The following is a 56,948-nucleotide window of genomic DNA, read 5'->3' on the forward strand; positions in this document are numbered from 1 at the left end:
GAAGATACAGCTTCCCGCATACCGGGCATTTTTTCTGGCGCTGGGAAGTATCATTTCCCGTCAGAGCTGCTTCCAGAGCCGGTTCAACCGGCAGCACATTTCGCTCCGCTGTATGGGACAGCGAAACGAGGGCCGGAATCGCGCCGCCAATTCCGGCTGCCATCCCTGCCTGGACCATACCATCCGACGTCTTTGCGGGACGAATCAATTGGGGGGATGGCATTCCAAGCAACTCCTGCTCCCAGTTATGGAGCATCGTCTGTAGCTTGGCCTCAGGGGGCAGGTCAGAGCAAGAGCTCCACTTTTCCCACTCCGCTTTATCGTTTTCCCGATGTTTCTCCATGATTGCCTGCTTGCCTTCTTCAGTTTCACTCTGTGCATAGAACACATCTCGCAACATATGTAAGTTTTGCTCAGTGCGATCGCTATTTGCCGGAATCAATCTGCATTTTTTCGCGATTTCTATCGCGGTTTTTGCTGTATTGCTCAGCCAATCGTTCATTTGTCCAACTAAAAGAATATCTGCCTGCACACAACCATCAAAAAATGCCTTTTCACGAAATGGCCTTTCCGCAGCCTCCCTCGCTTTTTCTCTCTCTTCCTGTTCCTTCCTTTTCTCGGCTGTAGCTCTGGAGTAGATTATCATTCCAATGGCCCAACATATGTATGCTCCAAATAGCACAGCCATAAAGATGAATCCTTCTTTCAATTCCAAATCTCCTTTTCCTATGGGTATATTTTCTTTCCTCTTCCAGCCCTGTTCTCAGTTGTTTCGCTCGGTCTCCCGGTTTGCAGTGCCTCGTATTTTGGCTTTTGCCGGTCTAAGACCCGGCCCAAATGCTCTATGCTACAATGAGAGAACCGTTTATATCCCTGTACCACCTCCCGAACATGTCTTTGATTTTCCTCCAAGGTCAAATCCCTGCTACCCATGATTCCATACATCACACGGCAAACCCGGTAGAACAGGGAGTAGTCCACAGACCGCTCACACCATTTCCAGTCCAGCCACTTCCACAGCGCCCAGAGCAGGTTAGTCGCAAGGGCTAACAGATACAGCAGGAATAGTCCCAGCAGAATACAGAAAACAGTGCCCATGCTTTCCAGCACATACAAATATCTGCTTATCCCATTCATATTCCCGCAGTCACCCCACTAAGCCACAGCCCATATTGACCACATACTTTTCGTTCTGTTGTTGCAGGAAAAGAAAAGGCTACAACTTACTTTTCGTTCTGTTGTAAGGCAATGCCCCCACAACCCATATCCAAAGAAATCTAAGCCCTGTATTGGCACGACAAAACAGGCGGAGAACAAAATGCCGTTTCTCCGCCTGTTTGCCCTGCGCAGAATTTCCTCGAAAGTTCGTGAAACGCTTGATTTTATAGGGAGAAGTTGGTATAGTTGAGGTGTAAAATAGTTAGGTTACAACAGAACGAAAACTATGTAATCACCAGCCCCATACGACCGATCTGCCGGGCGTGGACGGTCCCGCTCTCCATGGTATAGATACGGGTAGTATTGATGCTGGAGTGGCCCAGAATGTCAGCCAGCCGGGCCAAATCCTTTTCCAGCGCGTAATAAGCCCGGGCGAAAAGGTGCCTCAGATTGTGGGGGAATACCTTGGACGGCTCCACCTCGGCGCTCTTACAGAGGGCCTTCATAGCCCGCCAGATATTCGAGCGATCCAGCGGTCTGCCCGTCCGGGTCACAAACACCGCTCCTGCGGTGATTTTTTGTTTTTTGAGGTAGGTTTTCAGCAAGCGGCGCAGCCGGTCCGGGAGAAAGACGGTGCGGCGCTTGCCCTTGTTGCAGACCTCCGCCCGGCCTGAGCGGACGGCCTCGGCGGAAATAAACCGCAGCTCAGATACCCGGATGCCGGTGGCACAGATGGTCTGCAAAATCAGGGCAAGGCGCTCGTCGCCCGCCCGCTGGGCGGCGTCCACCAGCCGGGCATATTCGTCCTTGGACAACTCCCGCTGTTCCTCCCGGAATAAAGGCCGCTGGATCTTCAGCAAGCGCACCGTCAGGGCGTGCCAGCCCATAAAGCGCAGAAAGCCATTGACGGCAACCAGCATGGAGTTGACGGTGGCCGGGGCATGGTCAGCGGATAGCGCCTCCTTCCAGCCAATCATCAGGGCCTTGGTCAGCGCCTCGCCTTGTAGGTATTCCAGCAGGGCCGTCAGGTCGTGGGCGTACTTCTGTATGGTGGCGGCGCTGCGCTCCTGTTCCCGCAGGTGGTCGGCATAGCGGCGGATCAGGGCGGCGGATCAGGGCGGCGGTCAGGGTGTGGTTTTTCGTTCGCAAAGCGGTATCCTCCTTGTTGAGCAGATACCGCTATTGTACCGGATAGGCCGGGCCAGCTCCCGGCAGATGTAATCTGTCCCAACTTGGGACGCATTGGCCTGCCAAAATGAAAAAGCCCCGTATCCGTGGCGCTCTGCGGATACGGGGCTGTCATTTGTCCCAACTCGGGACGCAATTCCTATTCGGTGAAGTAGACCGGCCTGCCAATAGAGGTAAAACCATCCACGCCGGTAATCACCACATTGTTGGCGCCGCTGGCACAGTGGATAATGAGCAGGTTTCCATTTTCGTCCCTGCCGCCCACAATGCCAACATGGGAGTCCTCGGGATAGAATACCAGGTCGCCGGGGATCGCCTCGTCCCATGCAATCGCGGTGCAGTAACTGTGCTGTGCGGAGGCCCCGCCCCCGTGGCCTATGATGTACTCGCCGCCTGTGGCGTTGTAGAATACCCAGTCCACAAAGCCGCTGCAATCCATCCCGTAAGGGCGATAGGTGCCGGTACTGCTGCTGCCTGCCGCCGTCACCTGCATGGTAGTCCCCCAGCGGGAATCCCAGCCCAGCACAAGGCTCTTGCCGCCCCAGAAGTAATTGACTTTGCCAACCAGCGTCAGGGCGTGCTGGATGACGGCTTTCCGCTCCGGGGACAGGTCATCGGGCAGGTTCTCCAGCAGGGCCACGGCGTCCGCCTGCGTAATGGACAAGTCCCCCAGCAGGCCGCCCAGCAGCTCCATTTCTTCCAGCAAGGCGTCCAACGCCTCGTTCTGGTAGTCGGTAAATTGGTAGACTGACCGCATATCATCGGCAGTTTTGGCCTCGATGGTGATATGGAGGATGGTTTCGTCGCCGTCCTCGCCCTCCACGGTTTCTTCCTCGGTGGTGATAGCGGTCATATCCCAAAACACTTGCCGCAGGCGCTCCACCCGGTCAGGGTCAAGGGTGGCAACGTCCACGCCATCCTCTGCGGAGGCCGTCTTGCAGGCGAAAACTGCAAGGACTTCCCGCCAGTCCGGGGGCTGGCCGTGGATCTGGATATTGTCATAGTTGCCCGCCTGCAAGTCCGCCAGTTTCTCCGTGTATTCCACGTTGATCTGCGCGATGGCCGCATTGGGGGAAACAGCATCCGGCTCCTTCTGTTGGTCGGCAAAGAAGATGCCAAAGGGGGACGACACCACAGCGGCCACCAGCACGATCACACAAAGGGCCAGCAGGAGGACAGCGCCGCCCACCAGCCCCACAAGGGCGCTGACAAGGGCAGCCGCTGCATGGACAACTGCCTGCGCCGCCTTCTTTCCCAGATTGGCCGTGGCCTGTGCTGCCTTTTTGGCCCGCTGGACAGCGAGTTGCCGCGCCCGCACCTGTGCCGTCTGGCCCACGGCCTTTTTTGCAGCCGTCTTTGCGGCGGCTTTTGTGGCCTTTGCAGCCTTGGGCGCTGTGCCGGAGGCGGTTTTTTCTGCTGCGGCCTTGACGGTATTCCCACGCCTGACCGCTACTGCCTGCCGGGTCTTGATGGCCGGGGCATTGCCGCGGGGCCGCTCCTTGATCGCTGTCTGCGGTTTACCCCGGACAGCGGGCAGATTGTCCGTATTACGGAGAACATCCGCACGGCTGGGACGGCCCGAATTAACAGGGGCAGAGGATTTCCGGGGCTGTCCGATCCTGTTGCCCGAAGATGCAAAGGGCGGCGTCCCCTCCGGGTCGCCGCCCCTGCCCCTGATAACCTCTGCTTTCTTCTCTTTGATGGCCTCCTGTTTCATCCGCTCGCCCGGCTGGGGCGGCGCAGGCTCCGTCCCGTCCTGGGCCGGTTCGGCCTGTCCCATATTGGCGCGGCTGGCCTTGGCCTCCTGCCGCTGGTGAATGGTTCGGCGGGCCTTGTCAAGTCCCCGGCCAGCAGCAGAGCGGACGGTGGAGATGGATTCCCCAGTGTACTGCTCCACCTGTTCTTCGGCGGACACAGCGGCGCTTGGCTCCTGTTCCTGCCGCCCCTTGGCCTGCTCCCTCTGATAGCGGTCCTTCATCAGTTTCCCCATGCGCCCGGTGACAGCGCGCCGGATGGATTTGACGCGCTCCTTGAATGGCTTATTCTTAGTATTAATAATGCTGTGCTGCCTTTCTTTTTCCTTTCCTATATTAGTGGCCTCCTATTGGTTGTCAAAATGTGTTTCGTATGATATAATAAATGAAAATTTTGGCGTTTGAAGGGGGTTTTATAATGTCTATTCTTCCACGTCATTACATGAATGCAGTTGTGTCCATCGGTACAAGAAATGGAGATCAAGTAAAATGGTTCGGAACAGGGTTCTTCATTCATAAAAGAGTTTCAGAAACACAAGTTGCTCCATTTCTTGTAACTAATCGTCATGTTTTTAAGAATAGGCAAAATGTCATAATCCGATTGATTGAACATAACTCCCATAATTTGAAAACTGTTGATGTTCCTCTAATGAAGGATGGAAAACCTTTATATGTTGTTAGCGAAGATGAAGAAATTGACATAGCGGTATTGAGATTAAATGGGAAATATTTTGAAGATAACGGATTTGATTTTCTCTCATTTGATATTGAAGGCAATGCGATGTCATCGCAAGAACTTTTAAGTAACGGGGTTGATGAAGGAAGTATAGTATATATGCTTGGATTTCCTATGGGCCTCGTTAATATCAATTCAAACACCCCGATTTGCAGAATGGGATGTATTGCAAGGATGAGTGAAAGTCAAATCTCTGAAACAAAAAATATATTAGTTGATATCCAAAATTTCCCTGGAAACTCTGGAAGTCCGATTGTGACACGTGCTGAAGTTTTATCTATAGAAGGATCGAAGTCACTAAATCGTAGTGTCTTGTTGGGTATAGTTCATTCATATATTCCTTACCAAGAAACCTTAATAAATAGTCAGACTCAGCAAGTCGTTGAAATTCGTAGCGAAAACAGCGGCATTGCAAAGGCTCATCCAGTAGAATTTATCCGCGATTTGGTTGATAAACTATGAAGAAAAATTTTACTCCGCGCCTGTATTTACAGGCGCGGAGTTCCCTTTTAATCTGTCCCAACTTGGGACGCAATTCAGCTGTTGGCCCCGTCGCCGGGTGTAGTGGACATGAGGCGGTAGAGGGCGGTGTCCTTGGGGATGGTGTTGGTGAAGGGCACGATGGAACCGCCCATGCGGATGAGGCCACAGCCGGGGGCAGAGTTGGTGATATAGCCCATCTGCGTGTCGGAGATGTGCAGCAGCTTGGCAAGCTCCGCCCGGTCGGTGGCCGCTTGATTATAAAGCACCAAAAACTCGCTGTTGGCGAACATCAGGCGGGCGGTTTCAGACCGCAGACATTCCTCTACATTCTGTGTCGCGGCGGTCATGGGGGCAGCATACTTGCGAAAGCGTTTCCACGCCTTGTAGAGAAATTGGGCGGAGTAGAAGTATTTGAAGAACAGGTACACCTCGTCGATAAAGACCCATGTGTACTTGCCTTTCTTCCGGTTGGAGGCGACACGGTTCTGTATGGCCTCCAGCGTCACCACAAGCCCAGTGGGCCGCAGCTGCTCGCCCATCTCATACAGGTCAATGACGATGATCCGGTTATCCATATTGACATTCGTGGGGTGGGCGAACACGTTGAGAGTGCCTTCTACGATGATTTCTGAGGCCAGCGCGATCTCCTGCGCCGCCTCCTCCGGCTGGTTCAGTACGTCCTGCCGCCAGTCAGTCAGGAGGGGCGCGGGGCCATTGCCCCCGTTCTTCAGATAGGGCCGCAGGATGTTGGAGGTGCAGCGGTCAATGATGGACTTCTGCGCGCCGCCCAGCGTCCCGGCCCCCATCTGCTGCTCGATGATGCTCATAAGCACCTCGGACTTCATGGCGATGGGGTTCTCGCCGTCGCCGTAGCCGTCCCCCATATCCAGCGGGTTGATGTGGTGGCGGCTATTGGGGGAAATCTCGATCACCTCGCCGCCCAGCGCCTCGGCAATGGGGCCATACTCACGCTCGGCGTCGATGATGATAATATCGTCGTCTGTCCCCATGGCGATGTTGGCAATGGTGCCTTTCATCCCCATGGATTTTCCGGAGCCGGATACCCCCAGCATAAAGGCGTGGGGTGAAATGAGCCGCTTGCGGTCACAGATCAGGGGGTTCTTAGACACGGCGTTGATGCCGTAATACAGCCCGCCGGGGTCCTGAATCTCCTGCGCCCGGAAGGGCATGAAAACAGCGGTGCTCTCGGTGGTAAGGGTGCGCAGGGCCTTGATGCGCCGCAGGCCGTAGGGCAGCACCGTGTTCAAACCGTCCTCCTGCTGGTAGCGGAGGATGGAAAACTGGCACAGGTGGTTGCGGCCAATGGCCATGAGGGTTTCCGTGTCGGCGTCCAGCTGCTCCAGCGTGTCCGCGATATGGACGATGGTAACGACGGCGAACATCATGCGCTGGTCCCGGGTGGTGAGGTCGTCTAAAAATTCCTTGGATTCATTCCGCATTTGCTCCAGCTCATAGGGAACCACGGCGGAGAAGTTGTTGTTGGAGTTCTGCTTTTGCTGCCACCGGGTCACGTCGGTTTCCACGGCCAGAATACGGCTCTGGATCTCCTTCACCGCCTCGTCCGTGGGGATGGGGAGAATGTCGATGGAGAGCATGAGGCTGCGGGAGAAGTCAGACAGCTCGGCAATCATATCGTCCTTGAGGAACGATGCCAGGTCTTTGAGGAACAGCACCCGGCCAACCTTGCCGCCCATCTCAAAGTATCCGGCCTTAAAGGAAAAGCTGTCCGGGCAGATGAGGTCGCGGAAGTCCAGCCCACGGCGGATAGTTTCGCTCTTGTCAAAGGTGAAATACTGTTCCTCGCCGGGGCGGAAAAAGTCGTGGAGGATACGCAGACGGTCATAATTGGAGATAGCCCGCGCGCCGGAGTCCAGCCGTCCAAAGCTCTTGGCAAGGTCGCCCTCCACCCGGCGGAAGTAGGCGCGGGAGTCCTCAATTTTCCGCTGGGGGATGGACAGGGTGATAAACTTGTCCTGCACCAGATTGTTGCTCTGGGCCATCTTGTCCAGCAGGATTTGGTTGGACTCCCGGCGGTACTCGTCCAGCCTGTCGCCCTTTTCTTTCATCAGGACGGTGCGCTGGAAGTCCTCAAAATTCAGCCTGCGGTTGCAGATGGTGATTTTGGCGGCAGCATCCGTAGGCAGGGAGTTCAGCACGCCGCAGTAGGAGAGGAAGATGGCGCGGCGGTCATCGTCTGAGGCGGCCTCGTAGTTGATGTCCGCAAAGCGCCATGTCTTGCTGTGCTTGCGCCCCACCAGCCAGATCCCGTCCTTGTAGATGCGCTTGATGGGGATGGACTGCTGGACGCTGCGGGGGATAAAAAAGGCGTCCCGCTCCGCCTTGTTTGCCAGCAGGAGGGTCTTAATCAAAGTCCGCGCCCTCCTTTCTGCCGAGGGCCTTGTAGTAGATGTTTTCCGCCTTGAATACCCGGTCCCCGGCACAGAGCACCTCGGATTTGAGGAAGGCCCACGCGAATTGCTCCAGCGTCAGGCCTTTGTAGTTGAAAAAGCCCGCCACAGCCACCGGCGCGGCGGACAGGATGCAGGCCCAGCTGGCGGTTTCCTTGCCAATGGTTTCGCTCAGGCTCAGATAGACGGCCACAGCGATCCCCACGGCGAACAGGGCGCAGAGGAATTGCCGGGCGGAGAGGCCAAAGAAAATCGTTTCCTTGTGCTGGCGTACTTCCTTGGGGATTTTAATTTCCAATCGCATCTTCCTTTCAGGTTTGGATTTTGGGAAATTTGACAGTGTTTTCCTACTATGAGATAATATAAGTGTAAGAAAACACTGTAAGTTCCAATGATTTCTGAACATTTTAAGGAGGTTAATTGTATGCGTGACGCGCAAGTGATTTTGTGGTGCCTGTCCCAACTGTTCCTGTTTCTTGTGCTGGTAAAGCTGCTGGCAATGGCAAAGCTGCTCCCCCTGATGGTCTACCTGTGCGGGGCCGCTACACTTTTCCCGGCATGGAGAGCGGAACAGCCGTTTGCCTACTACGGCATCGCGGCCCTGCTCCTGCTGTATCCCATCGCCTACTGGGGCCTGCGGCTCCACCGGCACAGGCAGGAGGAGCGGGCGATGCTGGGGGACCTGCTGGCAAGGGCAAAGCCCCTGTACGGCCCCGGCGGGTATTACAGCCAGACGCCCGCGCCCCAGTGGGAGGCGGAGCTGGAACCGGGAACAGAGGAATATGAGGATTACTGGTATGACAGATAAAGGGAAACGGCGGGCCCAAAGCCCGCCGTCCTCTTTTTGCGTCCCAACTTGGGACAGATTACAGGCCAAACATCTCCCTTACAATTCGTTCCGCGCCTTTCACAAGGGCGGTGAGCACCAGCATATTGAATACCAGCTGCCCGATGTACTGCCACGCCATTGTCACCGCGGGTAAGGTCGCATCCACCGCCGGGGCGCTGGTGGAGAGGAAGGCCGAGTAAATGAGGCAGGCAAGGATAATGACCGCCCCCTCCATACACACGCCCACATAGGACTTGATAAATGCCTTACCCATACTGGAAGTCCCCTCCCCGGCAAAGGAGGCCATAGGCAGCGGGGACAGGGCGGTGTAGATATACAGACGAAAAAAGCGGCCATATACCGTCAGGATCAGCACAAAGGACAAAATGGTGACGAGGATGGAGCCGAGGAAGGACACCAGCCAGAGGGGGATAGACTGCAAAAAACCCACGCTCTCGATAGCGTCCACAATCTCGCTTGGCAGGGTCGCAGCCTGCGTCACCGCCCCGCCCATACCGCCCATGACGGTCTGCACGATGCCGCCGCAGATGGAGAAGATAGCGGTCATGATCTCCATGCCGTAGCCCACCGCCACCTTGGCGGCGGCAAAGCGGATAAAGTGCCGCAGGGCGTATTCGGGCCGCTGGATCTCCCGAAAAGAGGCGGCGGATTGGAACACGCCCATTGCGAAAAACAGCACCAGCAAGCCATACCCAATGCCCTGCACGGCGCTGTTAATGTCTACGATCACATCCCAAATGTCGCCGCCCTTGAAGTTCTGCGGGGTCTGCGTCAGTAGCGTCCACAGTTCCCCTAACTTTTCATTCCATGTGCTGAGGGCGTTTTCCAGATTGCCAACTACCCAGTTGTCACTGATCGCTCACACCTCCCGGTTTTGCGTCCCAACTTGGGACGCATTATTTTTACTCCCATGCGTTCACACCACGCCGATGGCGGTCAAAATTTCTTTCGCAAAGGCGATGAGCAGGCCGCCGAACAGGCAAAGAAAGCCCTGGCTGCGCTGGGATGCGTCATGGCTCTGGACGCTCATGCCAACCTGCACCACGCCCCAGCCGAGAATGATAATGCCAATGGCCTTGATGCAGGAGAAGATAAAGTCAGACAGGTTGTTGACGATCTGCAACGGGTCGTCCGCGGCCAGCGCCGGGATCGTAAAGACGCAGACGGCCAGCACCAGAGTCGCCCATGCCGCCATGAGGCGGCGGGCCTTGGCGCGATGATGGATCTTGTCAGGATGTTTGTTCATGTGATTCCTCCATTTCGTCAGATTCAGATGCGCCGATGATCTCCACATCGGCAAGAGAGGTAAAGGAAAAACTGAGGTCCTCCACCGCATACAGGCAGGTGGCGCTGTGGACATAGGGCGCAGCCCCGCCGTCCTCGGTTTCCTTGATGTTGGGGTGCTTTAGAATGTCGTACTTGTCGTCAATGATAGGGCGCTCGCCCCGGATCAGGACAATGGCTTTGTTATTATCCAGCATCCGCACCTCATCGGGGGTCAAGAGTTCCCGGCCCGTCTGCTGGAAGTTTTGGGAGTAGGAGCCGTTGCGTCCCCGGCTGCGGCTGGAGGTCGTGGTATCAATGGTTTCTTTCCCCAGCAGCTCGGAGATGTACTTGTGGGACTCCTTTTCATTGCCGCCCAGATACACAAGGCTGTCCGCATTGCCGATGATGCCCTCCCAGTCGTCCTTGAACAGCGCCTTCAACTGCGAGATGTTTTGCAGGATGATGGTTGCCATGAGGTTTCTCGACCTCATGGTTGCCTGTAAGCGGGCGTAGCCGTCCGGCAAAGAAACATTGGCAAATTCATCAAACATGAGCCGCACCGGGATGGGCAGGCTGCCCCCATGCACCTTGTCCGCCTGATAATAAAGTTCTTGAAACGCCTGTGTGTAGAGCATCCCCACAAGGAAGTTGAGGGAGTTGTCGTTGCTGTCCGGGATGACGCAGAAGATGGCCTGCTTGCGCTCTCCTAGCTTTTCCAGCTCCAGTGTGTCCCGCGCGGTGATGCTCTGGATTTCATGGAGGGTGAATACGGACAGCCGCACAGCAGCGCTCACCAAGATAGAGCGGGCAGTTTTGCCCGCGGCTTGCTTGAAGATGTGGTACTCCCGCACCGCGATGTGGTCCGGCTGTTCTTCCTCCAGCGCCTCAAACAGCAGGTCTAAGGCGGATTTGTAATCATCATCGTCCTCTTTGGCCCCGCCATACTCAATCATGGTTAAAATCATCTCCATAGTCTGTTCCTCCGGCGGGGCCTCATGGAGCAGATAGAGCATGAGGGCGCTGTCCAGGGCGGTTTCGGATTTCTCCCAAAACGGGTCAGAGTTGGCGGCGTTCTTGGGGGTAGTGTTCTTAATGAGGTTGTCAATAAGGCGGAACACGTCGGCGTCCTTGCGGATATAGCGGAACGGGTTGTAGCAGTCGGAATGGCTGGGGTCTACCAGATCGAACACCCGCAGGACGTAGCCCCGTTTCAGCAGCAGCGGCCCCACCGCCCGGACGATTTCGCCCTTGGGGTCGGTCACGATGTAGGAGGCGTTGGCCAGCATGACGTTGGGCTTGACCAGAAAGCGGGTCTTGCCCGCGCCGCTGCCGCCGATAATGATTTGCAGCAGGTTCCGTCGATGCTGTTTCCCGTTCAGGCCCATTTGCAGGTGTTGGGTCAAGATCACGTTCCGGTCCGGGTGCTTGCGGTCCCGGTATTTCCGGTCAATCGCCCGCACATCGCCCCATGCGGCGGAGCCGTGTTCCTCACCGGGACGGCGGTTCTGCTGGGTGGAGTAGTACAAAGTGATTGCAAAAACATACAGCACCAGCCCGCCCAGCAGAAATTTGGGGGTGTGGGGCATCCAGTGGATGGCAAAGGGGCGCTGGACTACTGCGGAAAAGCGGCTCATCCAGTCAAAGACGGTCATGCCGTCCTCATAGGCATAAGCCGCCACAGCGGCCAGCCACAGGACGGGGATAGTCAGCAGCGCCCACATAGGCAGGGCGCTCTTGAAGTCTTTCTTCTGGTGCAACCATCCGCCCCCTCACCGCTCCGGCGCAGGCGGCCGCCGGTCTGGCCCTTGGGGGTAGTCCTCCGGCCGCAGGGCCTTGTAGATGGCCTCCCGGTTGTGGCGGCACTCCTCCTCGGTGGCCCCGCCCTGGGTAATGGTGGCGGTATGCAGGCCCCGTATCCGGTTGGCCCGCACGCGGTCAAAGGAACAGCCGTCCAGCGTGGATTCTGCAAATGTTACCCCAGTCATCAAAGCGTCTAAGGTGTTGCAGCGCCTCAACCGTGACCGGATAAAGCCTCCCCGGTGCTGCACACAGTCATAGAAATGGGTATCTGACAACGTACTGTCGCTGAAAATCGCCCCAGACAGGCAGCAGGAATGAAATTCGCTGCTGTACAGGCTGGCCTCCTGAAAGTGCGTGCCTACCATCCGGCACACGGCAAAGGTGCAGTTCTGAAAGATGGAGTGGGTGCAGCCCGTGTAGTCCGGCATACAGTAGATGGTCACATGGTCAAAATAGGCGCTTTCAAAAAATCCGGGCGGAAAACCGCCCTTTGCGGCCCAGTCAAAGAGCCGCTGGTTGACGACCTTCAGCGGCGGATGGCCGTCCCGCTCAAACAGTTTGTAGGGATACTGCCTGCCGCTGGTCTTGGTATAGGGCTTGCCAATCAAATGTTTCTGCGCCTGAAAGTCCAGAATATCCTTCTTCACGCCCTCGATCTCTCCGGCGTAGTAATCGCCGCCCTTTTCCGCCAGCTCTGCCAGCAAATCATCTGTGGTGCGGGTGGAGGCTCCCTGCAAAATATCGTTGACTGCCCGGACTGTTCTCGCCCGGTCACTGGGCGGGTAGTTTTCCGGGTCGGACATTTCCAAATAGTAGGCGATGCTTTTGGCGATCTCCCGGGTGCTGCGTACTGCCTGATACTTGATATACGTCCCTCCTTACGGTTGAGAATGGAAGTGCGGCAATGCGTCCCAACTTGGGACACATTGCCGCACAGGGATTCAGATACTTATTTCTCCCAGGTTTCCGGGTCAGTGAGAACTGCGGTGTGGGCGTTGGCGGCCTCCAGCACATTGTAGTAGGCCCAGTGGCGGGAGGACACATCAGGGAATGTCACCAACTTGCGGCGGTTGTCCGCAATGTAGTCCTCGTCGGCCTCGCGGCCCAGCAGGCGGTTGACGATGGTGACGACTTCCGCCCGGTCAATGGGGTCGTCGGCCCGGAAGGTGCCGTCGCCGTAGCCCTCCACCCAGCCGTGGATGGCGGCATCCTTGATATACTCCGCAGCCCAGTAGCCGTCGCTCACATCATCAAAGCCCTCGTACTGCTCCATGATTTCCTCGGCTCCATCGCCGTACACATCAAAAAACCGTGCGGCCATAGTGGTGAACTCGGCGCGGGTGATGGCCTTATCGCCCCGGTAGGTGCGGTCATTGTAGCCCACGACCACGCCGTAGCCGGTCAGGTACTCCACATAGCCCGCATACCACGCCTCCGGGTCAATATCCTTGAACTTCACATTATTTCCGCTGGGGATGCGCTCATCCAACTTGTCAGAGAGCAGGCGGGCAAAGATGGCCGCGGCCTCGCTCCGGCTCATGCTGCGCTCCGGGCCAAAGGTGCCGTCTGTGTAGCCGTAGATATGGGCTCCGTGGTACTCGGTTTCCGTGACAGCGGGAACGGTCAGTTTGCCGTCCTCGTCGGTTTCACCGCGCTCGCTCTGGCCCAGGTCGCCCTTGACGATCACCGTCACGCCCTCTTGGGGCTTGCGCTCGTTGTCCGTCACCGTGACAGTGATGCGGTTGTCCTCGTCCATATCGGTGCCATCCGGCAGGGTGACGGTAATATTGCCGCCCTTGCCGATGGATACCTCTGCATCCTCGATGGGGCGTCCGGTTTCGTAGTCCTCCACGGTGACAGTCAGGGTCCAGCGGTCGCCGTCCTCGTCCTCCCAGCCCACGGTTGTATCGCCGTCCTCATTGGTCATGCCGGTGGTGCCGGGGACGGTGATCTGGCCGCTGGCATTGGTGGCGTCCTCGCAGTAGTTGTCATGCTTATCCGTTACCGCAATGAACATACCCTCCACGGTGCTCTTATCCTTGGTGAGCAGGACAGTCACGGTAGTCTGGTCAGCATAATCCAAAATCCGGCTGTTAGGCAGGCGGATGGACAGGGTATCGTCCGCATGGAGGGTCACGGTGGCATTGGCAACGGGGTCCTTGGTGTCGGTATCCGTGACGATTACCAGATAGCCGCCCACAACGGCCTCGCCCTTGCTGTCCGTGGTGGCCTGATGGTAGATCTTTTCGATTTCCTCGGTTTCCAGCGTTTCGCCGCAGACCTCGCACTCCTTATGCTTGCAGCCCTCGCTGTCGGTGGTAGGCTCCTTGTCGATGATCCAGTCGCCGGGCTTGTGCCCTGCCGCCTCGGTGTAGTCGCCCTTGTAGGTGTCGCCGCAGCGGGTGCAGGTGTAGGTGGTGTAGCCCATCTCCGTGCAGGTCGGCTCGGTCACAACGGTTTCATAGTCATGGCCCAAAGCGTTCTCAATGACAGCCCCGCAGCGGGTGCAGAGCTGGGGCTGGGTACAGGTGGCCGGGTCGCCTTGGATATGGCCCGCGGCCTCGTCGCCCTCCAGACGTGTGGCTCCACAGCGGATACAGGTATACTCGGTCATACCCTCGCCGGTGCAGGTGGCCCCGGTGATCTCCTTGCCTTCATCCCAACTGTGGCCCAGCGGGTCGGTGTAGTCGGTGATGAACGAACTGCCGCAGCCCTCGCAGATATGGAGGGTGCGTCCGCCGCCCTCACAGGTAGCAGGGGTAATCTTGCTCACATAATTGTGGGGCAGCGCGGCGGTGATGTCCTCGATGTGGCGCTCCCCGCAGACCGTACACTCCCGCAGGGTATAGCCAGGGCTGGTGCAGGTGGCCGGAATGACGGTAGTGGAAAATTCATGCTCGGTCTGAGGCAGGTCGGTTTCCTTGACGCTGCCGCACCGCTCACAAATATCAATGGTCTTGCCGGGGACTTTGCAGGTGGCGTCCCGGATGACCACGCTCTGATAGGCGTGGCCCAGCGCGGCCTCATAGTCCCGCTTTTCGATCATGCCGCAGTCCACGCACAGGTAACGGTCATAGCCCAGGGTCAGGCAGGTGGGGTCCACGCTGTCCAGCAGCGTCCAGTTGTGATTCTCGCCGCAGCCCGTGTCCTCACAGCAGCAGCCGTCACAGTCCGGGTCCTGGCAGCCGCAGTCTGGATTGCCGCAGCCGCAGGTGCAGTTGCCGCTCTCATCTGTGGTTTCGTCCCGCAGGTGGACATATGCCACGCCGTCCTCCACCATGTCGGTGTTCTTGAATGTGTAGGTGATCTCGTAGTATACGGGATAGTCCCCGGCCTCGGTGTAGTTGGGGGCGGAAGTCAAAGTGCAGGCGTCCGCGCTGTGGCCGTAGCGGATGGCGGTGGTCACACCGGCCTCGGACAAGTCCGACACGGTGACAGTGTGGGGCTGTCCGTCCACTACGCCGAAGTAATCCGCAATGACAGCCTTGGCAGCGGTATAGGCGGTTTCGGTATAGCCGCAATCGGCACAGGAGTCCATCTCCACAAAGCGGTCATGGGCCAACTCAGGCCGGATGCTGCTCTCCATTGTGTGATGCTCCAGTGTGGAGTTTTCCTCCTTGAAGGTGCCATAGCAGAATCCGCAATACTCGCCGCTGGTGGTGATGACGCGGTGATACTCGCTGTCTACTTGCTCAACGGTGACTTCCTCGGGCAGCTCCTCGAAGAAGTCTGCCGCACAGTCATAGAGCCAATACACATTTTTGCCGCAGGCATAGCTGGTGGCCCCCATGTTGGTATTGAACGTGCCGCAGGTCTGACACACCGCTTTCGCCCAGTGGTAGCCGGTGTAGTAGGCGTCCTGACCGGGTGTGCCGTCCAGCAGGTCGCCCTTGCTCTCCCCGTCCAGGCAGGTGCCGTCTGAATACTTGACGTTGCGGGTCAGGGCCGTTTCTCCATTGCGGGTGTACTCCGGTACACGGAATACCTCAAACGAGGTAGCCTGCCCGCACTCGCAGCAGTTAAATGTTTCGATAGTCACTACGGAGTTGGCATCCAATTCGTTGGTACGGTTGAGCGCCTCAATCCAGTGTTCCGCTGGGTCATGGTAGTTGTCCTCCTGGGCGGCAAAGGCGGTGGGCACCATGCCGACGCACAGCACCACGGCCAGCAGCAGGGCCAATGCGGAACGGGCGCGTTTTTTCATGGTCATATAAGCATTACCTCCATATTTGATAAGAATTGAATAAAAAGGGGCAAAAAAATACGTCCCGACTTGGGACACAAAAACCGGGCCGGGGCAAGCACCAGCTGACGGGCGGCGCACCCGCCCCCAGCATGGACACAGGGCGCGCAAAGCGCGCCCTGTGAGGGTGTTATTCCCTTGGTGTCCGCTATCCTGCCGGATGGCCGCAGTCAAGGCCCGCCCCCGCAAGGGGGGTGGCTCGCGGGCGATTGCGCCAGCAATCGTCCGGCCTTGACGGCGGGCAGGCGGCGGGATACTCTCCCCGCAGGGGAGATAACACCCTTACCGTTCCGGCCGCTTAACTGGATTTCCCCGTGTATGCTCAGGGGGCGCGATATTGCGCTCAATGGAGTTCACCATCTTCTTGCTCATATCCTGCACGCTGTCCAGCGCCTGCCGCACCTCCGGCGTCGCCCATCCGCTGTACAGTTCCCCCAGACGGGACAGGTCCGGCATACTGCGCTCCACGCCGAACCTCCGGCATAGGATGCAGGAAATGCTCTGGGCGTCCAAATCACACTCGGCGCGGGTGTAGTAGGCGTTTACGCCCTTGGCGTGCAGTCGGGAGTGGGCCACTTCGGCAGCAATGGCGGCAAACGCCTCGTTGTCCGGATAATCCGGGTTGACCGCCAGCTCCATTTTGTCCGCGTCATAGTAGGCCGGGCAGTCCAGACTTCCGTCGATGACCACGGGCACGACGGAGTAGTTGAGCACGGTGGTCAGAGCCTTTTCCATCTCCGGCGAGCCGTTTTCCAGCGTGACCTTTTTGACCTCCCGCCCATAGGTCTGGGAAATGTCATAGGCGGGGGCCAGCACATAGCCTTTGCCAAAGGAACCGCGGGAGAAGATCTGAAAGCTCTTTCCGGCCTCGCTGTCCTTGACGCTGCGGCCCATGGTTTTCCACTTCTCCCGGGTGCCGAACTGGGTCACTTCGGGATTTTGGAACATGGCGAGGGCGATGTTGCCGGGGCTGTAATGGGGATTGTCCCCCTGAAGTTCAAGATACCGGACATACGCCTCGGGATTGCTGGCGATCTCCATGATGCCGGCGTCCTGCATGGCCGTGGCGTTGTCGCGTTCGGCCTGCCGTTCAAACTTCCAGCGCTCATCACTGGCGTTTTTCTGAGAAATAATGTCTGCAAGATTAGCGATACCAATTCCTCCTTATAAAATAAAATAATATAGTGATTTTCAGCGTGTGTGCTCCTTCTGCCGCACGGGTGCGGATTTCTCCATGCCCTTGGAGGCCGCTTGCAGCGCAGCCAGGCGGCCCCGGACAGAGGGCTTGCCCTCCGGCTGGGGGGTGTCAGGTGTCCTCGTCTGCGCTTTCGAGCCATTCCCGCGCTCGGGCGAGAATCTCCCTTGTTGAGCGCGGGGGGCGGCTTTTTTTGCGTCGCCTTCCTTGGAGTCTGCCTCCTTATCCTGCTCCTTCTGCTGCTCGGGCAGCGGGTAGCCCATGGCCTGAAATAGGGCGTTGAGCTTGGCGGAGTACCGCTCATTGGAGATGATGTCCACATCTGCGCCCTCTTTTCCCTTGGGACGGGCGATAACGTACAGGACGCCGTACTCTTTCGCCAACTTAGAAAATTGCTCCACGTCCTTGGCCTTGAGGGGCAGGACCATGGCCGGGGATGGGTCTTTCGTCAGTTTCTTGATGCTGGTTTTTCCGATGATCTTGCGGTCTGACTGGGCTAAAGCGATCAGCAGGGCGGCGACATTCTTAATGCCGGATGCCGCCAGCTTGACCGCAGTTTCCCCGGCTTGCAGGCTCTCTTTTACCATCAGGTCCGCCACTTCGCCGCTCACATCCACTTTGGCTCACCTCCCATCGCTGCCACCATCTCCGCGATAGTGCAAAGTTTGGCGTGTTCCTGCCAGTGTTTCATCTGACGCAGGACATGGGCGGCGCGTTTTTCCAATGGATATTCCGCCGCCTGCACCACGTCTGCCGCGGACTGCCCATAGTCCAGCAGGACAATGGTGCCGCGCAGCCCAATTTCGGTATCCTCCACATGGAAGTAAAAGGCGTCCACCGGCATATCCGGGAACAGGGTGTAGGCCGTCCAGCAGAGGTAGGCGTACTGCTCCGGCACATAGACCTCCGCGATGGGGAACAGATAGGATTTCTCCCGGCGTACCAGAAATAGGTAGTCCGCAGCCTCGCAGCGTTCCAGTTTCTGAATATCCAGCCGCAGGCTGTCCGGGTCTAAGGTAGGACGGCAATCACCGATCAGGCGGAGAAAATTTTTGAGATCTTGCTTGACGAGTTTTAACAGTGGTTTTGTGATGTTCCTGCTCCTTTCTTCGGGCGTCCCGGCAAAGCCGCTCCTGCTCCTGGATGCGTGGAATGGCCTGTTCGATCTGGCCGCAGGTTCTCAACCTTTGACGTAAGGGACGCAATATTTCGTTGATGGATTGTATCTCGCCGCCCACGTCCTGCCCCTGCCGTTTGAGACGGTACAGGTCTTTCCGCTGGTCCGTCAGGGCGTCTATCTCCGCTTGCAGCGCATCTCCCAGCATGGTGAGTTGGGCGGCGGTGTCTATGCGGTTGGCCTGCAAAAAGCGGAATTGCGCTGCATAGCGGTTCAGCCGCGTGACCTCCTTGCGGACGCTGAAGGGCAGGGGCGGACGCTTGGGGGACGGCCTCCGGATGCCTAACAGATACAGGTAGTGGACGTACAGGGCGCGAAAGCCCTTTAACTTTTGGCGGGGGCGGCGTGCCAGAGTCCCACGCTTGACGGTGTAGCGTCTGGGCGGCTTTGGCGGAGGGAGATGCGCGGTGGAGATACCGCTCCGCACCCCGGCCAGCCGCTCCTTGATGGCGTCCTCGGTATAGCCATCCCCCAGACTGGCAAGGCGGATAAAGCGAGCGCCGCCCGGTGGCCGGACGGCGGTGTACTTGACATTCGGGCCGCGCTTGATGGTATAGCCCATCTTGGCAAGCTGCTCCCAAAAGGTCTGATAGGTAAAAGCGCTGTTGATTGCGGCGTCCATGTCCTGCCGGATCAGGCCCCGCACTGTGGCCTTGCCGCTCTGCCCGGCGCTCCATTCCGCATAGTGTTCTCCCTTGGCCTCCGGCTCAATGACGGAAACGCCGTGGGCGCGGCTCACCTCGTTGGAGATGCCGCGAATATCCCGGTAGTAGTCCTGAAAGGTGTTGCGAAATTTAGCGCCGTCCATAAAGCCTACGGAATTGAACAGGATATGACAGTGGAGATGGTCGTGGTCTAAATGGGTGGAAACAATGACCTCATATTTGTCGCCCAGCAGCCTTTGGGCCAGCTCCACTCCCATTTCGTGGGCCTCGATGGGCGTCACCTCGCCGGGGGTGTAGGAATGGATGATATGGTAGCCCTGCACGCCGCCGCTCTTGCCCCAGCGGCGTTTGGTATCCATCATGTCCTGATAGGCGGTATCCAACTGGCAGTTGATTGCGGTGGCAAGGCGGGGGCCTCCATCCGGCAGGCTGGTTTTCTCCGGGTTGAGTACATAGTCGGCACAGTGATCCAGCCTTGCTCTTACGGGAATGATTTTGTCATAGGCCACTACACCGCCTCCCGCACCAACTGCCACGCCTGCTGCACCAGCTCTGACGCCGCATGGATCTCAGCGCGGGTGGCCTCGCCCCGGGCGTTGGCCTGGTGGGCCAGTTGATTGATGTTGTTGCCGATGGCGGACAGCTCCCGCAGCAGGGCTGCATAGGCATCCGGCGGACGGGGGCGCAGGTTCTCGCCCATGATGAGTTTGCGGATATGTGCATTGGCGTTGAGGCCGGTAGCCGCACATTGGCGCATGAGGTGTTCATGCTCTGCGTCGTTCAGCCACAGGCCAATGCAGCGGGGTCTTGTTCTCATGGCATCCTCCTCTCTGATTTTTATTTGTCCCAACTTGGGACAGATTTCGCTGGCCGTTTTGCGTCCCAACTTGGGACGGATTACGGGTGGGGTTTCAGGGGGTATCCCCCTGACAAGTGGCGTTTGTGGCACAAATGCCGTACTTGCGCGGACAGCGACGCCGGAGGCGTCGCTGGGCGCTGGCGCCTCTCAACGGCTGGGGGTCTTTGGCGCTTGCGTGCGGTTTTTCCGTTTCCATCCTTTTTGAAAGCGATGCTCCAGCATGATCCGTTTGGTAAGCTCGGCCTCATTTTCCGGGGCATAGCGGATGCGCTCGGGCTTGCCATAGCGCTCATACAAGTGTCGCCTGCACTTCTCGAACTCCGCATAGGCCAGCTTGGAAGTATGGCCGTTGGGATAGGTGATTTCCACCGTGGCCACAGGCAGCGCCGCCTGCTGGATACGCTGTACCTGCTCCCTGTAATGCAGGGGGAACACATTCCCAATGGCGGTTCCGTCCCGGTGGCCGGTAATGACGATTCGGTAGGCGCGTATTCCGTCTGCCTCGGACGCAAAGTGCGTCCAGATGATGTGTTCATCGGTTTCCCGCAGAAACACATCCCGCTCTTTGACGCACCACGTCCCGCAGGGGCGGCTCATCCAGTAAAAGGTGCGGTCCTCCATATTGGATTCCTGCACGGCTCTGGTGATCTTCCGCACGTCATAGTCAAAGTCCTCCTGATAGGCGTGGGTGTTCTCCTGCACCACACGGGAAAGAAATGGGATAATCTCAATCTGCCTTTCCATAGATCTGTTCCAGCCGCAGGGGGTCATAGTGGGGGGACAGGTACTTGTCCTCAAACTCGGCGGGGGTGTAGCTGCCGATCCCCAGCTCGGCCTTGAAGTCCTCCGGCCCAATGACAAGCCCCGCGCCCTCTGCGCCCTCCACCGGGACAGGGGTGAGCACGGTGCCGTAAAAGCCCTCGTCCACCTCGTTCATCAGGCGGCGGGGCTGGCCCCAGTCCTCCGGGGCCGCCTGCAACTCGTAGCAGTACATCCCCAGATGGACGGTCTGACGGCTGACCTTGTGGGGTGTATAGAGGGCGGGGATGCCAAAAATCTCGATTTCTTCCATCTTGGTGATGCTGGCGTTGATGACGTTCATAGTCGGTTCCTCCTATCGTTCCGGTGTGTTCTTGCTCTTGGCCGTGGGTTGGAGTTTTCGGGGGTCTGTCCCGTCTGTGGGGCAGATGGCAGGTATCCGGCTGGCGGCATAGATGGCGTCGCGGGTGAGCTGGCGCTGCCATGCCCCCTCGCTCCGCGCCCAGTGAAAGCCCCGGCTTTTTAGCTCTTTGCGGATTTCCGCCGGGGGTATCTCGTCAAAAAAGATTTGCAGACGGTTCATCTCGGCATTGGCAACCACCTTGCCGCCCGCAAATTCCCAGCCCTGAAAACCAACGTCCCGGTTGCGCTCCAGCTGCTTGATGCGCTCCTGTACCCGGTGGATCTCCTGATTGTTGTTGGACAGGGCGTAGGAGGGATACGGGGCAGTCACCCATGAATAGGCATCCACCATGCTGTTATCCAGCTCTGCGGCCAGCTCGGGCGATACGCCCTCACATCCCCGGCAGGTCTGGTGCTTGCGGTAGTAGGCGTTGACGGTTTTCATAAATGTTTGCTTTTCCTGCAACCGTGCCAGCTTGGCCTGCAACTTTTCCAGTGCCGCCGGGTCATCTGAGGAAATAGCAGTATTGCTCTCAGCTGCCCTTGCCTTATGCTCGTAATAATCCGCCTTTTCCGATGCGGCGATGGACTGCTCCATTTTCCGGTCTGACCGCTCCAGCAACTTCCGGTGCCCCCGCTCTGAGTGATGGCCCACCAAAATGGGCTGGCCGGGTGGAATGTGCTCCAGCATGGAAACAGATTCATGGGAAAGCTGGCTGCTCTGCTGACGGGCCTTTTCCGCCTTCTCCCGGTAACGGTCTATTCGGGCCTGTTTCCGTTCCTCGTAATCGTTCATAGGCTCACCGCCTTACTCGCGTCCCGGCGGGGTGGGATGGCTAAGCCCCTTAGAGGGCTTATTTTTGGTGCGCGGCTCCACTTTCAGAGTAATAGGTTTATTTTCGGCTGCGCCCAACAGGATTTCCGCCTGATGGAATTTCTGCTTGTAGGTCTTGATCTGCTCCGGCGTCAGCGAACAGAACGATTCTTCACCCTGCCCGCAGACGAAAAACGTGCCGAACACACCGCCATAGCCGCCCTCGATGCTCCGGTTGAACGGCAGGCGTTTTAGGATGCCTTCATCATTGCAGACGATAGCGACGGGTTCCTGATAGGGATAAATGGCTTGGATGCCCCCGCCCACAACAGCCTGCATCTCACGCAGGCCATTGATTTCCTTTTCATAGGGGGCATAGCCCGGTTCCACTACTAAAACATTCAGATAAAAAGTCCTCCTTTTTTGATTTTGATACAAAAAAAGCGCCTTTCGGCGCTGCTGTCAAAACCGTTATCTGGCTGGGGTTTTCATGCTGTCCTTGAGGGCTTGCTTGGCCTGCTGGCGCTCCTGCACCTTTTTCTGCAAGTCCAGCGCGTCAAACACCTTGCGTTTGACCTCGCTGGTGGTAGGCAGGCGGACATTGGGAAAATACTCCTTTAGCTCCGTACTGGTGAAAATATACTTCTGTTCCGGTTCAGGCTTTTCCTTGACGATGGAGGCGATCTTCTTCGTGTCCAGCGGCGCGGGTGCCTTTTCCTCACCTTGGGCCGGTGCCTTTTGCGCTGGGGCCTGCGGGGTGGACGGCGCTTTCACTGGAGGGGCTTTGGCAGCTGCCTTTTCCGCCACCTGCGCCGCCCGGCTGGCCTCCTTCAGCTGGGTAGCCTGCTCCAATGTGGGGGAATGGCCGCTGTCCTCGATAAAGTCCGCTACCTTGCCCTGCTCCTCCGGTTTCAAGTAGGACAGCTCCACCGCCGTATTGAACGCCAGCTTTTTATCGTCCACACGCTTTTTCAGCTCCGGCACAAGTGAGTCGATGCGGACAAGGCGGTTGACCTGATTGCGGCTCATACCCATGTCCTCGGCCACGATCTGGTCGGTGCGCTTGCTGGGGCCGGTGAGCTGGTCCATCTTGGAACGACGGCCCGCCTTGCGGGCCAGCGCCTCCATCTTCATCTTGGCGGCGCGGGCCAGTTCTGAGGTGGGAATATCCTGACGGTGCAGATTGCCGTCCACGCACTCGATCTGGGCGTCGTTGGTGTCCACTTGCTCGATGATGACCGGGACAGGATAATTCAGCTGCTTGGCAATGTCATGGCGGCGGTGGCCGGAGATCAGCTCCAGACCGCCGCCCTCACGGGGACGAGCCTTGACTGGCTCATTGATGCCGTTGGCCTTGATGGAGTCGAACAGCTCCTTGTAGTCGTCCACCTCACGGTTGACGGTAAAGGGGTGGTCCAGAAAATCAAAGAAATAGTCGGGATGCAGGCGGATGGAAAAGCCCTCGCCCTCTTGGGGGATAGGCAGGTCTTTCAGCGCCTTATCATCTGGTTTGTCCAGACGGTCTGCAAAAATCTGCGTGATTTTTACGCCCTTGGCCGGGTCTTTCGCCGCCTCTGCGGTTTTCGGTGGGACAGCGGCGGCAGGTGCGGCCTTGGCACCTGGCCCCTTGGCTGGCTCGGCGGGTTTCTTAGCATCAGTAGCAGGTGTGGCCTTGGCATCCGGCCCCTTGGCTGGTTCAGCGGGTTTCTTACCGTCAGCGGCGGGCGTAGTCTTGGCATCTGGTGCCTTGAGTGGCTCAACAGGTTTCTTGCCGTCAGCGGCGGGCGGGGCCTTGGTGTCCGATGCCTTGGGTGGCTCGGTGGGTTTCTTGCCGTCAGCCGTAGGCGTAGCCTTGGTATCCGGTGCCTTGGATGGTTCAATGGGTTTCTTGGCGTCAGTCGCAAGCGGGGTCTTGGTATCCGGCCTCTTGGACGGCTCAGTAGGTTTCTTACCATCAGATGCAGGCGCAGCCTTGGCATCCGGTGCCTTGGGTGGTTCGGTGGGGTTCTTGGCATCAGCCGCAGGCGGGGCCTTGGTGTCCGCCCCCTTGGGTGGTTCAACAGGTTTCATAGCGTCAGCGGCGGGGGTGTTTTGGGCATCTGGTGCTTTAGACGGTTCGGCGTGTTTCTTGCCATCAGCGGCGGGCGGGGCCTTGGCGTCTGGCGCTTTGGCTGGCTCAGTGGGTTTCTTGGCGTCAGCCGCAGGCGGGGCCTTGGTGTCCAGCCCCTTGGGCGGCTCAGCGGGTTTAGGGGGAGAATGGGATTGACTGTTGGAAGAGAAAAGTGTGTTCTGATTGGGGATTTCTTTGTTCTCGGGCATTGAATACCTCCTTTTTGTTCCCGGATAGCAAAAATGCGTCCCAAGTTGGGACGCAAAACGAAAGGCAGTATGCAGTTTTGCTCACTTCACCTCCTACGCCTGCTGGATTTACTGCCCGTATAGGTCATGCTGTACCTCGGCCTGAAAGTAATGCCCAATGGTAACGGGGGCATTATACAGGGCGGTCAGCAGATACCCTCGGATGTTGCGGATCTTGGTGGTGTTCTCCCTCATGCGGTCAAAGACGTACTCGATATGGGACTGCTCCAGCCGCCAGAAACGGTCCTTTACCGCCTCAATGGGAATCTCGCCGCCTCCAATGCGGATGGTGGGGCTGGTGCTGCAAAGCGTGTCGGTGATAAGGTCGAGGATCTCATCTACTTCCTCATGCCCGTACTGCTCTGCAAGCCTCTGGTACTCGATATTCTCTTTCACTTCTTCTCTGATCTCGCATCTATCCATCTGTCGTACTGCGATGCTTTGAGATGGATAGATAGATGGATCAAGATAACTATTTTCAGGATAGATTATATTATTATAACTTCCGTCGGATTTTCCGAAGTCTGCACTTCCGTTTTTCAGAAGTCTTGAAGTCTGGTTTTCCGCAGTCAAGACTTCTGATATTCCGAAGTCTTGACTGCCGGTTTTCAGAAGTCTGGGGTTCGGCTCATCCGGCTCGGGGGACGGTGCTGGCGGCTGGGGGATCTCGGTGGTGGTAAACTGCTTGACGTAGATTTTGGCTGGACGGCCTTGGCCCTGCTTGACGCGCTCGATCAGGCCGATGCCCTTGCCAGTATCCAGCTCGGCCAGCAGCTTGACGGCTTTATCATGCCCGCAGTTCAGATCAGCTTGTATTTCGTCCAGAGGGTAGTAAATATAAACGCGGCCCAACTCGTCATACCAGCCGTTTCGGGAGGACAGGCCCATGCGGTCCAGCAGCAGGCCATAAAGCAGTTTGGCGTCCGTGGACAGCCCCTTGAATTGCTGGCCTGTTATCAGCAGCCGGGGGATGCGGTAATAGCTGAAAGCATCCGACTGTCCGCCGTAGAAATAATCAAATGAAATCGTTTGGCTCATGGTGTCACTTCCTTTGCGGCATGATAAATCTGTCTCAACTTGGGACACAAAAAAAGGGGGGCGTTCACACGGAACGCCCCCCTTTTGGGAGTGCTGAGATGGCACGGATATGCCGATTTCATCATAGAAAAGGGAAAAGGCTTGTTTTCTCACGAAAACAAGCCTTTTGCGTACCCTTTGGTGGAGATAAGCGGGATCGAACCGCTGACCTCTTGAATGCCATTCAAGCGCTCTCCCAGCTGAGCTATACCCCCATATGAAACTATCCATTGCCGAAAGCTCTGCTAACAGATTCTGACGACAAAATATATTATACTCAGGTTTTGTAAAGATGTCAAGCAGAAAATCCAATATCCTGCGATATTCTGTGGGAATTTTCGGAATAAACAGCAAAACACCCGTGCGTGGAGAGAAGCACGGGTGTTTTGCGTTTGTGGGAAAGGAGATTATCAAAATGATACGGCATTCCGGTAAAACCGGAACGGTTTGTGCAAAAATCAGCGCTGGATGCGGCCCGAGCCGTCGCCGCCGGCCAGCTTTTCAACCTCGGCAACCGTGACCATGTTGTAGTCACCCTCGATGGAGTGCTTGAGCGCGGAAGCCGCAACGGCAAACTCCACCGCTTCCTGCGTGCTCTTGCCGGTCAGCAGCGAGTAGATCAAGCCGCCGCCGAACGAGTCGCCGCCGCCGACGCGGTCGATGATGTGCAGCTCGTACTTCTTGGAGAAGCAGTATTCGTCGGAAGCAACATCATACAGCATGGCACTCCAGCCGTTGTCGAACGCGGAGTGGGACTCGCGCAGGGTGATAGCAACCTTCTCGAAGCCGAACTTGTCGGCCAGCTGCTTGGCAACCGACTTGTAGCCCTCGCGGTTGATTTCGCCCGCGTAGATATCGGTTGCTTCGGCCTCGATGCCGAATACGTCCTTTGCGTCCTCCTCGTTGGAGATGCAGACGTCCACATACTGGCACAGGTCGGTCATAGCCTCGCGCGCCTGCTCACGGGTCCACAGCTTGCCGCGGTAGTTCAGGTCGCAGGAGATCTTGACGCCGTGCGCCTTAGCAGCCTGGCAGGCTTCACGGCAGATCTCAACCACATTCGGGCCGAGTGCCGGGGTGATACCAGTGAAGTGGAACCAGTCAACGCCCTCGAAAATCTTGTTCCAGTCAAAGTCAGCGGTGGTTGCTTCCTGAATTGCAGAGTGTGCACGGTCGTAAATGCAGACCGAGCCGCGCTGGGAAGCACCCTTCTCGTTGTAGTAGATGCCGACACGGTCACCGCCGCGGGTAATCATGCTGGTATCAACGCCATAGCGACGCAGGGAGTTAACAGCTGCCTGACCGATCGCATGTGCGGGCAGCTTGGTGATGTAAGCCGCGTCCAGACCATAGTTTGCCAGTGAAACAGCCACGTTGGCCTCGCCGCCGCCAAAGGTGAACTCGAGGTGGTCAGCCTGTACGAAACGCTCGTAGTTGTACGGCTGGAGACGAACCATCAGTTCGCCGAACGTTACGATTTTCATATTCAAATCCTCCGTATTCCGTGTGTTTGTGAATCATCCCTGCTTGCCGACCAGATGGATCGCAAAGCCGCAGATCTCATCGGTCAGATAAATGGCGTTCAGGGTGCCGTCCTCCTTAAATTTAGCGGTGGCGTCGTTGAAGGTGAAGCCGCGCGCTTCCAGCTCGGTCTTGGCAGCTGCCACATCCGGGGTGCCAATGGCGATGTGGCCGTTTTTGCCCATATAAGGCTCTTTCATTAGTTCGATATCACCCGCGAAGAACGAGCTGTTGCCCTCCTTGACGGCAAAGCCGAACAGGGTCTGGAACATCTCGGCGGCCTTCTGCGCTTCTTCTTTATTAGCGGCATTGATGCCGATGTGCGCCAGCGAATACTTAGCCATTGCGCGCCTCTTTCACGATCTCGACCGACTTCTTGCACAGGTCGGTGATCTCATCCCACTTGCCGTTGTCGATTAGGTCAGCGGTGACCATGTAGGAACCGCCGCAGGCCGCAATAACCGGATTCTTGACGTAGTCCGCGAGGTTTTTCAGAGAGATGCCGCCGGTCGGCATGACCTTGAACATCGGGAACGGAGCGCTCATCGCCTTGATCTTAGCAATGCCGCCGGACTGTTCCGCGGGGAAGAACTTGAGCACTTCCAGACCGAACTTATAAGCGGTGTGGTAGTCGGTCGGGGTGGTGCAGCCGGGGAAGATCTGGATGCCGATTTTCTGGCAGTAAGCGACCAGCTCGGGGTCCATGCCGGGGGTGACGATGAACTGCGCGCCTGCCGCGACGGCTTCATCAATCTGGGCGGTGGTGAGCACGGTGCCTGCGCCGACCAGCATTTCCGGGAAGTTGTCGCGCATCAGCTTGATGGCGGTGGCAGCGCCTGCCGCACGGAACGTAACCTCCGCTACCGGTACGCCGCCTGCAATCAGTGCCTTGGCCAGCGGGATTGCGTCACGCTCGGGGTGGTTGAGCTTGATAACCGGGACAACGCCGATGGACTGAACCTTTTTTTCCATTTCATTCATTGCGATCTTCCTCCGTATTTCGTATTATGGAATGCCGTTTCATAAATGCTTTTGATGCTTTTATTATAAAACTTTACCGTCAGAATGCAAGAGTTTTTCCAAGACAATCTGTGCAAAGTTTCCCTTGTTTTTTTGGTGAAAATCCATTAAAATGGAACAAAGTTTTATAATGCGGAACGAAAGGGGCCTCGTTATGGCAGAATCCTCGTCTGTACAGTCGCTTGACCGCGCGTTTGACTTGCTGGAGCTGCTGTGCAAGAGCAGGAATGGGATGAGCATTGGCGCATTGTCGGCGGAAACCGGCCTGCATAAGAGTACGGTACATCGCCTGCTGTCGAGCATGTGCATGCGCGGCTATGTCCAGCGCGATGCAGCGACCAGCATTTACCGAGCCGGTATGCGTTTGTGTGAACTGGGCAGTTTTGTGATGGAAAACATGGATGTGGTGGAGCGTGCGCGCTGGCCGATGGATCATCTCAGCCGGGAAACGGAGGAGACGGTGCATCTGGTGATGCGGGAGGAAAACGACATCGTTTATATTCATAAAGTGGAAAGCGACCATGGTGCAATTCGGATGTTTTCGCGCATCGGTATGCGCCGTCCGCTCTATTGCACGGGCGTGGGAAAGGCCATTCTGGCTACGTGGCCGGATAAAGAGGTGCATGCCCTCTGGCAGGAGAGCGATATCAAGCCGTGGACAGCCCACACGATCGTGTCCGAGGATGCGTTTTTTCATGAGCTGGAGCGGGTGCGCCGGCTGGGCTATGCCTTAGATGATGAGGAAAACGAGCTGGGGGTGCGCTGCATTGCCGCAGCCATTCCGGATTATCGAGGACGTGCGTCCTATGCGGTTTCGGTTTCCGCGCCGATCAGCCGTATGTCGGATGAGCGCATCGGGCTGCTGCGCGGCCCGCTGTTGCAGGCATGTGATGAGATCGCGGCCGCACTGGGCGGCAGTATGAGCCGCGGATAAACCGGTTGCGGCTACGGCAGTCCCCACAGAAGGGACACGGGAATAGGAGTGAATGAATGGCAGTTACATTGGCGGAGATCGCGGCGCTGGCAGGCGTTTCGCGCGGCACGGTGGATCGTGCGCTCAATAACCGCGGGCGGGTAGATGCCAAGGTAGCCGCACGGGTGCGGCATATCGCGGTGGAAATGGGCTATCGTCCCAACCGGGCGGGCAGGATGCTGGCTTTGGCAAAGCATCCGATCAAAATCGGTGTGATCGTGCAGTCGGTGGAAACCATGTTTATGCATATGGTGTATGAGGAGACCCGCCGCGCGTGTGTGCGGCTGAAAAGCGAGGGCGCAGAGGTGCTGCTGCGTCCGCTGGAGGGGGTAGATGCGTCGCGCCAGCTTGCCGCGATCGACGAGTTGGTGGCGGCCGGGATGAATGGCCTTGCAATCACACCCGTAGAGGATGATACGGTGCGCGCGCGTCTGCGTGCCTTGTCGGAAGAGATACCGGTGGTCACATTCAATACGGATCTCTCGGAATCCGGACGCTTGTGCTATGTCGGACCGGACAATTATGCCTGTGGACGTGCTTGCGCGGGGCTGATGAACTTGCTGCTTGCAGGCGGCGGCGAAGTGTTGGTGGTGGCGGGACAGGAAAACAACCTGTCTCACCGGCAGCGGGTAGAGGGGTTCTGCGACGAAGCAGCGTCGCATTTCCCCGGCTTGAAGCTGCTGCCGCCGGAGACCTGCGGAGACGATCAGCAGCTTGCTTATGATATTGTATGCAGAACCGTGCGTGAGCATCCGGATTTGCGCGGCATCTATGTTTCGGTCAACGGACAGATCGGCGCGTGTGATGCGCTGCGTGAGTTGGGCTTGCAGGGAAAGGTGCATCTGATCTGTCACGACCTGTCCGAGGCGAACGCGGACAACATCCGCGCCGGTCTGATCGACTTTTTGATCGATCAGGACGCGCATTTGCAGGGCGTTCGACCGATGGAGCTGCTGCTGGATTATTTGCTGGTCGGGGAAAAACCGGAAAGCGATTGTATTTTGGCGCGCATTGATATTCGCAACCGATATAATGTATAAGCGCGGCGGCAGAGGAGGAATCGGCGTATGATGGAACAGGTTCGGCTGCCGCACGGCGTTTTGACCCATTTCGGCGCGGCGGCGGGGGAGAAAAAGCCTGCGCTGGTGATTTGTCCGGGCGGCGGCTATGAATTTTGCTCGATCCGGGAAGGCGCGCCCGTGGCGCGGGCGTTTGCGCGGGACGGCATCGAGTCGTTTGTGCTGGAATACGACTGTTCGGCGCCGCTGCTCGCCAGGCAGCCGGTGCGCACGCTGTCCGCGGCGGTTGCGTGGGTGCGGGAGAACGCCGCACGTTTTAGTGTGGATGCTGACCGCATCGCGGTCGGCGGTTTTTCTGCGGGCGCGCATCTGGCGGGTACGCTGGCCGCAGTTTGGAATAAGCCGGAGTGGTTTGAAGCAGGCACGGAACTGTCGAAGCATCGGCCTTTTGCGGCGGTGTTAGGATATCCTGTCGTTTCGGCGGGCGAATATGCGCACCGCGGCAGTTTTGTGCGTCTTGCGGGCGAGGATATAGCGCAGCAGCAGGCGTTTTCACTCGAAAAACTGGTAGATGCAGACACGCCGCCGGTGTTTTTGTGGCATACACTGACCGACGCGACCGTGCCGGTTGAAAACACGCTGTTGCTGGAAGCCGCGCTACGCAAAGCGGGTGTACCGCATGAGGTGCATTTGTTCCCGCACGGTGTACATGGGCTGGCGTTGGCGGATTTTGAAACCTACGACCCGGCGCGTGGCCGTCGTCCGGACCGGCATCTGGCCCGTTGGCAGGCGCTGTGTGCGGAGTGGTTAAAGGAGTTATGACCATGGAAATAGGACACACGCAGCCAACGGATCTGCCGGAGCTGCTTGAGATTTTTGCGAATGCGCGTCGTTTTATGGCGGAAAACGGCAACCCAAACCAGTGGGGCGACCATACGCCGACGGTAGACATGCTGAAAGCGGATATCGCGGCAGGATGCAGCTATGTCTGTGTGCAGGACGGACGGATCGCAGCGACGTTTTTCCTCTCCACGGCGGGTGAGCCGACCTACCGTGTCATCCGCGAAGGGGCTTGGTTGGACGACGCACCTTATGGCGTCGTGCATCGTATCGCCGCGGCGCAGCAGGGGCACGGTGCGGCGGCGTATTGTCTCGAGTGGTGTCTGGCCCGGTGCGGCAACATCCGCATTGACACGCACCGCGACAACCGGCCGATGCAGCGGCTGCTCGCGCGGCTGGGCCACACCTAGTGCGGACTGATTGATCTGGAAGAGGGGCGCGGTGAGCGGCTGGCCTTTCAGAAGCGGCTGGAAAAAGCATAAAATAAACCACCTTGAAAGAGGTGGTTTTCTTTTTGATAAAAATAAAATAAAAGATTGACTTTAATAAAATTAAAGCATATACTGAAAATAGAAAAAGGAGGTGGGTGCATGGCGATTGAGGTGGTGCCCGGCTGGATGGCGCAGCTGGAGGAGGAGGACGTGGCGTTTATCAAGCGGTTCGTGCTTGCGTCCGGTTCGCTCAAGCAGATTGCAGGCGAATACGGCGTGACCTATCCAACCGTGCGCCTGCGGCTCGACCGGCTGATTCAGAAGATCGAACTGGGCGAGCGGGAGGACGAGGACCCGTATGTGGCGCTTATCAAGCGGATGGCGGTGAATGATAAGCTGGACTTCGATACCGCGAAGATTCTGATTCACGCCTACAAACAGCGCCGCGCGGACGGCGCGGAGAAGGGATAGGGAGGTGCGTTTTTATGGCAACATTCGATACAATGGCAATCGTGGTGATTGCGGTCAATCTGTGTCTGTGGCTTGCGATTCTGGTGGGGATCGTCGCATTGCAGGTGTTCCTGTCACGCCGCAAAGCATGGTGGCCGGGGCTGGTGATGCCCGCGTGCACGCTGCCGGGTGTACTGCTGGTGCTGCCGAATGTATTGTTCAATGCGCTGTCTCAGGCAGAAAACGCGGGACAGGCGCTTCTGGTGGTGCTGGGTTCTGCGCTCTGCCTGCTGCCGACGCTGGTGCTGCTTGCAGTTTATTTTCTCTGCCGTCGCAGCCAAAAACACAAAAAGCAGCTTGATAAAATGAACATACAGGATCTGTAAAGTCAAAAAAGGAGGATGGATGATGTTTTTTCCGTTTCATATTTTGGTGCTGGTGTTGCTGCTTGCCGCGGTCATCGCCCTGCAAGTGTTTCTCTCGCGCCGCAAGGCATGGTGGCCGGGATTGGTGCTTCCGGTGCTGGAAGTGCTTTACTCGATTTTTGCAATCGCTTCTGCCATTGCCGGATATTATGAGGTATATGGCAAGGGTGTGCCGGTGACGGCGTCGCTGATCTGTGATACATTTCTTGCGTTTTTGCAGTGCAACATTTTTACATTGGTGCTGCTCGCAGTCTATTTTGTTTGCCGTCGCGGAGAAAAACGCAAAAGGCAGCTGGATAAAATGAACATACAGGATTTATGAACGCAAAAAACCGCCGTTTCGGACAGACGCATCCAAAACGGCGGTGATTTTTATGATTCGGGCAACGCTCTGCGGCGTGCGGGGGACAGATAACTGCCGACAGCGGCAGCCATTTCTTTGGAAGCGACCACTTTGTCGGCCAGCGTGACGATCCATGCGATACGTGTGCGCGGCATGGCTGCAAGAGGGAACATATGCCGTGCGATGGCTTCGCACTCCTCGCTCGAAAGGCCGAACATGCATCTGGCGCGCTCTGCCGCGATATGTCCATGCACAAAGGCATGCATGCGCATGATGCGCTGGATGCCGGAAAACCGGTGCAGATAGCGGCGGAACAAATCGCCGCGCCAGTCATAGCCAAAAAAGTCATGCAGCAGCGCTGCACGGACAACAGAAGCGGTTTCGTCCCCGGACAGACGCATCCGGCGGGCGATTGCATAAGCGGCTTCCGCTACGGCAACCGAGTGGTCGTATACCGAATTTTCGGCGCCGTGATGTTGAAACAGACGCAGCTGCTGAAAACGCGGGTGCTCCAGAATATGTCCCACAAGCTGCTGGATCTCGCTGTCCAATGGACTCACCCCTTTCGTTAGGTTCTGTCTTTATTATATGCCGCAGTCTGCACAAAAACAATGGGGGAATTGTTACAATATTGTGACATTTTACGGGAGCGGCTGGAGCAGCTGTCGGGTGACATGTCGGTGCAGCAGCAAAGCAGCGGCAAGACCGACGGCTTCGGCCAGCGGGAAGGAAAACCAGATGGCAGTAAGGCTGATGCGGGAGAGCACCACCGCCGCGGGCAAAATGACGATCAGCTGGCGGAGCAGCGCGACCCAAAGCGATTCACTGCTCCGTCCTAGACCTTGCATGCAGCCCGACAGGATGACCGAAGCGCCCGCAAAGCAGAATGACACGGAAATGATGCGGATGGCGGGCACGCCGATGGCAAGCATGGCGCTCGATGCATCGAACAGACGCAGCAGCGGCACGGGGATCAGTTCAAACAAGATCGTCCCCGCCGCCATAATGCCGACGGCCAGCAGAAGCGCATAGCGCGTGATGCGTTCGATGCGGCGGCGGTTTTTCGCGCCGAAGTTGTAGCCGATCATCGGAATGAGCGCGTTATTCAGGCCATAGATCGGCATAAACAGAAAGTTTTGCAGCTTGTAGTATACACCGTAAAAGCTGACGGCGGTCTGCGAAAACGGTATCAGAATGCGGTTTAGGCCGACCGTCAGCACGCTCAGCAGCGACTGCTGCACCGCTGCGGGCAGGCCGATGCGCACGATCTCGCCAAGGATGCCGCCGTCCGGTCGGAAACCGCGCAGATGCAGGCGTACATCATGGTTAAAGCGCACATTGATGAAAAAACCGATGCCCATGGCGATGATCTGGGACAGGACGGTGGCAAGCGCGGCGCCCGTCGTGCCGAGGGCGGGGCAGCCGAGCAGGCCGAAAATCATAATCGGGTCAAGGATGCAGTTGAGCACAGCGCCGATCAGCTGCGTGACCATATGATAGACCGTGTTGCCGGTCGCCTGCATCAGACGCTCGGCCACGAACAGCAGGAACACGCCGCATGAAGCGACGGTGACCACGGTCACATAGCTGGTGCCCATCTCGATGACGGCGGGTACGTCGGTGAACAGCGCGATAAAACCGCGGCCGAACAGCAGACCGAGTACGGCGAACACCAGCCAGAAGCACAGGGACAGGAATACGCCGTTGGCAGCGACCGCGTTGGCTTCCTCCTGCTTTTTCTGCCCGAGCCGCCGCGAGAGCAGCGCGTTGACGCCCACACCCGTGCCGGTCGCTACTGCAATCATCAAAAGCTGCACCGGAAAGGCGAGCGAGACCGCGGTCAGTGCGTCCTCGCTGATGCGCGCGACGAACGCACTGTCTACAATATTATAAAGTGCCTGCACCAGCATGGACAGCATGATCGGAAAGGACATCGTGATAATCAGTCGGCCTTCGGACATGGTGCCCATCTTGTTTTCTGCTGCCATCAAACCACCTCAATTCTATGTCCTATCATACCAGAAAATGCACAAACAAAAAAGACCTGCCGGAGCAGGTCTTTTGTTTGATGTTTTACAGCGCAACCGGGGTGTCAAGGATCATCTGTCGATATGGCAGATCCTCAAAACCGAGAATGTGGTAGAGCGCGGCGGCGCGCGGGTTTTCTTCGGTCACTTCCAGACGGTACCGCGCGGCAGTATTGTATTTCTCGTGTACCGCGGCAATCATTTTGCTGCCCACGCCCTTGCCGCGCATGGTTTCGTCCACCATCAGTTCCTCCAGCCAGACGCAGAGGCCGCCCGCTTCGTTCGACCACGTCAGCGCCAGCAGGCAGTACGCCACCGGCTGACCGTCCTCCTCTGCGATCAGGCAGTCGGCATACGGGCTGCCATGCATCAGCAGTTCAAAGGTGCGTTCCGCGTTTTGCGCGGGAATGTCATGGCAGACGGCAGGCGAGTGGTAAAACGCATGCACGCTGCGGATGAAATAGTCACGGTCGCGGGACTCGATCGACCGGATCAGCATAGTAAAACCTCCTGTTTTTTGGCTTATTCGCTTCTGTTTTCGTGCAGATACGTCGCTTCCAGATCGGAAAGATGCAGCTTGACGGCAAGCGGGTATTTCTCAAACGCATGCGCCAGCGAAAAACTGCCGCCGCGCACAGAATCGTCAAAGCCACCCATGTGCCAGCGCACTGCCATGGCCTCCTCGGTTTTCAGGCGCAGGAAGCGCTCGATCAGATAGACGGATTTTTCGCCGTGTCCATAGGGGAATTGGTCGTCGATTGCGTAAACCGGCACCTTTTCCCATTCGCCGCGGTCGTTTTTGCGGTTGCGCAGCTCGGTCTTGTAAAATCCGGCCTTGCACAGGTCGTGCAGGAGCGAGACAAGCGTAAAGCTTTCCAGATTATCGGTTTCCGGGTTATAATGCTTGGAAATCAACACGTTATAGACGTTGAGCGAGTGGTCGAGCAGACCGCCTTCATAGGCCGCGTGGAAGCGTGTGGATGCGGGCGCGGTGAAAAAGTCGGTCGTTTCCATCCATGCGAGCAGCTTATCCGCGCCCGGACGGTGAATATTTTTGTTATAGGTTTCGATAAACAGTTCTTTACTGGTCATGGTATTCCTCCATTCGGGCACGGGCATGTGCCAAAAGCGCCTTCCGCGTGTTGTCCAGCGTGCCGTCTACGACGGCGTCCAACAGGTCGTGCAGCATGGCCCCGATCGCAGGTCCATGTAGGCCGAGTGAGGTCAGGTCGTTCCCGTTCACCGCAAGCTGCCGCAACGACAGACAGGCATCCTGCGCGAGCACCGTATTCAGCCGTCGCTCGGTTTCCCACAGCGCTACGACGTTGTCCGGGTGCGTCCCTTGGCCGACGGCATCGCCCTTTTTGATCGCCAATAGGTCGCGGAAGCGGTTTTCACCGATCTGCACCAGCCGGCGGCGCACCAGCTTGTCGCTGTCGCCCAGCGAGCGGTCGTGCTGCTCGACCAGCAGCAGAATGCGTGCAATTTGTTCACTGGAAAAGCGCAAACGGCGTGTGAGCGTCTCCGCAATCTCGCGGCTGACCTGTGGGTGTCCGTAGAAATGTCCGACGCCGTTTTCATCCACGGTTTTGCAGGCGGGTTTGCCGCTGTCATGCAGCAGCGTTGCCCAACGCAAACAGGGTTCCGCAGGCACCTGCCCGACCGCGCGGATGCTGTGCTCCCAAACATCATATAAGTGATGCGGATTTTGCTGTGCGCAGTCCACCATCGGGGCAAGCTCGGGCAGCACTGCGGTCAAAATGTCGGAAAAGTCCCGCAGCGCCCGCGTCGCAAACCGACCGCACAACAAGCCGGTCAGTTCTTCGCGCACACGCTCGGCCGCAACGCAGGACAACCGGCCAACCTGTCGCCGCATGGCCGCAGCGGTTTCGGTTTCCACCGTGAAGCCAAGCTGAGACGCAAAGCGCACGCCGCGCAAAATGCGCAGCGCGTCCTCCTGAAAGCGTGCATCCGGGTCGCCCACCGCGCGCAGCACACCGTCCTGCAAATCGTCCAGACCACCATACGGGTCGCACAGGCCGCGGTCTGGGTGCCATGCCATTGCGCCGACTGTGAAATCCCGCCGCGCAAGGTCGGCGGTCACATCGGGCACAAAGCGCACGCCGTCCGGATGTCGCCCGTCCGAATAGCCGCCGTCCGCGCGGAAAGAGGTGATCTCCAGTGGGCCGTCGTCGGTTAAGACGGTCAGCGTGCCGTGCTTCAGGCCGGTTTCGAGCACGCGCTCTCTCGCGAATACCGCCTGCATCTCGGTAGGCTTGGCTGCGGTGCAAAGATCCCAGTCGTGCGGCTGGGCACCGCGCAGACTGTCACGCACGCAGCCGCCGACCGCCCATGCCTCATATCCGGCATCCTCAAGCCGTGCAATGGCGCGTGCGGCATGCGCGGGCAGATCAATCACGTTTTCCCTCTTTCTGCTGCAGCTTATAGGATGTGCCGTCCGGGTTGATCACTACGGTGTTGTCCAGCTGGGCTTTCAGGCTCTGGCGAAAGCCAGCAACGTATTCCGCGCGCAGCGCTTGCTGCTCCGCCTTTTCCGCATCGGTCAGTCCCTCGGTTTTTGCTTTTTTTGCGAGCGCGTTGATGCGCGCGATTTTTTCATCGGTCATAACCGTTTTCCTCCGTCAAATTTGGATATGCACTTATTATAGCAAACGGCGCGGGCAAAGTCGAGCAAAGGATGCGCATGCTTGACCGGATTTTCTCAGCGTGATACAATACCCTTGTGTCAAAAATCCTCGTAAAGGAGTTTTATCATATGAAGATGGAAACCAAATGCCTGCATGAGGGCTATAAGCCCGAGAACGGCGGTCCGGGCGTCATGCCCATTGTGCAGTCTACTACCTACCGCTTTGATTCGACTGCACACATTGCGGGCCTGTTCGATATGCCGACTGAGTTCATGTACTCGCGTTTTGCCAACCCGACCTGTGACGCGGTCGAGAAGAAGATCTCTTCCCTGGAAGGCGGCGCGGGCGCGATGCTGACCAGCTCCGGTCAGGCAGCCAATCTGCTCGCCATTCTCAATCTGTGCTCGGCGGGCGACAGCTTCATTGCTGTTTCCACCATCTACGGCGGCACGATCAACCTGTTTGGTGTAACGCTCAAAAAGTTTGGCATCGAGTGCATCTGGGCGGACGCGGAAGCCCCCGCGGAAGAGGTGCAGAAGCTCTTTAAGCCCAACACCAAGGCGGTGTTTGGTGAAACGCTGGCAAACCCCGCGCTGACCGTGTTTGACATTGAAAAATGGGCGAATATCGCGCACAAGAACGGCGTGCCGCTGATCGTAGACAACACCTTTGCCACCCCGGTTCTGTGCCGTCCGTTTGAGTGGGGCGCGGATATCGTCACGCACTCGACCACCAAGTACATGGACGGTCATGCCGTGCAGGGCGGCGGCGTGATCGTGGACAGCGGCAAGTTCGACTGGGCCGCTTCGGGCAAGTTTCCGGATTTCACCGAGCCGGACGAGAGCTACCACGGCGTTGTCTACACGCGCGACTTCGGCAATCTGGCCTATATCATCAAGGCGCGCATGCAGCTGATGCGTGACTTTGGCTGCTATCCGGCGGCGCACTCTGCTTTCCTGCTCAACCTCGGTCTGGAGACCCTGCCCGTGCGCATGAAGCAGTACTGCGAGAACGCGCTGACGGTTGCAAAGCATCTGGAGAAGTCGGATAAGATCGCTTCCGTGCGCTATCCTGCGCTGCCGGGCAACGAGCAGTATGATCGCGCGCAGAAATATCTGCCGCTCGGCACTTCGGGCGTGATGAGTATTGATATCAAGGGTGGCCGCACGCCTGCCATGAAGTTCATGGACAGCGTAAAGCTGGCCTGCAACGAGGTGCATGTTGCGGATATCCGCACGTGCGTGCTGCATCCGGCGAGCGAGACCCACCGTCAGCTGACCGACGAGCAGCTGGTTGCGGCGGGCATTGAGCCGGGTCTGGTGCGTCTGTCTGTTGGTTTGGAAAATGTCGAGGATATCATTGCTGACCTCGATCAGGCGCTGGCGCAGCTGGATTGAGCGTAAGCTGGTTGAGTATTTGAAAAGAAGAGTTTATACAAAGGAAGGCCGCATCATGCGGCCTTCCTTTGTGTTGGTGTGCATATCAGGTTGAAATAAGTCACATGGCTGATAAGCCGGATTGGCAAAAATTTTAACGACTTATATATACCGGAAAGCGGTGTATAGCTTGAAAATTCATAGACATTTACTCGAATATATGATATACTGACCCTGTTGGACAGCATTTTGTCCACAATGTGAGTAGAAGAAAAAGTTGGATTTATTGAGAATTTATATTAATTAAAAAAATATATTAAATTTCATAAAATGCTATTGACATTTCCGTGGAACAATACTATACTGAGGATGTTCCAATGAGAGAAAGGAAGGAACAGTTTGAGAATCACACATGAAGCGGATTATGCAATCCGCGTGACCTATTGCCTGGCGCTGGCAGGGGGCAAACAGTGTGCAAAGGATGTTGCAGAGTCGGCGGGCGTAACGCTGCGCTTCGCGCTCAAAATTTTGCGCAAGTTGACCCAGTCCGGCATCACCAAGTCCTATAAGGGCGTGGCAGGCGGGTATGAGCTCAATCGGCTGCCTTCCGAAATTTCGCTGGGTGAGATCATTGAATGCATTGACGGACCGATTGCAATCAATCATTGTCTGGCCAATGAATTTCAGTGTACCCGAGTAGGCAACCGGAAGGAATGCGATTTCCATCGCGTGTTCTCCGAGATCAATCGGTCTCTGCGGGAGCAGCTTTGTTCCATTACGATGGATCGTTTTCTTCCGTCCCCAAAATAAACCATTTCAAAAAGGATATTAGGAGGAAAAAATCATGAAGAAGTTTGTTTGTTCCGTATGCGGTTATGTTCACGAAGGCGAAGCAGCTCCGGCTGAGTGCCCGGTTTGCCACGCTCCGGCTGAGAAGTTCAAGGAGCAGTCCGGCGAGAAGACCTGGGCGGCTGAGCACGTTGTTGGCGTAGCACAGGGCGCTCCGGAAGACATCATGAAGGATCTGCGTGCAAACTTCGAGGGCGAGTGCACTGAGGTTGGCATGTATCTGGCGATGGCTCGCGTTGCGCATCGTGAAGGCTATCCGGAAATCGGCCTGTACTGGGAGAAGGCTGCTTTCGAGGAAGCAGAGCATGCTGCTAAGTTTGCGGAACTGCTGGGCGAGGTCGTAACCGACTCCACCAAGAAGAACCTCGAGATGCGTGTTGACGCTGAGAATGGCGCTACCGCTGGCAAGTTCGATCTGGCAAAGCGCGCTAAGGCTCTGAACCTGGATGCGATCCACGATACTGTACATGAGATGGCTCGCGACGAAGCTCGTCACGGCAAGGCTTTCGAGGGCCTGCTGCAGCGCTACTTCGGCTAAGAAAAGCTGTCAGGAAGGAACCGGTTCGTCCGGTTCCTTCTTTTTATTGAATGATGCAAAAAAAGCGGCCTGCCGGTGCAGACCGCTTTTTATGATTAAGCAAAAAATATCGAACCGATTGACACAAGCAGCGCGGTCAACAGGCCGGCCACACCGATGGCAAGGCCGCTCATTGCGCCTTCGGTTTCGCCCAACTCAATGGCGCGCGAAGTGCCGACCGCGTGGGCGGCGGTGCCGATGGACAAGCCCATCTGCACCGGATTGCGCACACCGATGCATTTCAGGAAGGTTGGCAGCAGGATTGCTCCCACAATGCCGGTGAATACGACTGCAATGGCAGTCACCGGTGCCAGACCGCCTAACATTTCGGAAAGCGCTACGCCGATCGGCGTAGTGACCGATTTGGGCACCAGCGAACGGGTGGTTGCGTCAGACAAGCCGAACAGCCGGCAGAAGAACAGTACGCTCAGAATGGAGGTCAACGAGCCGACCAAGGCACCGGCAAGAATGGGCACCAGATTCTTTTTCAGCACATCCAGCTTGCGGTAAATCGGTACGGCGAGCGCCACGGTCGCCGGGGTCAGGAAAAAGGAAATCAGCTGACCGGCGCTTTCATAGGTTTGGTAGGTAGTGCCGGTCGCGACCAGCAGCACGCCAACCAGTATGGCGGAGATCAGCAGGGGATTGCACAGCGCCGAACCGGTTTTTTGCTGGATCTTGACGCCCAGTGCATAACAGCCGATGGATAGCGCCATCCAGAAGGTGGAGGAGGAAAGCAACTCAGTCATGGTCAAACGCCTCCTCGCTTTCACGGTGCTGCAAGCGGAACACGATGTGAACAGTGAACGCGGTGGCCGTCGCGGTGCACAGCGTCGTCAGCACGCACACTGCAAGCATAGCCAGGATTTCGATTTTGATCTGTGCGAAAATCTCCAGCACGCCCAAGCAGGCGGGCAGGAAAAAGAACGCCATGTTTTGCAGCAAAAAATCTGCTGTGTGCTCGACATGGTTCAGTCGTATTGGGCCGAAAATCAGCAGTAAAAGCAGCAGTGTCAGTCCGAGCACATTGCCGGGCAGCGCGCCGTGCAGAAGGATGGAAAGCGCGTCGCCTGCGACGCAGCAGGCGATCAGGACGCCCAGTTGCCGAATGTAGTTCAAGGGGTTTCGTCTTCTTTCTCGGTTTCGTAGTCTGCGGTCATGGCGCCCAGCAGGGTCTGGTAAATCGCCTCCGCGTTGTTTTTGAAGGTGCGCTCAAGCATCGCGGCCTGTCCGCGGCTGACCACATCCATTTCAATGGCGAACACCTGCTCCATCTCCATGCGGACGGTCAGGTCGTTGGCGGCGCGCTCGGTCACGGAGGTATGAATCGCGGCATCGCGCCGAATCTGGCGCACGACCCGCAGCGCGGAGCGCTGTGCGGCTTCGCGCACTGGATAGGGCAGCTGTTTTTCAAACACGCGAATGGCCTCGCGGCCTTTGTCCGTGATGTGGTAGGCGGGTTCCCCGTCGCCGGGGATTTCCTCGATGTGGCCGGTCGGCACCATCTCATAGAACGCTTCGCTCAGTTCAAAGTAGCCGAAGCCTTCATCGCACCAGGTCGTCAGGTCCACGACAGTGCTGAAACTGACCGGAAAGGGCAGCAGATCCATGGCAAACAGAATGAGAAATTTGATATCTTCTTTGGAATGGATGAAACCGTGACGAACCATAATGCGCAAGCCTCCCCTGTGGACAAAATTGCTTAAAGTAGTATACCCCAAAAAGCGGAAAAATGCAATCGGCTGAGCGGACAAGGATGCGGGTGCTGGAACGGTTTTGGTTTGTTTGTTTTTGACGGAAAAGCGCACAAAGAACGGGCGAACGCATGTACGATTTTTGGCGGCGAGGACGGCAAAAATCGGTTGAACAACCGGGGCGCGCGCGGTATAATGAAAGGACGGAAACTATCGCAACGGGAGAGAAATACTATGCCGGAAGTTGTTTTGCGCGCCGCAACCGAACAGGATGCGGCCGATATGCTGGCGCTGTACGCGCCGTATGTCATTCAAACGACGGTGTCGAGCGAATACACGCCGCCGACGCTGGACGAATTCCTTGGACGCATGCGCACCTATGGTCAGCGTCTGCCGTGGCTGGTTTGTACGGTGGACGGAGAGGTGGTCGGCTATGGCTATGCCTCGCCGCACCGCACCCGTGCAGCATATCAGTGGTCGGTCGAGACGTCGATCTATGTCGCGCAGGAGTGGCATCGGCATGGCATTGCGGGTGCGATTTACGCGGCGCTGTTTGAGCTGCTTGCGATGCAGGGATACTATAACATCTACGTCGGCATCACTTCGCCCAACGAGCGCTCGATGAAGTTCCATAAGGCGATGGGTTTTATCATTTCGGGCGCGTATCAGGAGAGTATGTACAAGTTCGGCCAGTGGCGGGATGTGCTGTGGATGGGCAAGAGCCTGCGTCCGCATGAGGGAGAGCCGCAGCCGACCGTCCCGTTCCCGGAAATTAAGGACAGCCCGCTGGTCGCCCGCGCGCTGCGGCAGGCGGAGCAGCGCATTCATCTGTAAAACGTAAAGGAGGCCGGCGCATGGCGGAACAACTGCATCAAAACCATCGAGAGCGCGTGCTGGAAAAGTTCCGCCGCTTCGGGCTGGATGTGTTCAGCGACCATGAGGTGCTCGAGCTTCTGCTGTTCTTTGCCATTCCGCGTGTGGACACCAACCCGACTGCGCACCGTTTGCTGGCGCGTTTTGGGTCGCTGCACGCGGTGCTGGAAGCGCCGGTCGAGCAGCTTTGCGAGGTGCAGGGCATCGGGCCGCGCTCAGCCGACCTGCTCAAGCTGTCGTTTGCTATGTGCGCGCGGTATCAGCAGGATGTGGCCAAGAGTGAGCGGCACAGCGACAAGCTGAACAGCTATGAAAAGATCGGAGAATATTTTGTGCCGCAGTTTGCGGGCGAACAGGATGAGGTGCTGCTCGCCGCCTATCTGGACGGGGCGGGACGCGTCATCAAGTGCGAGGAAGTAGCGCGCGGCGGGCATGCGCATGTGCCGGTAGATGCTTATAAAATTGCCAGCGGCGCGCTGATTTGCCACGCGGCAGGCGTGGCGGTTGCGCACAATCACCCGAACGGAACGGCGACACCGTCCGAGGCGGACATGCTTGCTACGCGGCGGCTGGAACAGACGCTGACCGGCTTGGGATTGCAGCTGGTCGATCATTGCGTGGTTGCTCGTGGGAAATACGTGTCTATTTGCAAGTTGCGCACCGGTCAGATCGGACAGAGGAGGTAGGATATGCCGGATTTTCAAATTGTCAGCAACTATAAGATGGCAGGCGATCAGCCGCAAGCGGTCGCAAAGCTGGTCGAGGGCATCAATAACGGACTGACCGAGCAGACCCTCATGGGTGTGACCGGTTCGGGCAAGACTTTCACCATGGCCAACATCATCGAGCAGACCCAGCGGCCGACGCTGGTGCTCGCGCATAACAAAACATTGGCTGCCCAGCTCTGTACCGAGCTGCGGGAGTTTTTCCCCAATAACGCGGTCGAGTATTTTGTGTCTTACTACGACTATTATCAGCCCGAGGCGTATATCGCGTCTACCGATACCTATATCGAAAAGGATTCCGCGATCAACGACGAGATCGACCGGCTGCGTCACTCCGCGACCTCGGCGCTGTCCGAGCGGCGGGATGTGATTATCGTTTCGTCGGTCTCCTGCATCTATTCGCTGGGTGACCCGATCGACTACAAGAAGATGGTCATTTCGCTGCGCCCCGGCATGGAAATCAGCCGCGAAACGCTCATTCACCGGCTCATCGACATTCAGTATGAGCGCAACGATATCGCGTTCGAGCGTAACCGCTTCCGCGTGCGCGGTGACACGGTCGAGATCTGGCCGGTATATTCGGATGAGGACGTGGTGCGCATTGAGTTCTTCGGGGACGAGGTTGACCGCATCAGCCGCATCAATCCGCTTACCGGCGTGGTGTTGGGCGAGCTGGGGCACACCGCGATTTTCCCCGCGAGCCACTATGTCACCCCCAAGGACAAATTGCAGGCCGCCATTCAGGATTTGGAGGAGGAGCTGGAACAGCGCATCCAATATTTCGAGGAAAACGGCAAGCTGATCGAGGCGCAGCGCATCGGACAGCGTACGCGGTACGATATCGAAATGTTACAGGAGATCGGCTTTTGCAGTGGCATCGAGAACTATTCGCGTGTGCTGTCGCGCCGAGAGCCGGGCAGCGCCCCGTTTACCCTGATCGACTACTTCCCAGAGGACTTCCTGCTGATCGTGGACGAGAGCCACGTCACGCTGCCGCAGGTACGCGCCATGTACCACGGCGACCGCGCCCGCAAGGAAAGTCTGGTCGAAAACGGCTTTCGCTTGCCCTCAGCCTATGACAACCGCCCCTTGAACTTTGACGAGTTCAACGAGCGGTTGAATCAGATCGTCTACGTTTCGGCAACGCCCGGCGAGTATGAGCTGTCGCGGTCGGGACAGGTGGTCGAACAGGTCATCCGCCCGACCGGCCTGCTCGACCCGGAGGTAGTCGTGCGTCCGGTCGAGGGGCAGATCGATGACCTGATTGGCGAGATCAACGCGCGCACTGCCAAGGGCGAGCGCGTGCTGGTGACGACGCTGACAAAAAAGATGGCGGAGGATTTGACCGGCTATCTGGAGACCGCGGGCATAAAGGTGCGGTACATGCACCATGACGTGAAAACCATCGAGCGGCAGGAGCTGGTGCGTGATTTGCGTCTGGGCGTGTTCGACGTGCTGGTCGGCATCAACCTGCTGCGTGAGGGTCTGGATATCCCGGAGGTGTCGCTCGTTGCCATCCTCGACGCGGATAAAGAGGGCTTTTTGCGTTCCGAGACCTCGCTCATCCAGACCATCGGCCGCGCCGCGCGTAACGAACACGGCATGGTCGTGCTGTATGCGGATAGCATCACACCTTCCATGCGCCGCGCGATGGACGAAACCGAGCGCCGCCGCGCGTTGCAGGATGCATTCAACAAAAAGCATGGCATCACGCCCAAATCAGTCAAAAAGAAGGTGCAGGACGTCATCGAAATCACGTCCAACGTGCCGACGAGCAGCAAGAAGAAGCTGCGCACCAAGGGCGAGCGACAGCAGGAGATTGCCCGCCTGACAAAGCAGATGAAGGAAGCGGCCAAGATGCTGGAATTCGAGATTGCCGCGCAGCTGCGTGACCAGATCAAGGCGCTGGAGGAAGGCAAATGAGGATTTATACACTCATGGAGGATACTGCGTGCGCGCCGGACTTTGCCTGTGAGCACGGGCTGAGCTTTTATATCGAAGCGAACGGTCAAAAGCTGCTGTTTGACATGGGGCAGACCGATTTGTTTTTGAAAAACGCTGTGGCGCTTGGCGCAGACCTGTCTGCGGTGGACACGGCATTTGTCTCGCACGGGCATTACGACCACGGCGGCGGGCTGGCGGCGTTTTTGAAAGTCAACGACCATGCGCCGGTCTATGTGCATGAAAAAGCGTTTGAGCCGCACTTTTCCCATAAGCCGGAGGGCATCAAACCCATCGGGTTGGACGATGCACTGGCAGAGAACCCACGTCTGCGACGCGCCGGTGGCGTGATACAGGTGAGCGACACGCTGACCCTGTTTTCCGACATCACAGGCGCGGACTGCGTGCCAACCGGAAACCGCACGCTGCACGAGCGGGAAAACGGGCAGTATGTTCCCGACCGCTTCCTGCATGAGCAAAGCCTGATCGTGCGGGAAGGGGACAAGGTGGTGCTGTTCACCGGCTGCGCCCACCGGGGCGTGGTCAACATCTGCGCACGGGCAAAGGAGCTGCTGGGCCGCGACCCGGATGTTGTCATTGGCGGCATGCACCTATTCAGCCCATCGACCGGCAAAAGCGAGCCGGACGAGAATATCCGCGCGGTTGCAGAACGCTTGGCGCAAACAGACAGTCGCTATTACACCTGCCACTGCACCGGCCCGCATGCGTATGACGTGCTACGCGAAACGCTCGGAGAACGTATCGCGTTTTTGTCCGCGGGTAGTATCATCGAAGTATAAAAGAGATAAGCTAAGGATAGAGAACGGAACGAAATGAGGTTGAGTTACAACAAATTATGCATGAATATATTCATATCAAGGGCGCGCGCGAGCACAACCTGAAAAATATTGATATCAAGATTCCGCGCGACAAGCTGGTCGTGCTGACCGGTCTGTCCGGTTCGGGCAAGTCGTCGCTGGCGTTTGATACGATTTACGCCGAGGGACAGCGCCGTTATGTCGAGTCGCTGTCCAGCTATGCGCGGCAGTTTTTGGGACAGATGGACAAGCCGGATGTGGACTACATCGACGGCCTGTCGCCCGCCATCTCGATCGACCAGAAAACCACTTCGCAGAACCCGCGCTCGACGGTCGGCACGGTCACCGAGATTTACGACTACATGCGTTTGCTCTGGGCGCGCATCGGCACGCCGCACTGCCCCAAGTGCGGCAAGGAGATCCATCAGCAGACCATCGACCAGATCATCGACCGGCTGATGACGCTGGAAGAAAAAACGCGCGTGCAGATTCTTGCGCCGGTCATTCGCGGCAAAAAGGGCGAGCATGTCAAGGTGTTCGAGGACGCGCGACGGCAGGGTTATGTCCGCGTGCGGGTGGACGGCGAAATGCGCGATCTCTCCGATGAGATCAAGCTGCAAAAAACAAAAAAGCACAACATCGAGATCGTGGTTGACCGTATTGCTATCCGCGCAGATGTGCGCAGCCGCCTGACCGACTCGGTGGAAACCGCGGCGGCGCTGTCGGGCGGTCTGGTGATTGCGGACGTGGTCGGCGGCGAGCCGATCACTTTCTCGCAGAACTATGCCTGCGAGGACTGCGGCATTTCCATCGAGGAACTCACCCCGCGCATGTTCTCGTTTAATAACCCCTACGGTGCATGTCCGGTGTGTACGGGACTGGGGATGCAGATGCGCGTCGACCCCGACCGCATTCTGCCCAACCGCAAGCTGTCCATCCGCAAGGGTGCGATTCGCGCCTCCGGCTGGGGCAGCGCCGAGCCGGGCACGATCGCGGGCATGTATTTCACCGCGCTCGGTAAAAAGCACGGCTTTACGCTGGACACGCCGATCGAGGAGATGAGCGACGCGGCGGTACACGAGCTGCTGTACGGTACGGGCGATGAGCCGCTTGAGCTTTCGGTCAGCCGTGTGTCGGGCGGCGTGATGCGCCAGCCGTTTGAGGGCATCGTGTGCAATCTGGAGCGCCGCTACAAGGAAACTTCGAGCGACTACGCACGTAGCGAGATCGAAGAGTGCATGAGCGAGATTCCCTGTCCCTCGTGTCACGGACGCCGCCTGCGGCCTGAGGTGCTGGCGGTGACGGTTGGAGGGCTGAACATTGCGGAGTTTTCCGAAAAGTCGGTCGTCAAGGCGATGGAGTTTCTGCATACCTTGCAGCTGACCGAGATGCAGCACAAAATCGGTGACCGCGTTATTAAGGAAATCATGGATCGGCTGGGCTTCTTGCAGTCGGTCGGTTTGGAATATCTGACGCTTTCGCGCTCGTCCGGCACGTTGTCGGGCGGCGAGAGCCAGCGTATCCGCCTTGCCACCCAGATCGGCTCGTCTCTGATGGGCGTGCTGTATATCCTCGACGAGCCGTCCATCGGTCTGCACCAGCGCGACAATGACAAGCTGCTGGCGACCCTCAAGCGTCTGCGTGACCTCGGCAATACGCTGATCGTGGTCGAGCACGACGAGGACACCATGCTTTCGGCGGATCACATCGTGGATATCGGCCCGGGCGCGGGTCGAAACGGCGGCGAGGTCGTGTTTGAGGGCAAGGTGGACGATTTGCTGAAAAGCGATACTTCCATCACCGGACAGTACCTTTCTGGGCGCAAGTGCATCCCCGTACCTGCGGTGCGCCGCAAGGGCAACGGCAAAAAGTTGACGGTCAAGGGCTGCGCGGTGAACAACTTAAAGCACACCGACTTTACCATTCCGCTCGGGACGTTTACCTGCGTGACCGGCGTGTCGGGCTCGGGCAAATCCTCGTTTGTCAACGAGATTTTGTACAAAAAGCTTGCCGCTGAGCTGAACGGCGCGAAAACGCGCGCGGGCGCGCATGATAAATTCATCGGCCTTTCCAATCTCGATAAGGTCATTGACATCAACCAGTCGCCCATCGGGCGCACGCCGCGTTCCAACCCGGCAACCTATACGGGTGTGTTCAACGATATCCGTGACCTGTTCGCCAAAACGGCGGATGCCAAGGCGCGCGGCTATGGGCCGAGCCGGTTTTCTTTCAACGTCAAGGGCGGCCGATGCGAAGCTTGTGCGGGCGACGGCCTTTTGAAGATCGAGATGCACTTCCTGCCGGATGTGTATGTTCCTTGTGATGTATGCAAGGGCAAGCGATACAACAAAGAAACGCTTGAGGTGCGCTACAAGGGCAAGAATATCTATGAAGTGCTCGACATGACGGTGGACGAGGCGTGCGAGTTTTTCGCCAACGTTCCGAAAATCGCCAGACGTCTGGAAACCATGCGCGAGGTCGGATTGGGGTACGTTAAACTCGGTCAGTCGTCCACCACGCTGTCCGGCGGCGAGGCGCAGCGCGCCAAGCTCGCCACCGAGCTTTCCAAGCGCTCGACCGGCAAGACCATCTATATTCTCGACGAGCCCACCACTGGCTTGCACGTCGCGGATGTGCATAAGCTGGTCGATGTACTGCAAAAGCTGGTCGATGCGGGCAATACCGTGGTCGTGATCGAACACAATCTGGATGTGATCAAAACGGCTGATTATATCCTCGACCTTGGCCCCGAGGGCGGCGATGGCGGCGGCCGTCTGGTCGTAGCCGGCACGCCGGAGGAGGTCGCGGCTTGCCCGGGTTCTTACACCGGGCAGTACCTCGGACGGATGCTCGAACGGCAGAATGCGGAGAAAACAGAAGAATAAGACGGCTTTTTGCGTGAAAAAAGCGGGTGTTTCCTTGTGAAATGCCCGCTTTTGACAATTTGCATAAAAATGTTGAGCTTTGTGGCGCGTTTTGGTATAATAATGGTAATATAAAATAAATGAGGGAGACATATGAAAACAAAGCGATGGGTGATTGCCGACCCCGCTGAGGCGCGCGTGCGCGCGCTGTCGGAGGAGGGCGGGTATGCCCCGCTGACCGCAGCTGTGCTTGTCGCGCGCGGGATTGACACGCCCGAGGCCGCGGCGGATTACCTGAGCTGCGATATATCCGGCCTGCACGATCCGTTTCTGATGGCGGATATGGACAAAGCTGTTTCCGTGGTGCGCGGCGCGATTGCGCGCGGTGAGCGTATCGTGGTGTACGGCGACTATGATGTGGATGGCGTGACCGCCACCTGCACGCTGGTGGATTATCTGCGCAGCTGCGGCGCAGAATGCGAATATTATATCCCCAACCGTCTGCGTGAGGGGTACGGATTGTCCCGCGCGGCGATGGAGGAATTGTATGAGAAGGGCACGCGTCTGCTCATTACGGTTGATTCCGGTATCACCGCTGACGAGGAGATCGCGGTCGCGCGCGAGCTGGGTATGCAGGTGGTCATCACCGACCATCACGAATGTCATGACGCGCTGCCCGCAGCGGATGCGGTGGTCGATTATAAGCGGCCGGATTGCACCTATCCGTTCGATAGTCTGGCGGGCGTGGGCGTGGCGTTCAAGCTGATCTGCGCGCTCGAGGGCAATACGGAAGCGGTGCTCGAGCGGTATGCCGATCTGGTGGCGCTGGGCACGGTTGCGGATGTGATGCCCATTACGGGCGAAAACCGTATCATTGTGGCGGCAGGGCTGAAGAAAATGGCGGAAACCGGCAACGTCGGTCTGGAAATGCTGCTGCGCGAAGCGGGCATGAAGCATAAACGCCTGACCTCGTCCACCATCAGCTTTGTTCTCGCGCCGCGCATCAACGCTGCCGGCCGCATGGGACGCGCCGAACTGGCCGCTGAGCTGTTCTTGACGCACGACCCGGTGCGCGCGCAGTCGCTGGCTGCGCAGCTGTGCGAGCAGAACAAGCTGCGGCAGAACGAGGAAAACCAGATATTGACGCAGGCGCTCGCCCGTCTGCGCAAGGAATACAATCCTCTTGAGGATAAAATCATTGTGCTGGCGGAAAAAGGCTGGCACCACGGTGTGATCGGCATTGTTTGTTCGCGTCTGTGCGACCGGTACGGCTGTCCGGTCGTGCTCATCTCGCTCGACGAGGACGGTACAGGCAAAGGCTCGGGCCGCTCGGTGGGCGGGTTCAACCTGTTTGACGCGCTGACTTCGTGCGAGGACTTGCTCGAGCGGTACGGCGGGCATGCGCTGGCTGCTGGTCTGACGGTGAGCGCAGATCAGGTGGATACGCTGCGTGAGCGGCTGCGCGCCTATGCAGAGAGCCATGTCACGATGGCGGAGCTGGTGCCGCAGCTGCACATCGACTGCATGGTGCAGCCTGAATGGCTGACCGAAGAGAACATCGAGGCGCTGAACGTGCTCGAACCATACGGCATGCGCAACGCCGAGCCGGTGTTCTGCATGAAAGACATGGTCGCGGAGGATATCACGCCCATTTCGTCCGACCGGCATGTGCGCATGACGCTGGTCAAAGACGGCATGCGCTTTTCTGCGATTTGGTTCGGCACGGGCGCAGGCGGACTAGGCTTTGTCGAAGGCAACCGCGTTGACGCGGCCTTCCATCTGGAAATCAACGAGTTCCGCGGCCGCCGCACCGTGCAGCTGACGCTGTGCGACGCGCAGCTGAGCGATTGCGAGCATCTGGCCGACCAGAAGCTGCTCAATGTGTATAACACCTATATGGCCGATGGGCCGCTGACCGCGCGCGAGGCGCGCCTGCTGCTGCCCGACCGCAAGGACTTGGTGGCAGTGTGGCGGCATATCGTGTGCCGCGCGGAAGATGGCAGACTGTCTGTGCCAGACGGCGCACTTTCGCGCCGCGTGGCGTGGGAGAGCCGCCGCGATATCAACATCGGCAAGTTATTCGTCTGTCTGGACGTATTTTCCGAGTCCGGGCTGATCAGTTACCATTTCAAAGAAGGGATGCTCAACATCCTGCTCAAGCCTTACGAGGGTAAGGCGGATATATCCGGCTCGGTCGTTCTTGCCACGCTGCAAAGTATGGCGGGCTGAAGAATGGGGGAACGAAGTATGCAGAATAAATTGGACTTTTTGATCGAGCGTGTGCAGAAGCAGAACCCACAGGCGAACATCCGCAAGATCCGCGCCGCTTATGAGTGCGCGGCGGCGGCACATGAGGGACAAAAGCGCAAAAATGGTGAGCCATACATCATCCATCCGGTTTCTGTTGCGGAAATCGTGGTCGAGATGGGACTGGATACCGATTCGATCTGCGCGGCGCTGCTGCATGACTGCATTGAGGATACCAACTTCGGCTATAAGGAAATTGAAAATAAATTCGGCACGCCGGTTGCCGAACTGGTCGACGGTGTTACCCGTCTGGGCATGCTGCGCTACTCCAAGGAGCAGGAGCAGTTCGAGGACCTGCGCAAGATGTTCCTTGCTATGGCAAAGGACATCCGCGTCATCCTCATTAAGCTGGCTGACCGCTTGCACAATGCGCGCACCTTCCAGTATCTGCCTGAGCGCAAGCAGCGCGACAAGGCACTGGAAACCATGGAGATTTATGCGCCCATCGCCCACCGCTTGGGCATGAGCCGCATCAAGTGGGAACTGGAAGATTTGTCGCTCAAAATCCTCGATCCGATTGGCTATAATGAGATCGTTGAGGGGTTGAAAAAGCAGAGCGAGCAGCAGGAGGTTTTCTTAAAACGCATTCAGGACCGCATCAGCGCCAAGCTGGCGGAAGCACATATCAAAAATACGATCTCGGCGCGCGTCAAGCATATCTATTCGATTTACCGCAAAATGTACGCACAGCACAAAACGATCGACGAGATTTACGATATTTGCGCGGTGCGCGTGATCGTCGACACGGTGGCGGACTGCTACAACGTGCTCGGTTATGTGCACGACCTCTATAAGCCCATTCCGGGCCGATTCAAGGACTATATCTCGACCCCCAAGCCCAACGGCTACCAGTCGCTGCACACGACGGTCATCGGACGGGCGGGCGTGCCGTTTGAGATTCAGATCCGCACGACCGAAATGCACAAAATGGCGGAATACGGCGTAGCGGCGCACTGGAAATACAAGCAGGGCTTGAGCAAAAAGGGCAATGAGGAAACATTTGCGTGGATTCGGCAGCTGCTGGAAGCACAGCAGGACACCGAGGCGGAGGATTTCATCAAGAACATCAAGGTCGACCTGTTTGCTGACGAGGTGTTCGTCTTTACGCCTAAGGGCGACGTGGTCAATATGCCCGCGGGCGCGACCCCGATCGACCTTGCTTACGCCATCCACTCCGCGGTCGGCAACCGTATGACCGGCTGCAAGATCAACGGCCGCATCGCGCCGATCGACAGCCAGCTCAAAAACGGCGATATTGTAGAAATTTTGACCTCGAAAGAGGCGCACGGACCAAGCCGCGACTGGGTCAAGATCGTCAAGACCACTGAGGCGCGCAACAAGATCAAGCAGTGGTTCAAGAAGGAGTGCCGCGAGGAGAACATCATCAACGGCCGTGAGGATCTGGACCGTGAGCTGCGCGCAAATCTGCTGTATAACGGCTTCTATGAGAACGAGGAAGTGCGCAAAAATGCGCTTAACAAGTTCTCGTTCAATACGCTCGACGAGCTGTATGCTGCCATTGGCTACGGCGGTATCACGCTGACCAAGGTCATCAACAAGGTGAAAGACGATGTTGGCAAGCTGCGCCGTCAGCGCGAACTGGCGGAACGCGCGGCGCAGCCGCAGCCGGAGCAGCAGCCCAAGCGCGTCACTCGTTCGACCACCGGCGTGGTGGTCGAGGGCATTGACAACTGTCTGGTCAAGTTTGCGCGCTGCTGTACGCCGATTCCGGGCGATGAGATCGTTGGTTTCGTCACGCGCGGCTATGGCGTGTCCATTCATCGGCGCGACTGCGTCAATGTCCATATGCAAGAGGACCCGGACCGCTGGGTGCGCGCGTGGTGGGACGAGGATCTGGCGATCTCCGACCGCGCCAACCGGTTCTCCACCGGTCTGCAGATTTCGACGCGCAGCCGTATTGGTGTGCTGAGCGATGTGACAGCGGTGCTCGCTGCCTGCAAGATCAACGTGCATGAGATTTCCGCGCGCGATCTCAACGATGGTTATGGCATCATCAACGCCATGGTAGACGTTGCGGGCGTCCACCAGCTGGATAACCTCATCAGCCGCATGCGCTCGATCAAGGGCGTGGTGGATGTGACGCGCACGGTGGACACCAACTGACAAATAGAAAAACCATAAGGAACAACCATGCAGAAAAAATATTTCTTTTTTGATATCGACGGCACGCTGAGCATCGGGCAGACCATGGTCATGCCCGAGAGCGCGGTGCGCTGTCTGGAACAGCTGCGAGCCAATGGGCACTTCACAGCGCTCGCTACCGGTCGCTTGCAAGCGTCGGCGGCGGGCTTTGCCACGCAGCACGGCTTTTCTGACTTCGTTGCGGATGGCGGATATAGCCTGACCGTTGGTGGTCAAATTGCAGAGATGAAAAGCCTGCCGGTCGCGGAGTGCATTGCGCTGATCGACCGTCTGCAAGCGGCGGATATTCCATGGGCGGTTACACCGGTCAATGAGCGCATCTGTGTGACCAGTGACAAACGCTATCTGGATTTTGCACCGCCCGAATATTTCCCAACGCGGTATGACCCGGCGTTTGATTACCACGCACTGGATGTGCTGTATAAGGTCAATATCGTGTGTACAGCGGAGCAGGAGCATGAGATCGACTGCAGCACGCTGCCCACGGTGCGGTACAACCGCGATATCCTGCTCATCGAGCCAACCGAAAAACAGAACGGCATCCGCCGCATGATCGAGCGGCTCGGCATCCCGAATGAGGACGTGGTCATCTTTGGGGATGGGTCGAACGACGTGTGCATGTTCGGACAAGGCTGGTTTTCCATCGCCATGGGCAATGCGCGCGATGCGCTCAAGCAGATGGCCGATTATGTGACCGACCCGGTCGATCAGGACGGCTTGTGGAATGCCTGTGCGCACTTCGGCTGGCTGTAAAAGGAGAACGCTATGCTATTTGATACCCATGCACACTATGATGATGCACGCTTTGACGAGGACCGCGACGCGCTGTTGTCCTCCATGCCAGCGCACAATGTCGGGTTGATCCTCAACCCGGGCTGCGATGTGGAGACTTCGCGCAAGGCGATAAGCTATGCACAAAAATACCCGTTTGTATATGCGGCGGTCGGCATTCATCCGGAAAATATCAACGAAAACTGGAATAATGACCTTGTGGTCATTAAAAAAATGGTCGAGTTTGAGCCGCGTGTGCGCGCGATCGGGGAGATTGGGCTGGACTATTACTGGGAGAAGGACGAGCGCGCCCGTGCGCGGCAGCAGGTCGTGTTTGCGCGTCAGATGGAGCTGGCGCGCGAGCTGGGCAAGCCGGTGATCGTACACGATCGCGATGCGCATGCGGACTGTCTGGAGACTGCGCGGCGGTACAAAGGCGTGCCGGGTGTGTTCCATTGCTTCGCGGGCAGCGTCGAGATGGCGCGTGAACTGCTGGCGCTGGGATATCATCTTTCGTTCACGGGCGTGATTACCTTCAAGAACGCGCGCCGTGCGATCGAGGTCATCCGCGAGGCGCCGCTTGACCGGCTGATGGTTGAGACGGATTCCCCTTATATGGCGCCTGAACCGTACCGTGGTCGGCGCAATTCGTCGCTGTATGTACACCGCATGGTCGAAACGATTGCTGAGATTAAGGGCGTTGCGGTGGAAGAAGTCGAGCGCATCACAACCGAAAACGGAAAACGCCTGTTCGACATCTGCTGAACCGCAAAGAGAGCATGAAAAAAAGCCCGCCAATGGCGGGCTTTTCACTTTGGAGCGGATGATGGGAGTCGAACCCACCTATGCAGCTTGGGAAGCTGCCGTTCTACCGATGAACTACACCCGCAAATAGTAGTTCTATTATACTGAAATCGCAGTGCGTTGTCAAGAATAACTGAATGCCAACCATATGTCAACCATATATAAATAATAAGTTGACAATGCGAATGAGGTGTGGTATACTCATACCGAAAAACGGAAAAGGAGTATTCCTATGGAGCAGAATCAAAGAACCAACACCCGTATGCTGGTGCTCAGTGCATTATTTACTGCATTGGTAACGGTCGGCGCGTTTATTCGAATCCCAATCCCGTTGTGGCCGTTTACGCTGCAAACCCTGTTTACCACTATGGCCGGCTTGCTGCTGGGACCGCGTTATGGCACGTTGGCCTGCACGGCTTATATGGTTTTGGGGCTGGCTGGCTTGCCGATCTTCACAGGCGGCGGCGGACCGCAGTATATCTTCCAGCCGACCTTTGGCTGCATCATTGGTTTTGCTTTGGGAGCCTTGGTGGCTGGGCTGATCGTGCAGCGCGCATCCAAACGAGGCTTTGCCGTCTATGCAGTTGCGGCATTGGTCAATATCGCGGTGGTCTATGTGATCGGCATGGTCTGGTTCTGGGGCATCAAAGCGTTTTATATGAACGATCCGATTGGCATGTGGACACTGTTTGTCACCTGCTTTGTGCCGACGATTGGCGTGGATATCGTCAAGGCACTGGCAGCGGCTGCTCTGGCGGCACGACTGGTTCCCGTGGTGGGTACTTACCGGGTGCCGGTCTCGTGAGATAAGCGGATCGTACTTGCATAAAGATTTTTATATGCGCAAAGCGACGTCCCTAGCGGTTATAATCCGATGGGGACGTCGCTTTTTTGGGGGATATGTGAAGAGTGTCGTGTGTTTTGAATAGCGGGTGGGTTTACTGATTGACCGATTCGACGATCACATCCGCAAGTGTATCCAGTTCGCCGGCCTTATCCGGCAGCAGTGCGGAAGCCATAGACAGCCGCTCGTTGAGCACGGTCATGTTTTTCAGCTCTTCATCAATGAATTTCTGCATCAGATCGCCCGACTTGACTGCCCAAGACCCGTTCTCGATGATGGCGAAGGTGCGGTTTTGCAGATTGAGCGCCTTCATATCCATCAGATAATTGTGCATGACCGGATAGATGCCCAGATTATAGGTGACCGACGCCAGCACGACATGGCTCAGGCGGAAGGTTTCGGAAATCAGGTAAGAAACATGGGTGTTGGAAACATCGTACAGACGTACATTGGTGACGCCCTTTTCGCATAGACGGCTTGCCAATGCCTGCGCCGCGGCTTCCGTGTTGCCGTACATCGAGGCGTAAACGATCATAACGCCCTTTTCCTCCGGCTCATAGCGGCTCCAGTGGTCGTACTTGTCGATGAAGTATCCCAGATTTTCACGCCAGACCGGACCGTGCAGCGGGCAGATGAATTTGATCTGATCCAGAATACCCGCCGCCTTTTTAAGTAGCAGCTGAACGTGAGGGCCATATTTACCGACGATGTTGGTCAAATAACGGCGGGCATCGTCAATCCAGTCGCGGTCGAAGTTCACTTCGTCTGCGAACAGTTTGCCGTCCAGCGCACCAAACGAGCCGAACGCATCGGCCGAGAACAGCACGCCGTTGGTGGTGTCAAAGGTCACCATGGCCTCAGGCCAATGCACCATGGGCGCGGCGACAAAGGTCACCACATGCTTGCCGAAGCTCTGGGTATCGCCTTCCTTGACCTCGATCTGTTCATGGCCGTCGATATCAAAGCCAAACTGGCGCATGAGCATGAATGCCTTTTCGGTGGAAATCACCTTGACGGACGGATAACGGATCAAAACTTCCTCGATGGAAGCGCCGTGGTCGGGCTCCATGTGGTTGATGACCAGATAATCCAGCGGGCGGCCGTCCAGCAGATGCTCGATGTTTTCCAGCAGCTGGCGGCAAGCCGACCAGTCGACCGTGTCAAACAGCACGGTTTGCTCATCCAGCAGCAGATACGCGTTGTAGGACACGCCGCGCGGGATGGGATGGATATTTTCAAACAAAGCAAGACGATGGTCGTTCGCGCCGACCCAATAAAGATCGTCCGTTACATTGCGTACGCAGTACATATATTCTCCTCCTTATTTTCCGGTCAGCCTTCGATGAACATTTCCTTGCCTTCGCCGCACTCTGGGCATACCCAGTCCTCAGGCAGCTTTTCAAACAGCGTGCCGGGAGCGATTTCGGCGTCC

At 57.4% G+C, this 56,948-nt stretch carries 56 protein-coding genes, 2 tRNA genes and 1 pseudogene (1 of these 59 running past the window's edge); 22 read left to right on the plus strand and 37 right to left on the minus strand.

Translation table 11 applies throughout. The features are described from left to right. From ABGT74_RS04735 to ABGT74_RS04745, 3 genes and pseudogenes are all read right to left on the minus strand, one after another. A pseudogene (locus tag ABGT74_RS04735) lies at positions 1-715 on the minus strand (hypothetical protein); the annotation flags it as partial. 727 nt (positions 716-1,442) lie between these two features. Next, the gene (locus tag ABGT74_RS04740; protein ID WP_346704720.1) at positions 1,443-2,261 is read right to left on the minus strand and encodes a tyrosine-type recombinase/integrase; all 819 of its coding nucleotides are present in this window, start codon (positions 2,259-2,261) and stop codon (positions 1,443-1,445) included. A gap of 224 nt (positions 2,262-2,485) precedes the next feature. Then, positions 2,486-4,324, minus strand: a complete 1,839-nt coding sequence (locus ABGT74_RS04745; protein ID WP_346704679.1) for an NlpC/P60 family protein — start codon at positions 4,322-4,324, stop codon at positions 2,486-2,488. Between the two features lie 194 nt (positions 4,325-4,518). Between ABGT74_RS04745 and ABGT74_RS04750 the strand changes: the two genes are divergently transcribed. Then, on the plus strand, positions 4,519-5,298 hold the full coding sequence (locus tag ABGT74_RS04750) for a serine protease (RefSeq protein ID WP_346704680.1): 780 nt from the start codon (positions 4,519-4,521) through the stop codon (positions 5,296-5,298). Positions 5,299-5,372: 74 nt separating this feature from the next. Here the strand turns inward: ABGT74_RS04750 and ABGT74_RS04755 are convergent, their stop codons facing one another. Together ABGT74_RS04755 and ABGT74_RS04760 are read right to left on the minus strand one after the other, a co-directional pair. Next, positions 5,373-7,709, minus strand: coding sequence for a VirB4-like conjugal transfer ATPase, CD1110 family (locus ABGT74_RS04755; RefSeq protein ID WP_346704681.1), 2,337 nt, complete (start codon positions 7,707-7,709; stop codon positions 5,373-5,375). Beyond that, positions 7,702-8,046, minus strand: a complete 345-nt coding sequence (locus ABGT74_RS04760) for a PrgI family protein (RefSeq protein ID WP_346704682.1) — start codon at positions 8,044-8,046, stop codon at positions 7,702-7,704. Before ABGT74_RS04760 ends, ABGT74_RS04755 begins: the two co-directional genes overlap by 8 nt. 126 nt (positions 8,047-8,172) lie before the next feature. Here ABGT74_RS04760 and ABGT74_RS04765 point away from each other — a divergent pair, with 126 nt between their 5' ends. Next, the gene (locus ABGT74_RS04765; protein WP_346704683.1) at positions 8,173-8,556 is read left to right on the plus strand and encodes a hypothetical protein; all 384 of its coding nucleotides are present in this window, start codon (positions 8,173-8,175) and stop codon (positions 8,554-8,556) included. Between the two features lie 58 nt (positions 8,557-8,614). Here the strand turns inward: ABGT74_RS04765 and ABGT74_RS04770 are convergent, their stop codons facing one another. From ABGT74_RS04770 to eda, 20 genes are all read right to left on the minus strand, one after another. Then, on the minus strand, positions 8,615-9,454 hold the full coding sequence (locus ABGT74_RS04770) for a hypothetical protein (protein WP_346704721.1): 840 nt from the start codon (positions 9,452-9,454) through the stop codon (positions 8,615-8,617). Positions 9,455-9,514: 60 nt separating this feature from the next. Beyond that, positions 9,515-9,793 carry a glutamyl-tRNA amidotransferase gene (locus ABGT74_RS04775; protein ID WP_346704722.1) on the minus strand — a complete coding sequence of 93 codons (279 nt, stop codon included), beginning with the start codon at positions 9,791-9,793 and terminating at the stop codon, positions 9,515-9,517. A 34-nt stretch (positions 9,794-9,827) separates the two neighbouring features. Beyond that, on the minus strand, positions 9,828-11,621 hold the full coding sequence (locus ABGT74_RS04780; protein WP_346704684.1) for a VirD4-like conjugal transfer protein, CD1115 family: 1,794 nt from the start codon (positions 11,619-11,621) through the stop codon (positions 9,828-9,830). A 12-nt stretch (positions 11,622-11,633) separates the two neighbouring features. Then, positions 11,634-12,467, minus strand: a complete 834-nt coding sequence (locus ABGT74_RS04785) for a pentapeptide repeat-containing protein (RefSeq protein ID WP_346704723.1) — start codon at positions 12,465-12,467, stop codon at positions 11,634-11,636. A gap of 146 nt (positions 12,468-12,613) precedes the next feature. Beyond that, positions 12,614-15,874 carry an S-layer homology domain-containing protein gene (locus ABGT74_RS04790; protein ID WP_346704685.1) on the minus strand — a complete coding sequence of 1,087 codons (3,261 nt, stop codon included), beginning with the start codon at positions 15,872-15,874 and terminating at the stop codon, positions 12,614-12,616. A 315-nt stretch (positions 15,875-16,189) separates the two neighbouring features. Next, entirely contained in the window at positions 16,190-16,948 is a 759-nt protein-coding gene (locus tag ABGT74_RS04795; RefSeq protein ID WP_346704686.1) for a hypothetical protein, read from the minus strand. 150 nt (positions 16,949-17,098) lie between these two features. Then, positions 17,099-17,689: a DUF3801 domain-containing protein gene (locus ABGT74_RS04800; protein WP_346704687.1), complete on the minus strand. Its 591-nt coding sequence runs from the start codon at positions 17,687-17,689 to the stop codon at positions 17,099-17,101. Between the two features lie 20 nt (positions 17,690-17,709). Further along, positions 17,710-18,000 (minus strand): hypothetical protein, encoded by a 291-nt coding sequence (locus ABGT74_RS04805; RefSeq protein ID WP_346704688.1) that lies wholly within the window; start codon positions 17,998-18,000, stop codon positions 17,710-17,712. Between the two features lie 130 nt (positions 18,001-18,130). Then, positions 18,131-19,480, minus strand: coding sequence for a relaxase/mobilization nuclease domain-containing protein (locus ABGT74_RS04810; RefSeq protein WP_346704689.1), 1,350 nt, complete (start codon positions 19,478-19,480; stop codon positions 18,131-18,133). Continuing rightward, positions 19,453-19,761, minus strand: coding sequence for a plasmid mobilization relaxosome protein MobC (mobC, locus tag ABGT74_RS04815; protein WP_346704690.1), 309 nt, complete (start codon positions 19,759-19,761; stop codon positions 19,453-19,455). The genes ABGT74_RS04810 and mobC overlap by 28 nt, the downstream gene beginning before the upstream one ends. 189 nt (positions 19,762-19,950) lie before the next feature. Next, the gene (locus ABGT74_RS04820; RefSeq protein WP_204832599.1) at positions 19,951-20,547 is read right to left on the minus strand and encodes a hypothetical protein; all 597 of its coding nucleotides are present in this window, start codon (positions 20,545-20,547) and stop codon (positions 19,951-19,953) included. Continuing rightward, complete coding sequence (locus ABGT74_RS04825) at positions 20,531-20,905, minus strand: LPD28 domain-containing protein (protein ID WP_204832597.1); 375 nt, start codon at positions 20,903-20,905, stop codon at positions 20,531-20,533. Before ABGT74_RS04825 ends, ABGT74_RS04820 begins: the two co-directional genes overlap by 17 nt. Before the next feature lie 12 nt (positions 20,906-20,917). Next, positions 20,918-21,760: a DUF3560 domain-containing protein gene (locus tag ABGT74_RS04830; RefSeq protein ID WP_204832595.1), complete on the minus strand. Its 843-nt coding sequence runs from the start codon at positions 21,758-21,760 to the stop codon at positions 20,918-20,920. Positions 21,761-21,772: 12 nt separating this feature from the next. Continuing rightward, positions 21,773-22,168 (minus strand): DUF3846 domain-containing protein, encoded by a 396-nt coding sequence (locus ABGT74_RS04835; RefSeq protein ID WP_346704691.1) that lies wholly within the window; start codon positions 22,166-22,168, stop codon positions 21,773-21,775. Between the two features lie 81 nt (positions 22,169-22,249). Beyond that, complete coding sequence (locus tag ABGT74_RS04840) at positions 22,250-24,097, minus strand: ParB N-terminal domain-containing protein (RefSeq protein ID WP_346704692.1); 1,848 nt, start codon at positions 24,095-24,097, stop codon at positions 22,250-22,252. A 108-nt stretch (positions 24,098-24,205) separates the two neighbouring features. Beyond that, the gene (locus ABGT74_RS04845) at positions 24,206-25,174 is read right to left on the minus strand and encodes a DUF6017 domain-containing protein (RefSeq protein ID WP_346704693.1); all 969 of its coding nucleotides are present in this window, start codon (positions 25,172-25,174) and stop codon (positions 24,206-24,208) included. A gap of 178 nt (positions 25,175-25,352) precedes the next feature. Next, a tRNA-Ala gene (locus ABGT74_RS04850) sits at positions 25,353-25,428 on the minus strand. 243 nt (positions 25,429-25,671) lie between these two features. Further along, positions 25,672-26,697, minus strand: coding sequence for a sugar kinase (locus ABGT74_RS04855; RefSeq protein ID WP_346704694.1), 1,026 nt, complete (start codon positions 26,695-26,697; stop codon positions 25,672-25,674). Positions 26,698-26,730: 33 nt separating this feature from the next. After that, the gene (locus tag ABGT74_RS04860; protein ID WP_346704695.1) at positions 26,731-27,078 is read right to left on the minus strand and encodes a VOC family protein; all 348 of its coding nucleotides are present in this window, start codon (positions 27,076-27,078) and stop codon (positions 26,731-26,733) included. Then, the gene (gene eda, locus ABGT74_RS04865) at positions 27,071-27,715 is read right to left on the minus strand and encodes a bifunctional 4-hydroxy-2-oxoglutarate aldolase/2-dehydro-3-deoxy-phosphogluconate aldolase (protein WP_346704696.1); all 645 of its coding nucleotides are present in this window, start codon (positions 27,713-27,715) and stop codon (positions 27,071-27,073) included. The genes ABGT74_RS04860 and eda overlap by 8 nt, the downstream gene beginning before the upstream one ends. A 193-nt stretch (positions 27,716-27,908) precedes the next feature. Here eda and ABGT74_RS04870 point away from each other — a divergent pair, with 193 nt between their 5' ends. From ABGT74_RS04870 to ABGT74_RS04900, 7 genes are all read left to right on the plus strand, one after another. Beyond that, a complete protein-coding gene (locus tag ABGT74_RS04870; protein ID WP_346704697.1) occupies positions 27,909-28,688 on the plus strand; it encodes an IclR family transcriptional regulator in 780 nt (259 codons plus the stop codon). Between the two features lie 56 nt (positions 28,689-28,744). Further along, positions 28,745-29,767, plus strand: a complete 1,023-nt coding sequence (locus ABGT74_RS04875) for a LacI family DNA-binding transcriptional regulator (protein WP_346704698.1) — start codon at positions 28,745-28,747, stop codon at positions 29,765-29,767. Between the two features lie 27 nt (positions 29,768-29,794). After that, the gene (locus ABGT74_RS04880; RefSeq protein WP_346704699.1) at positions 29,795-30,568 is read left to right on the plus strand and encodes an alpha/beta hydrolase; all 774 of its coding nucleotides are present in this window, start codon (positions 29,795-29,797) and stop codon (positions 30,566-30,568) included. Positions 30,569-30,570: 2 nt separating this feature from the next. Beyond that, the gene (locus ABGT74_RS04885; RefSeq protein ID WP_346704700.1) at positions 30,571-30,996 is read left to right on the plus strand and encodes a GNAT family N-acetyltransferase; all 426 of its coding nucleotides are present in this window, start codon (positions 30,571-30,573) and stop codon (positions 30,994-30,996) included. A 180-nt stretch (positions 30,997-31,176) separates the two neighbouring features. Further along, positions 31,177-31,488, plus strand: a complete 312-nt coding sequence (locus tag ABGT74_RS04890; RefSeq protein WP_346704701.1) for a DUF2089 family protein — start codon at positions 31,177-31,179, stop codon at positions 31,486-31,488. A gap of 14 nt (positions 31,489-31,502) precedes the next feature. After that, positions 31,503-31,853, plus strand: coding sequence for a hypothetical protein (locus ABGT74_RS04895; RefSeq protein ID WP_346704702.1), 351 nt, complete (start codon positions 31,503-31,505; stop codon positions 31,851-31,853). Between the two features lie 22 nt (positions 31,854-31,875). Continuing rightward, a complete protein-coding gene (locus ABGT74_RS04900; RefSeq protein ID WP_346704703.1) occupies positions 31,876-32,214 on the plus strand; it encodes a hypothetical protein in 339 nt (112 codons plus the stop codon). A gap of 50 nt (positions 32,215-32,264) precedes the next feature. Here the strand turns inward: ABGT74_RS04900 and ABGT74_RS04905 are convergent, their stop codons facing one another. The 6 genes from ABGT74_RS04905 to ABGT74_RS04930 form a co-directional block, all read right to left on the minus strand. Then, positions 32,265-32,786 (minus strand): HD domain-containing protein, encoded by a 522-nt coding sequence (locus tag ABGT74_RS04905; protein WP_346704704.1) that lies wholly within the window; start codon positions 32,784-32,786, stop codon positions 32,265-32,267. 90 nt (positions 32,787-32,876) lie between these two features. Further along, positions 32,877-34,223: an MATE family efflux transporter gene (locus tag ABGT74_RS04910; protein WP_346704705.1), complete on the minus strand. Its 1,347-nt coding sequence runs from the start codon at positions 34,221-34,223 to the stop codon at positions 32,877-32,879. Positions 34,224-34,308: 85 nt separating this feature from the next. Beyond that, on the minus strand, positions 34,309-34,761 hold the full coding sequence (locus tag ABGT74_RS04915; RefSeq protein ID WP_297283999.1) for a GNAT family N-acetyltransferase: 453 nt from the start codon (positions 34,759-34,761) through the stop codon (positions 34,309-34,311). A 23-nt stretch (positions 34,762-34,784) separates the two neighbouring features. Beyond that, complete coding sequence (locus ABGT74_RS04920; RefSeq protein WP_297283998.1) at positions 34,785-35,354, minus strand: hydrolase; 570 nt, start codon at positions 35,352-35,354, stop codon at positions 34,785-34,787. Beyond that, positions 35,344-36,681, minus strand: coding sequence for an HD domain-containing protein (locus tag ABGT74_RS04925; RefSeq protein ID WP_346704706.1), 1,338 nt, complete (start codon positions 36,679-36,681; stop codon positions 35,344-35,346). The genes ABGT74_RS04920 and ABGT74_RS04925 overlap by 11 nt, the downstream gene beginning before the upstream one ends. Further along, positions 36,674-36,889, minus strand: coding sequence for a DUF896 domain-containing protein (locus ABGT74_RS04930; RefSeq protein ID WP_297283996.1), 216 nt, complete (start codon positions 36,887-36,889; stop codon positions 36,674-36,676). Before ABGT74_RS04930 ends, ABGT74_RS04925 begins: the two co-directional genes overlap by 8 nt. Positions 36,890-37,038: 149 nt before the next feature. Here ABGT74_RS04930 and ABGT74_RS04935 point away from each other — a divergent pair, with 149 nt between their 5' ends. The 3 genes from ABGT74_RS04935 (at position 37,039) to ABGT74_RS04945 (ending at position 39,673) form a co-directional block, all read left to right on the plus strand. Then, the gene (locus tag ABGT74_RS04935) at positions 37,039-38,307 is read left to right on the plus strand and encodes an O-acetylhomoserine aminocarboxypropyltransferase/cysteine synthase family protein (RefSeq protein ID WP_297283995.1); all 1,269 of its coding nucleotides are present in this window, start codon (positions 37,039-37,041) and stop codon (positions 38,305-38,307) included. Between the two features lie 378 nt (positions 38,308-38,685). Beyond that, positions 38,686-39,096 (plus strand): Rrf2 family transcriptional regulator, encoded by a 411-nt coding sequence (locus ABGT74_RS04940; RefSeq protein ID WP_297283994.1) that lies wholly within the window; start codon positions 38,686-38,688, stop codon positions 39,094-39,096. Positions 39,097-39,130: 34 nt separating this feature from the next. Then, the gene (locus ABGT74_RS04945; protein WP_297283993.1) at positions 39,131-39,673 is read left to right on the plus strand and encodes an NADH peroxidase; all 543 of its coding nucleotides are present in this window, start codon (positions 39,131-39,133) and stop codon (positions 39,671-39,673) included. Positions 39,674-39,768: 95 nt separating this feature from the next. On the opposite strand, the gene ABGT74_RS04950 is transcribed toward ABGT74_RS04945, so the two are convergent. The 3 genes from ABGT74_RS04950 to ABGT74_RS04960 are packed head-to-tail and all read right to left on the minus strand — an operon-like array spanning position 39,769 to position 41,382. After that, complete coding sequence (locus ABGT74_RS04950; protein ID WP_346704707.1) at positions 39,769-40,461, minus strand: LrgB family protein; 693 nt, start codon at positions 40,459-40,461, stop codon at positions 39,769-39,771. After that, on the minus strand, positions 40,454-40,831 hold the full coding sequence (locus tag ABGT74_RS04955) for a CidA/LrgA family protein (protein ID WP_346704708.1): 378 nt from the start codon (positions 40,829-40,831) through the stop codon (positions 40,454-40,456). The genes ABGT74_RS04950 and ABGT74_RS04955 overlap by 8 nt, the downstream gene beginning before the upstream one ends. Next, on the minus strand, positions 40,828-41,382 hold the full coding sequence (locus ABGT74_RS04960) for a DUF4364 family protein (protein WP_297283990.1): 555 nt from the start codon (positions 41,380-41,382) through the stop codon (positions 40,828-40,830). Before ABGT74_RS04960 ends, ABGT74_RS04955 begins: the two co-directional genes overlap by 4 nt. A gap of 258 nt (positions 41,383-41,640) precedes the next feature. Between ABGT74_RS04960 and ABGT74_RS04965 the strand changes: the two genes are divergently transcribed. The 9 genes from ABGT74_RS04965 to ABGT74_RS05005 all read left to right on the plus strand — a co-directional run bounded on the left by ABGT74_RS04965 (position 41,641) and on the right by ABGT74_RS05005 (position 54,633). Then, complete coding sequence (locus ABGT74_RS04965) at positions 41,641-42,240, plus strand: GNAT family N-acetyltransferase (protein ID WP_297283989.1); 600 nt, start codon at positions 41,641-41,643, stop codon at positions 42,238-42,240. Positions 42,241-42,260: 20 nt separating this feature from the next. After that, a complete protein-coding gene (gene radC, locus ABGT74_RS04970) occupies positions 42,261-42,965 on the plus strand; it encodes a DNA repair protein RadC (protein ID WP_297283988.1) in 705 nt (234 codons plus the stop codon). A gap of 3 nt (positions 42,966-42,968) precedes the next feature. Further along, positions 42,969-44,927 carry an excinuclease ABC subunit UvrB gene (gene uvrB, locus ABGT74_RS04975; protein ID WP_346704709.1) on the plus strand — a complete coding sequence of 653 codons (1,959 nt, stop codon included), beginning with the start codon at positions 42,969-42,971 and terminating at the stop codon, positions 44,925-44,927. Continuing rightward, the gene (locus tag ABGT74_RS04980; protein WP_346704710.1) at positions 44,924-45,745 is read left to right on the plus strand and encodes an MBL fold metallo-hydrolase; all 822 of its coding nucleotides are present in this window, start codon (positions 44,924-44,926) and stop codon (positions 45,743-45,745) included. The genes uvrB and ABGT74_RS04980 overlap by 4 nt, the downstream gene beginning before the upstream one ends. 56 nt (positions 45,746-45,801) lie before the next feature. Further along, the gene (gene uvrA, locus ABGT74_RS04985; protein ID WP_346704711.1) at positions 45,802-48,648 is read left to right on the plus strand and encodes an excinuclease ABC subunit UvrA; all 2,847 of its coding nucleotides are present in this window, start codon (positions 45,802-45,804) and stop codon (positions 48,646-48,648) included. Between the two features lie 132 nt (positions 48,649-48,780). Then, a complete protein-coding gene (gene recJ, locus ABGT74_RS04990; RefSeq protein WP_346704712.1) occupies positions 48,781-50,856 on the plus strand; it encodes a single-stranded-DNA-specific exonuclease RecJ in 2,076 nt (691 codons plus the stop codon). A gap of 18 nt (positions 50,857-50,874) precedes the next feature. Further along, complete coding sequence (locus tag ABGT74_RS04995; RefSeq protein ID WP_346704713.1) at positions 50,875-53,058, plus strand: bifunctional (p)ppGpp synthetase/guanosine-3',5'-bis(diphosphate) 3'-pyrophosphohydrolase; 2,184 nt, start codon at positions 50,875-50,877, stop codon at positions 53,056-53,058. A gap of 27 nt (positions 53,059-53,085) precedes the next feature. Further along, positions 53,086-53,850, plus strand: a complete 765-nt coding sequence (locus ABGT74_RS05000; RefSeq protein WP_346704714.1) for an HAD-IIB family hydrolase — start codon at positions 53,086-53,088, stop codon at positions 53,848-53,850. 12 nt (positions 53,851-53,862) lie between these two features. After that, a complete protein-coding gene (locus ABGT74_RS05005; RefSeq protein ID WP_346704715.1) occupies positions 53,863-54,633 on the plus strand; it encodes a TatD family hydrolase in 771 nt (256 codons plus the stop codon). A 50-nt stretch (positions 54,634-54,683) separates the two neighbouring features. Here ABGT74_RS05005 and ABGT74_RS05010 read toward each other — a convergent pair. Further along, positions 54,684-54,757, minus strand: a tRNA-Gly gene (locus tag ABGT74_RS05010). Positions 54,758-54,904: 147 nt separating this feature from the next. Between ABGT74_RS05010 and ABGT74_RS05015 the strand changes: the two genes are divergently transcribed. After that, positions 54,905-55,477, plus strand: coding sequence for a biotin transporter BioY (locus ABGT74_RS05015; RefSeq protein ID WP_297284308.1), 573 nt, complete (start codon positions 54,905-54,907; stop codon positions 55,475-55,477). Between the two features lie 133 nt (positions 55,478-55,610). Here ABGT74_RS05015 and ABGT74_RS05020 read toward each other — a convergent pair whose 3' ends face one another. Both ABGT74_RS05020 and ABGT74_RS05025 read right to left on the minus strand, forming a co-directional pair. Beyond that, positions 55,611-56,825: an FprA family A-type flavoprotein gene (locus ABGT74_RS05020; protein WP_297284307.1), complete on the minus strand. Its 1,215-nt coding sequence runs from the start codon at positions 56,823-56,825 to the stop codon at positions 55,611-55,613. Positions 56,826-56,848: 23 nt separating this feature from the next. Further along, a protein-coding gene (locus ABGT74_RS05025; protein ID WP_346704716.1) for an acyl-CoA dehydrogenase family protein crosses the window boundary here: on the minus strand, positions 56,849-56,948 show its 3' portion. 1,811 nt of this gene lie beyond the right edge of the window; the window shows 100 of its 1,911 coding nt (coding positions 1,812-1,911); the start codon falls outside the window, past its right edge; the stop codon is at positions 56,849-56,851.

It is taken from the genome of uncultured Agathobaculum sp. (genome assembly GCF_963927765.1).
Classification (GTDB): domain Bacteria; phylum Bacillota; class Clostridia; order Oscillospirales; family Butyricicoccaceae; genus Agathobaculum.

Bases quoted from the DNA above. Each gene is read 5' to 3' on its own strand.
- ABGT74_RS04965 (WP_297283989.1), top strand. From the start codon at position 41,641: ATGCCGGAAGTTGTTTTGCGCGCCGCAACCGAACAGGATGCGGCCGAT.
- uvrB (WP_346704709.1), top strand. From the start codon at position 42,969: ATGCCGGATTTTCAAATTGTCAGCAACTATAAGATGGCAGGCGATCAG.
- uvrA (WP_346704711.1), top strand. From the start codon at position 45,802: ATGCATGAATATATTCATATCAAGGGCGCGCGCGAGCACAACCTGAAA.
- ABGT74_RS04830 (WP_204832595.1), bottom strand. From the start codon at position 21,760: ATGAACGATTACGAGGAACGGAAACAGGCCCGAATAGACCGTTACCGG.
- ABGT74_RS04845 (WP_346704693.1), bottom strand. From the start codon at position 25,174: ATGAGCCAAACGATTTCATTTGATTATTTCTACGGCGGACAGTCGGAT.
- ABGT74_RS04765 (WP_346704683.1), top strand. From the start codon at position 8,173: ATGCGTGACGCGCAAGTGATTTTGTGGTGCCTGTCCCAACTGTTCCTG.
- recJ (WP_346704712.1), top strand. From the start codon at position 48,781: ATGAAAACAAAGCGATGGGTGATTGCCGACCCCGCTGAGGCGCGCGTG.
- ABGT74_RS04885 (WP_346704700.1), top strand. From the start codon at position 30,571: ATGGAAATAGGACACACGCAGCCAACGGATCTGCCGGAGCTGCTTGAG.
- ABGT74_RS04900 (WP_346704703.1), top strand. From the start codon at position 31,876: ATGTTTTTTCCGTTTCATATTTTGGTGCTGGTGTTGCTGCTTGCCGCG.
- ABGT74_RS05020 (WP_297284307.1), bottom strand. From the start codon at position 56,825: ATGTACTGCGTACGCAATGTAACGGACGATCTTTATTGGGTCGGCGCG.
- ABGT74_RS04995 (WP_346704713.1), top strand. From the start codon at position 50,875: ATGCAGAATAAATTGGACTTTTTGATCGAGCGTGTGCAGAAGCAGAAC.
- ABGT74_RS05015 (WP_297284308.1), top strand. From the start codon at position 54,905: ATGGAGCAGAATCAAAGAACCAACACCCGTATGCTGGTGCTCAGTGCA.
- mobC (WP_346704690.1), bottom strand. From the start codon at position 19,761: ATGAGAACAAGACCCCGCTGCATTGGCCTGTGGCTGAACGACGCAGAG.
- eda (WP_346704696.1), bottom strand. From the start codon at position 27,715: ATGAATGAAATGGAAAAAAAGGTTCAGTCCATCGGCGTTGTCCCGGTT.
- ABGT74_RS04800 (WP_346704687.1), bottom strand. From the start codon at position 17,689: ATGGTAAAAGAGAGCCTGCAAGCCGGGGAAACTGCGGTCAAGCTGGCG.
- ABGT74_RS04775 (WP_346704722.1), bottom strand. From the start codon at position 9,793: ATGGCGGCATGGGCGACTCTGGTGCTGGCCGTCTGCGTCTTTACGATC.
- ABGT74_RS04960 (WP_297283990.1), bottom strand. From the start codon at position 41,382: ATGGTTCGTCACGGTTTCATCCATTCCAAAGAAGATATCAAATTTCTC.
- ABGT74_RS04945 (WP_297283993.1), top strand. From the start codon at position 39,131: ATGAAGAAGTTTGTTTGTTCCGTATGCGGTTATGTTCACGAAGGCGAA.
- ABGT74_RS04915 (WP_297283999.1), bottom strand. From the start codon at position 34,761: ATGCTGATCCGGTCGATCGAGTCCCGCGACCGTGACTATTTCATCCGC.
- ABGT74_RS04795 (WP_346704686.1), bottom strand. From the start codon at position 16,948: ATGGAGATCGCCAGCAATCCCGAGGCGTATGTCCGGTATCTTGAACTT.
- ABGT74_RS04935 (WP_297283995.1), top strand. From the start codon at position 37,039: ATGAAGATGGAAACCAAATGCCTGCATGAGGGCTATAAGCCCGAGAAC.
- ABGT74_RS04980 (WP_346704710.1), top strand. From the start codon at position 44,924: ATGAGGATTTATACACTCATGGAGGATACTGCGTGCGCGCCGGACTTT.
- ABGT74_RS04910 (WP_346704705.1), bottom strand. From the start codon at position 34,223: ATGGCAGCAGAAAACAAGATGGGCACCATGTCCGAAGGCCGACTGATT.
- ABGT74_RS04895 (WP_346704702.1), top strand. From the start codon at position 31,503: ATGGCAACATTCGATACAATGGCAATCGTGGTGATTGCGGTCAATCTG.
- ABGT74_RS04790 (WP_346704685.1), bottom strand. From the start codon at position 15,874: ATGACCATGAAAAAACGCGCCCGTTCCGCATTGGCCCTGCTGCTGGCC.
- ABGT74_RS04875 (WP_346704698.1), top strand. From the start codon at position 28,745: ATGGCAGTTACATTGGCGGAGATCGCGGCGCTGGCAGGCGTTTCGCGC.
- ABGT74_RS04785 (WP_346704723.1), bottom strand. From the start codon at position 12,467: ATGTCCGACCCGGAAAACTACCCGCCCAGTGACCGGGCGAGAACAGTC.
- ABGT74_RS04840 (WP_346704692.1), bottom strand. From the start codon at position 24,097: ATGCCCGAGAACAAAGAAATCCCCAATCAGAACACACTTTTCTCTTCC.
- ABGT74_RS05000 (WP_346704714.1), top strand. From the start codon at position 53,086: ATGCAGAAAAAATATTTCTTTTTTGATATCGACGGCACGCTGAGCATC.
- ABGT74_RS04920 (WP_297283998.1), bottom strand. From the start codon at position 35,354: ATGACCAGTAAAGAACTGTTTATCGAAACCTATAACAAAAATATTCAC.
- ABGT74_RS04860 (WP_346704695.1), bottom strand. From the start codon at position 27,078: ATGGCTAAGTATTCGCTGGCGCACATCGGCATCAATGCCGCTAATAAA.
- ABGT74_RS04950 (WP_346704707.1), bottom strand. From the start codon at position 40,461: ATGACTGAGTTGCTTTCCTCCTCCACCTTCTGGATGGCGCTATCCATC.
- ABGT74_RS04745 (WP_346704679.1), bottom strand. From the start codon at position 4,324: ATGAAGGACCGCTATCAGAGGGAGCAGGCCAAGGGGCGGCAGGAACAG.
- ABGT74_RS05005 (WP_346704715.1), top strand. From the start codon at position 53,863: ATGCTATTTGATACCCATGCACACTATGATGATGCACGCTTTGACGAG.
- radC (WP_297283988.1), top strand. From the start codon at position 42,261: ATGGCGGAACAACTGCATCAAAACCATCGAGAGCGCGTGCTGGAAAAG.
- ABGT74_RS04870 (WP_346704697.1), top strand. From the start codon at position 27,909: ATGGCAGAATCCTCGTCTGTACAGTCGCTTGACCGCGCGTTTGACTTG.
- ABGT74_RS04890 (WP_346704701.1), top strand. From the start codon at position 31,177: ATGGCGATTGAGGTGGTGCCCGGCTGGATGGCGCAGCTGGAGGAGGAG.
- ABGT74_RS04750 (WP_346704680.1), top strand. From the start codon at position 4,519: ATGTCTATTCTTCCACGTCATTACATGAATGCAGTTGTGTCCATCGGT.
- ABGT74_RS04825 (WP_204832597.1), bottom strand. From the start codon at position 20,905: ATGAACGTCATCAACGCCAGCATCACCAAGATGGAAGAAATCGAGATT.
- ABGT74_RS04930 (WP_297283996.1), bottom strand. From the start codon at position 36,889: ATGACCGATGAAAAAATCGCGCGCATCAACGCGCTCGCAAAAAAAGCA.
- ABGT74_RS04820 (WP_204832599.1), bottom strand. From the start codon at position 20,547: ATGGAAAGGCAGATTGAGATTATCCCATTTCTTTCCCGTGTGGTGCAG.
- ABGT74_RS04855 (WP_346704694.1), bottom strand. From the start codon at position 26,697: ATGAAAATCGTAACGTTCGGCGAACTGATGGTTCGTCTCCAGCCGTAC.
- ABGT74_RS04880 (WP_346704699.1), top strand. From the start codon at position 29,795: ATGATGGAACAGGTTCGGCTGCCGCACGGCGTTTTGACCCATTTCGGC.